The organism is Altererythrobacter sp. Root672 (assembly GCF_001427865.1).
Classification (GTDB): domain Bacteria; phylum Pseudomonadota; class Alphaproteobacteria; order Sphingomonadales; family Sphingomonadaceae; genus Croceibacterium_A.
This window is the reverse complement of record NZ_LMHH01000002.1, coordinates 431,260-487,096: the sequence shown is the minus strand read 5'-3', so window position 1 is coordinate 487,096 and position 55,837 is coordinate 431,260. Positions and strand designations below refer to the sequence as shown.

Genomic DNA, 55,837 nt, shown 5'->3' with positions numbered 1-55,837 from the left:
GGTCTTCTGCTCGATACTCTGCGCGGACAATCAGGCTCCCAGCGGCCGGTTTGGCTCATGCGCCAGGCGGGGCGCTACTTGCCCGAATACCGGGCGCTCAGGGCTGAGAAGGGTGGTTTTCTTGAACTGGTCAACGACAGCGAGGCGGCTGCAGAAGTCACGATCCAGCCGATCCGTCGCTTCGGCTTCGACGGGGCGATCCTGTTTTCCGACATCCTGGTGATTCCGCATGCCCTGGGTCAGAACCTGGCGTTCCTGGCGGGCGAAGGTCCCCATCTCTCGCCGCGCTTGGTCGATGCCACGCTGGCTTCGCTGACGGCGGCGCCGGAGCGGCTCGACCCGATCTATCGCACCGTTCGGCTGGTGCGCGAGCAGCTTGGGCCGGAAACGACCTTGCTGGGCTTCGCTGGAAGCCCGTGGACGGTCGCTACGTACATGATCGCTGGTGAGGGGAGCCGGGACCAGCAGGCCTCGCGGACGCTGGCTTACCGGGATCCTGCGGCGCTCCAGGCGATCCTCGACGCGATCGTGGCGGCGAGCATCGAGTATCTCTCGGGGCAGATCGAAGCGGGTGCCGAGGCCGTGCAACTGTTCGATAGCTGGGCGGGCAGTCTTGCGCCGAGCGAGTTCGAACGCTGGGTCATTGCCCCCAACGCGGCCATCGTCACGGAGATTCATCGCCGCCATCCGGGCGTGCCGGTGATCGGCTTTCCGAAGGGTGCCGGCGAAAAGCTCCCAGCCTATGCCCGCGAGACTGGTGTCGATGCGCTTGGTCTCGATGAGACGATCGATCCGGTGTGGGCGGACAAGACCCTTCCGGCAAATCTGCCGGTGCAGGGTAATCTCGATCCGTTGCAATTGCTTGCCGGCGGTGACGGGCTGGATACTGCGGCAATCCGTGTGCTTGAAGCCTTCTCCGGCCGTCCGCATGTGTTCAACCTCGGCCACGGGATCGACAAGGAAACCCCGATCGCCCACGTCGAACGTCTGCTCTCCACCGTCCGCAACTGGCAGGGGTGACGGGCGGCGTTCCCGACAGTAGACCGAACCCATGCACGACCTGCTCGCAACCCTGTACTACTGGCTCAAGGCCGGCCACATCATCTTCGTGATCTTCTGGATGGCCGGGCTGTTCATGCTGCCCAGGCTGTTCGTCTACCACCAGGAAGCGGCGCCGGATTCGCCTGAGAACGCAGCGTGGATCGATCGCGAGCGCAAGCTGCTCAAGATCATCCTCATGCCCTCGATCGTCGTCGTGTGGGTTCTGGGCCTGCTGCTGGCCTATGCGACCGGGGCCTGGAGCCAGGGATGGTTCCACGCCAAGCTGCTACTGGTGCTCGGCCTGTCGGGCTATCATGGCTACCTGAGCGCTTACGCCGGCAAGCTGGCGCGTGGCGAGCGGACCCTGACCGGCAAACAGCTGCGCCTGCTCAACGAGGTGCCAGGCATCGCCGTGGCGCTGATCGTCGTCCTGGTGATCATCAAACCGTTCTGAGAAAACGACGAGCAGTTCATCTCGCTCGTTTCTATGAATTGACGCCTTCGCGGCGAACCCATATCTGTCTCCTCACCGGCTGAGGCCGCCGTTCCGAGCGGCCGGGTCTTGCTTTCTCCAAGCCCAAAACGACCTGCCGGCTCCCATCTGAATACTGGAATACCATCATGCATCTGAAAGAACTTAAGAAAAGGGCGCCGGCCGAATTGGTCGAAATGGCCGAAGAACTCGGCGTCGAAGGCGCCTCTACCATGCGCCGGCAGGACCTCATGTTCGGCATCCTCAAGGAAGTGGCCGAAGACGGCGAGGAAATCGTCGGTCAGGGCACGATCGAGGTGCTGCAGGACGGCTTCGGCTTCCTCCGCAGCCCCGAAGCGAACTACCTCGCCGGCCCAGACGATATCTACGTTTCGCCGAACCAGGTCCGCAAATGGGGCCTGCGCACTGGTGATACCGTCGAAGGTGAGATCCGCGCCCCCAAGGATGGGGAGCGCTATTTTGCCCTCACGACGCTCAAGAGCGTCAATTACGATGATCCCGATGCCGTGCGTCACCGGACCAACTTCGACAACCTGACGCCGCTCTATCCGGACGAGCGCCTCAACCTCGACACCACCGATCCGACGGTCAAGGACAAGTCGGCCCGAGTGATCGATCTCATCAGTCCGCAGGGCAAGGGCCAGCGCGCCCTGATCGTGGCGCCGCCGCGTACCGGTAAGACGGTGCTGCTCCAGAACATCGCCAAGGCAATCACCGACAACCACCCGGAAGTGTTCCTGATCGTCCTCCTGGTCGACGAACGTCCGGAAGAAGTCACCGACATGCAGCGTTCGGTGAAAGGCGAGGTCATTTCCTCGACTTTCGACGAACCTGCCACGCGCCACGTGCAAGTCGCTGAAATGGTGATCGAAAAGGCCAAGCGCCTGGTCGAACACAAGAAGGACGTGGTGATCCTGCTCGACTCGATCACTCGCCTTGGCCGCGCCTACAACACCGTGGTGCCGAGCTCGGGCAAGGTCCTCACCGGCGGTGTCGACGCCAACGCCCTGCAGCGCCCGAAGCGCTTCTTCGGCGCGGCGCGCAACATCGAAGAGGGCGGCTCGCTCTCGATCATCGCCACCGCGCTGATCGATACCGGGAGCCGCATGGACGAGGTCATCTTCGAAGAGTTCAAGGGCACCGGTAACTCGGAAATCGTCCTCGATCGCAAGGTCTCCGACAAGCGCATCTTCCCCTCGCTCGATGTCGGCAAGTCCGGCACCCGCAAGGAAGAGCTGCTGGTAGGCAAGGACCAGCTCAGCAAGATGTGGGTCCTGCGCCGCATCCTGATGCAGATGGGCACGGTCGACGCGATGGAATTCCTTCTCGACAAGATGAAGGACTCCAAGTCCAACGAGGACTTCTTCGCAACGATGAACCAGTAAGCGGGCGGGGTCTCAGACCCCGCTTAGCTCACTTATCAGTGCTTCCGGATCGGGTGACTGTGCCAGCCACACCGGTCCGGAGCGCTTTTTGCGTTTGGTCTCGATGATCGGATCGTAGGCCGCATCGCCGCCGCCTTTGTTGAGTTGCAGCTTGCGGGTGATGAGGTCGCCGTTGAGCAGGTTCCAGCTCAGCTCAAACCCATCGTGTGCGTAAGTGCGGCTGTAGAGGGTGGCGTCGAGGCCGATCAGGCGCATGCGCAAACTCTTGTCGTCGAAGCGGTAGCGATAGGTCGATCCAACGGCGGTCGTGCCGCCGGTCAGGTCCTCGAACAGCAGTACGCCGCGTTTGATCGAAAGTTCGCCGGAGCCGAGCGGAATGGTGTCGAGTTCGAGGGATTCACTGCCGCCGTTGGTCAGATTGACGATCAGTTCGCGCTTTTCCTCGGTGCGGGCGAGATAGGCGATGTCGGCGTTACCGTCGCCGTCGAGGTCGCCGTCAATCCGTGCTTCGAGTTCCTCGCCCTGGCCAAGTACCGGCTCGAGCGCGAGGCAAGGTTGTGCCGCGATATCGGCCAGGAGCGCGGCCGCTAATCCCCATCGACGCATGTGGCCCCCCATGGCCTCGAGCTAACCTAGATGATCGGCAAAGAACGCCGCGGTTCGGCTGTCCGCCAGTTCGGCGCCCCGGTCGTCGCGCCGCTTGCCCATTTCGGTAGCGAAGCCGTGGTCGAGGCCGGGATAGTCATGCAGCGTGACTTTCGGATGATCGTCGAGCCCCTCGTGCATCGCTTGCTGTACCGGAGGTGGGACGAAGCCATCGTTACCCGCGATGTGCAGCATCAGCGGCCTGGCGATCGCGTGCTTCTCTCGCAGCAGACCATCCACGCCGACCGCGTAGTACCCGACCGTGGCGTCGGCATCGGTGCGGGCCGCGACCATGAAGGCAAGTCGCCCGCCGAGGCAGTAGCCGACGGCGCCGACCTTGGACACGCCGAGAGCCTCGCGCGCATGGCGGATGGTCGCCTCGATATCCGCGACGCCCTGGTCCTGGTCGAACTGTCCCATAAGCTCGATCGCGCGCTTGAATTCTGCCTCAACGTCGGGATCCAGTTCGACCCCCGGCTCGATCCGCCAGAACAAGTCCGGTGCCAGCGCAAGGTAGCCGGCTTCGGCCAGGCGGTCGCATTTGCGGCGGATTCCGGGGTTCACCCCGAATATCTCCTGGATAACCACGATCGCGCCACGCGGCGTGCCTGAGGGCTGGGCGCAATAGGCGGAGAAGCTTCCGTCATGCTGCAGGGTGGAAATGCTGACTGTCTTGCTCATATAAGATACCTCCCCGCGTGCGCCGGCCATTATGCCGACGATACGCCGCTCACCCAAGCGCGTTCCGCCAGACGGCGCGCTGCGACGAAAGGCCATCTCCGGTGAAGGTTCATGTCGAGATCGATTGCACGCCCGAGGAAGCCCGCCGTTTCATGGGTTTGCCCGACGTGGAGAAGGCCAATGCCGTCTACGTCGACGCTTTCGCCAAGGCGATGCAGGGCGCAGCCAACACCGACCAGTTGCGCGATTACGCCAAGCAGCTCGCGCCGATGGGGCAGATGGGATTGAAAATGTTCGAGAACTTCGTCGAAAATGCACGCAAGGCCAGCGAACGGCCGGTGGTCGATCCCGATAAGCCGGACGCCTGATCGGCCGCTCCATGGAAACCATCTTCGCCCTTTCCAGCGGCTCCCCGCCTGCAGGGATCGCGGTCGTCCGCGTAAGTGGGGCGAATGCAGCGCTGGCGCTGGAAAAACTGGCGGGGCGCCTGCCGCCACCGCGGCGAGCAAGCCGCGCGACCTTGCGCGGGGCAGCGGGGGAGTTGCTCGACGACGGACTTGTGCTGTGGTTCCCCGGTCCGAACACCGCGACCGGAGAGGACCTGGGCGAGTTCCACTTGCACGGTGGACGGGCCGTGGTTGCTGCCATCGAGGAAGCTCTCTCGGGCTTGCCGGGGTTGCGCCGGGCCGAACCCGGCGAATTCACGCGCCGGGCCTTTGCCAATGGCCGGATCGACCTCGCGGAAGCGGAAGGGCTCGCCGATTTGCTGTCGGCGGAAACTGAACTGCAACGTCGGGCCGCCATTGGCATGGCCGGTGGCGCGCTATCGCGTCGAGTTGAGGAATGGCGCGTTCTCGTCCTGGGACTGTCGGCGCAGTTAGAGGCGGTTCTGGACTTCGAGGACGAGGGCGATGTCGGCCTGCTTCCCGCGACCTTCGGCAACGCGATCAAGGCATTGGCTGATGAGATCGGAGAGGCCTTGTCCGCTCCTTCTGCCGAGACTTTGCGCGAAGGCTTTCGAGTTGCTCTCGCTGGCCCACCGAACGCAGGAAAATCTACTCTTTTCAATGCATTGAGTGAGAGCGAAGCAGCCATCACCACGCCGATCGCGGGGACCACGCGTGATGTGCTCGTGCGTCCAGTGGCGCTTGGTGGGATTCCTTTCAGCTTCGTCGATATGGCGGGGTTGCGGGACGAGAGTCTTGATCCGGTGGAGGCCATCGGTATCGAGCGCGCTCAACTCGAGATCGAGCGAGCCGATCTGGTCCTCTGGCTTGGTCCCGAGGGTGAGGGGCCTGTGGGTTCCTGGGAAATCGAGGCTCAGTGTGATCGCCACGGGCACGCAGCCAAGGCTAAGCCGCGCCATCGTGTTTCAGCCGTAACGGGTGAGAACATCGGTCCGCTCAAGAAGGGCTTGATCGACCAGGCCTACTTGGCAATGCCGAAGCCCGGTGAAACGGCCCTCAACCGCCGGCAACGCTTGCTTCTTGAGGAGGCGGCTGATTCGCTCGGATTAGCATCGGTCGAGACCGACCCCTTGCTTCGGGCTGAAGCGCTGCGCCAGTGTCGCTTGGCCTTCGACCGGCTGGTCGGCCGAAGTTCGACCGAGGACGTGCTCGATGCGCTGTTCGGGCGGTTTTGCATCGGAAAGTAGTTCAGTGTTTCACGTGAAACACTTTTCCGCTTTTGACCCGAGACCCATCGCGGATTAGGGCCGCAAGCATGAGTGCGTTCGATGTCCTGGTGATTGGCGGCGGCCATGCGGGCTGCGAGGCGGCGGCGGTCGCCGCGCGCATGGGTGCGCGCACGGGTCTCGTCTCGTTCGACCTCGATGCCGTCGGTGCCATGAGTTGCAATCCCGCGATCGGGGGGCTGGGCAAAGGCCATCTCGTGCGCGAGGTCGATGCCTTGGATGGACTGATTGGCCGTGCAGCCGACGCCGCGGCGATCCACTACCGGATGCTCAACCGCTCCAAGGGCAGTGCCGTATGGGGTCCTCGGGTTCAGGCCGACCGGCGGTTGTTCAAGGCAGCGGTCCAACAGATGATCGCTCGACAGCCCAATCTGGAAACGATCTCGGGCGAGGCCGCGGGATTGATCGTCGAGGGTGGTCGCGCGCGTGGCATTGAACTGGCCGACGGTCAGCGGATCGAGGCGGCGGCGGTCGTTCTGTGCACCGGTACTTTTCTTGGCGGTACCTTGTTCCGTGGCGAGGAACGGATGACCGGTGGGCGTATCGGTGAGGCTTCAGCTCAGCGGCTGGCGGCCCAGCTGCGTGATGCCGAACTCCCGATGGCCCGGCTCAAGACCGGTACGCCCCCGCGATTGGATGGCCGCACGATCGATTGGGGCCGGCTTGAAGAGCAGGCCTCAGACGCCGATCCCTGGACCATGTCTCCGCTGACCGTCGCGCGCAGCAATCCTCAAGTGTTCTGCGCGATCACCCGGACCAATGCGCGCAGCCACGAGATCATTCGGGAAAATCTTCACCGCTCTCCGCTGTTTACGGGGGCGATAGAAGCGGCCGGGCCCCGTTATTGTCCGTCGATCGAAGACAAGATCCATCGCTTTGGCGACCGCGACGGGCATCAGGTCTTTCTCGAGCCCGAAGGTCTATGCACGCACCTGGTCTATCCTAACGGTGTCAGCACATCGCTGCCGGCGGATGTGCAATTAGGTATGTTGCGAACGATGGAGGGCCTTGAGTGCGTCGAGGTTGTGGTTCCTGGCTATGCCGTCGAATACGACCATATCGATCCGCGGGCACTTGGACAGGACTTGCAGCTTCATGCCATTCCCGGTCTCTATTGCGCCGGCCAGATCAACGGCACTACCGGTTATGAAGAGGCTGCGGCACAAGGGCTTTTCGCCGGTATGCGGGCTGCTGCGTCAGTACTGGGTCGTGAGCCCGTCGCGCTTGATCGCGGCAACAGTTACATGGCCGTGATGATCGATGACCTTACATTGCATGGCGTGAGCGAACCTTATCGCATGCTCACTGCTCGGGCTGAGTATCGCCTGCGGCTCAGGGCGAACAATGCCACTACGCGCTTAACCCCACTGGCCGTGGCGGCAGGGTGCGTGGGTGAGGAAAGACATGAGTGGTTCGTTGAGCGGGAGGCAATTCGGTCTCGTTGGTCAGGTGCGCTTGAGATCGAGGTGAGTTCTTCGGAACTCGCGACCGCTGGCGTTCCTGTTCGGAGGGACGCGGGCCGCAAGAGCCTGGCCGATTGGCTGCGATTTCCCGACGTCCACCTGTCGGGTCTCCGGCCTTGGATCGATGCTGCTCTTGATGCAGGTTCCGAGATCGCGGGCGAGATCGCGGAGGATGCTGCCTACGCGCCCTACCTGGAGCGGCAGGACAGCGAGCTCCGCGAACTTCGGGCAAGCGAGGCTGTATCGCTAGCACCGGACTTTCCTTTCGCTCTGGTCCCAGGGTTATCCAACGAGATGGTTGAACGACTTACGTCGGCGCGGCCCGCTAACTTGGCAGCGGCCGGGAGAGTTCGCGGGATCACGCCAGCGGCACTTGCTGCAGTGCTGGTCTTCGCTCGGCGACAATCATCGGTGGCTGCATGATCCAGGGGGAGGGGGCCGCCCAAGCGTTTTGCGCAGAGCGCACCGACGCGGCAGGCATGGAGCGCTTGCACGCTTTTGCGCGTCTGTTGGCGGAAGAGAATGCGGTGCAGAATCTCGTCTCGACGGCCAGCCTTGATGCGATTTGGCAGCGGCACTTTGCCGATAGCTTGCAGCTCATCGACTATGTTCCACGTGAAACAGGCGCCTGGTTGGACATGGGTAGTGGGGCTGGGTTCCCGGGTCTCGTCCTGGCCGCCACTCGCCCGGACTTGGAGTTGGTTCTAGTCGAATCGCGAAAGCGTAGGTCCGAGTGGCTTAGTCGTGCCTCGGAGGCGTTGGGTCTCCGAAACTGTCGCGTTCTGGGATCCCGTCTCGAAAATGTGGAAACCTTTGAGGCGGGCGTCATTACGGCTCGGGCGTTCGCTCCGCTCGCAAAACTCCTCCAGTTGTCAGCCCGGTTTTCCACACGCAACACAGTGTGGCTGTTGCCGAAGGGGCGTTCGGCGGCGCAAGAACTGGAGACACAGCCGCTTCCAGTGCGAGACATGTTCCACGTGGAACAATCGCAAACCGATGAGGGAGGGGGCATCCTAGTGGGACAAGGGACACCGAAAGTCCGATGATCCGGATCGCGATAGCTAACCAGAAGGGCGGGGTAGGTAAGACCACCACCGCCATCAACATTGCCACGGCAATGGCGGCGGCGGGATGGAAGACCCTCTTGGTCGACCTCGATCCCCAGGGGAACGCGTCCACGGGGCTCGGAATCGAAGGCGCGCGCCGCGAGCTTTCGACCTACGACCTCCTCGTGGATCAGGCGAACGTCGAGGATTGCACGGTTCCGACCAGTATTCCGGGCCTCGATGTCGTCCCTGCGACGGTTGACCTGAGTGGGGCGGAGATCGAGCTGGTCACTGTTGAGAACCGCACCGGACGTCTCGGTGCCGCACTCGCTGGCCATACGCAGCACGACGTTTGTTTCATCGATTGCCCTCCGTCACTCGGGCTGCTGACCCTGAATGCACTGACCGCTGCAGATACCCTGATGGTCCCGCTGCAGTGCGAGTTCTTCGCGCTCGAGGGCTTGAGTCAGCTTTTGACGACGGTCGAGCAGGTCCAGCAGCGATTCAATCCCAACCTCGGGATCATCGGCATCGTGCTGACTATGTTCGACCGGCGGAATCGCTTGACTGACCAGGTCGCGGACGACGTTCGCGAATGCCTGGGCAAGCTGGTGTTCGAAGCCGTCATTCCGCGCAACGTTCGCTTGTCCGAGGCCCCGAGCCACGGCCTTCCGGCCTTGATCTACGACCAGTCCTGCGCGGGCAGCGTCGCCTACATGGCGCTCGCTCGCGAACTTATCGGACGACTGCCTAAAGAGAGGGTTGCCGCATGAGCGCCGAAGAACGCACCGATTCGCGGGCCGTACCCAAGCGCGGCCTCGGCAAAGGGTTGAGCGCCCTGATGGGCGAGATGCGCCGCGAAGAGCCACTCGTGGCTCCGGGGCGTGGCGTGCCAGAAGGTTCGGAAACCTCCGCACCCCTGGAACTGGGCTCTTCCGGGCTCGCGAGCCTTCCAGTTGCTGCCATTGAACCCCATCCGGAACAGCCGCGGCGCCACTTTGATGAGGCGGCACTCGAAGAACTCTCGATCTCGATAGCCAAGCGCGGCGTGATTCAGCCGGTCATTGTGCGACCGCTCGCTGGCGGGCGTTATCAGCTTGTGGCGGGCGAACGCCGTTGGCGGGCAGCGCAGAAGGCGCAACTCCATGAAATTCCAGCCTTAGTTCGCGATCTCGAAGAGCGCGATGTGATGGCGTTGGCGCTGATTGAGAACATTCAGCGCGAAGACCTCAATCCGGTCGAGGAAGCTCGGGGCTATCAACGTCTCGGGGAACGCGACGATCTGCCGCAGTCCGAAATCGCGCGCCTTGTCGGCAAGTCACGCAGTCACGTGGCCAATCTTCAGCGCCTGCTCTCACTGCCGCAGCCTGTGCTCGAGCACCTAGAGACAGGCCGGCTCGATATGGGCCACGCGCGGGCTCTCGTCGGGCGCGAGGACGCCGAGGCCTTGGCGCAGCGCGCGGTCGACCAGAAGCTCTCCGTCCGCGAAGTCGAGAAACTCGCCCGCCGGGGTGACACGCGCGTAAGGCGCCAGGCCAGGGATTCTCGCGATCCGGCAGGGGATGCCGATATCGTGGCGGTGCAGAACCAACTCGAGGAGTTTCTCGGCCTTCCAGTGAGGATTGCCGCCGACACGGACCCCCGTTCCGGCGCCGTTACAATCCGTTATCGCACGCTCGATCAGCTCGACCTGATCTGCCAGCGCCTCACCGGCGGCGGGATCTAGTGCTGATTCCTTAAGTAAAACCCCGTAGTCATTAACCACCTTTGAAGACCAAGCCTGAATAGCCTGGGCCTTAATGCGCCCGATGACGGGGGGACTTTCCCGTTCGAGTGACCGGCGCGCCTGGGGAATCGTTTCGAGGAAACGCCGTTCACGCTTGGAAGGGGTTAACACACATGAACTCGACTCTGCGTAACGCTGCTGTGGGCATGGCGCTCGCCGCTCTCGGCTTCTCGACTTCCGCTTCGGCCGCCACTGCGACCGCGACTGCTCAGGCGAATATCCTGACTTCGCTCTCGGTGACCGCTACCGACGCCCTGCTCGACTTCGGCACCGTCGCTAACAGCGGCGTGGGTGGCAACGTAACCGTAAACGCGGCCACTGGTGCGCGCACCTGCACTCCGGGCCTGGTCTGCACCGCCGGTTCGCCGGGCGTTGCTACGTTCCACGTCACGGGCGAAAACGGCCTTCCGGTCGGCATCTCGTTCACCAACCAGACGATCCAGCTGCAGAGCGGCGCCAATGTCCTGCCGCTGACGCTTGCCAGCCAGTATGCGACGCTCGCTCTTGGACCGAGCGGTGGCGACTTCAACGTGGGCGGCACTCTGACGCTCGCCACGAACCAGGCCGCCGGCGTCTACAGCGGCCAGTTCGAAGTCGTTGTTCTTTATAACTAATCAAACCTGAGCACACCGGCAGCATTGCCGGTTCGCACACACCTACAGGCCGTTCCGCCCCGCGCGGGACGGCCTTTGTGTTTGCGGATAGGCGTTAGGGTTTACGCCGAATTAACCCTGCCAGACTTAGGAAACGGACGACTACGCAAAACCCCTTAGGGGAAGGGACTTATGCCAATCGTTCGTCTGCCGCGCTTTGGCGCCGTTCTTCTCGCTACCATCGGCCTTGGCCTTGCACTGCCCGCCCCGCTCGCGGCGCAGGGCGACCTGCTAATCGCTCCGACGCGCCTGGTCCTCGACGGTCGACGCGGCGGTGAAGTCATTCTGTCAAACGTCGGCAGCGAGGAGGCGACCTATCGCGTTTCGCTCGAGCTGCGGCGAATGACGCCTGATGGCGGCCTGGAGCCGGTCGACACTACCGAGGCCAATGTAACCGAGACCGCGGCGCTGGAAATGATCCGCTACGCCCCGCGCCGCGTCGTCCTACCACCGGGCGAGCCGCAGGCCATCCGCATCAGCGCCCGGCCCGGCGCCGAACTGCCCGATGGGGAATACCGGGTGCACATGTCGTTCGCGGCTATCCCCAAGGTCCAGCCCATTGCGCCTAGCGACACGACCCCGGCCGATGGCTTCGTCGTCAAGATCACACCGATCTACGGCATCACCATGCCGATCATTATTCGCAAAGGGCAACTCGAAGTCGTCGCGGGCCTGGCAAATCCCAGGATCGAGCAAACCGAGGGACGCTTCGCTTTCGCCGTCGACATCTCCAGGTCCGGGGCGGCTTCGGTCTACGGAGACCTCCTGGTCTACGGCGCGGGAAGCGAACCGGTGTTCGTCGCGCGCGGTCTTGGCGTTTATCCGGAGATCGGCAGCCGCCACACCACGCTTCCGATTTCTCCCGATCAGGCCGCAGCGATGCGAGGCCCCGTACGGGTGGAACTTCGCCAGCCGCTTGCCGACGGTGGCGACCTCATCGCTTCGCTCGACGCCGTTCTGCGCTGAGCCGGTCGCACTCAATCGGCGCCTGATCACTCATGTCTGCGTTCCGTCCTCTGCGGCTCCGGGCCGTCGCGAAGTTCGCGGCGGCCTGTCTGCTGTTTTCGAGCGGCGCTGCGCAGGCGCAGGCGAGCGATTACGCGCCGAACGAGGAAGACGCCGTCCTCTTCCAACTGCAGGTCAAACAATATCGCCTGATGAATGAAGTGCGAGGTTATCAGACGTCAGATGGCGTTTGCGTCGATCTCGCCGATGTAATCCAGTCGCTCAATATTCCAGTGCGCCTCGACAAGAAGTCGCGCCGCGCAACTGGCTGGATCTTTACCGAAGACCAAACCTTCATTCTCGACCGCGATTCAAGCACAGTACAAACCATGAACATCAAGCGCGGCCTGCAGCCGGGCGAGATTCACGACACACCTGAAGGTTGGTGCGTCGACACCCGCTCATTGGGCGGATGGCTCGGAATCACGCTCACGCCCAACCTGCGCAATTCCTCGCTCTCTATCGAGAGCGACAAGCGCCTGCCGTTTGTCGAAGCGATCGAGCGCCAAAGTCGCGCCGCGCGACTCCATCCCGAACGTGAGCGGCCTGACCTCAGCGCCTATCCGCAGGCTCAGCAGCCTTACGCCATGTGGCGCATGCCCTCTGTCGATGTGGTGGCGCAGGCCAACTACAGCAACGGAGGAAGCCGTTCCCAACTCAACACCAGGTACGAGATCTTCGCCAGCGGCGAAGTCGCTCGTGCCAGCTTCGATATGCGGTTGGCCTCGGACTCCGATGGCGTACCCGACAGCCTGCGGTTGCGCGCCTATCGCATGGATCCCGACGGGGGCATGCTCGGCCCGCTCAAGGCAACGCAGGCCGTGGCGGGCGACGTCGACATGATCTCGGGCAACCTTGCCGGAACGAGCGGGGCGGGCCGAGGCGCGTTCATCAGCAACCGGGGGTTGGACCAATCCGATCGGTTCGGCACGACCATCCTGCGCGGCACACTGCCGCTCGGATGGGATGCCGAGCTCTACCGCAACGGCCAGCTGCTGGCTTTCCAGAACAATATGCCCGACGGCCGCTACGAGTTCGAAGTGAACCTGCTGTTCGGCAACAACGATCTCGATGTGGTCCTTTACGGGCCCCAGGGGCAGATCCGGCGCGAAAGCAAGGCCATCCAGGTCGGCTATGACTCGCTGCCAACCGGCACGCTCGAGTACTGGGCGGGGTTCATCCAGCGCAATCATGACCTTATCTCCTTCGGCCGTCCGCCACCGGGCAGTCGGCTCGACGAGGGATGGCAATACGCTGCCGGGGCGCAATTTGGCCTCGATCGCCGCACGGTGGTCGGGGCGAACGCGCATTCGCTCTACTACAGATTGCGGCGGCGCGATTACGTTGAACTCAATCTCCAGCGGGCGCTCGGACCCTTGCTGTTCAATCTGAGCGGCGCCCAGGAACTCGGCCGAGGGCGCGCGTATAAGATTGATATGATTGGCAAAATAGGCGCCATCAACATTCAGGGGCAAAGTCTGCTCGTGGACGGCAGTTTCACGAGCGGCTTAGTCGATCCGAGGGACAAGAGTTCGCACAGCCTGAACTTCGACACGTTCCTCCCTTCAGAGCGAATGCCGATATCCCTCTCGGGCGGCATAAAACGGACCGACAGGCGCGACCGCAGCGAGGTCAACGAGGCCGCGGTCCGCGCTTCGCTGCTGATGCCCCGAGTGTCGCTGACGGGCTACGTTGCCTATCGCGACACCGTCGGCAACTCCGATTGGGATGACGGCACCCGCATCGGTTTGCTTGCCAACACGCGTTTCCTCGGCCTTACCGCGCGCGGTGAGGCCTCATACAAGGTGAGCGGCGAGCAGACTGGCTTCGACAAAGCCACCCTGACGATCGAAAAGAACCTCGGCGGTCTTTCCGAACTGCGCTTCGATATCGAACACACTCGGCGCACCGGCATCACCGAGTTCGATTTCGGCCTCGTTCGTCATTTCCGCAAAGTGGCTGTCATGGCGAGCGGGACTGTCGATACTCGGGGAAGCGTGGGCGCCAATCTCGCGCTCAATTTCAGCCTGGGCCACGATCCCCTCACGGGAAGATGGCGGATGTCGAGCGAGAAGCTGGCGCAGCGGGGCCAGGCCGCGATCTCGGTCTTTCTAGACGAGAACGGAGACGGCCTGCGTTCGGCCGACGAAGAACCGCTTACGGGTGTGGGGGTGAACGCCGGCGCGGTCGGGTCCAGCGATCCGACAGACGAGCTCGGCCACACCATCGTCGAAGGACTGCAGCCCTATCAGAAAGTGCTGATCGGGATCGATGAATCGACCTTGCCGGATCCTTTCCTCCTGCCACAGGGCAAAGGCATCGTGGTGACCCCGCGACCGGGGGTTTCCTCGATGATCGAAATCGCGGTCAGTCCGACCGGCGAAGTTGAGGGGACGCTCAACGGGCCCGAGAATGTCCCGCTCGCTGGCGCCAAACTCGACCTGATCGACCGCAACGGCACTGTCGTGGCGAGCACGGTCAGCGAATACGATGGGTTCTTCCTGTTCGACCGGGTGGTCTACGGCAAATACCGGTTACGGCTGGCCCCGGACAGCCAGGTAGTCCTGGGTGTCGAGGCGAACCTGGCTGATGGGATCGAAGTGAGCCCTCAACAGACGATCGACCGCCTCGGGACCGTTCGACTCCGCTTGGCCTCTCAAATCGCTCAAGGTTCGGCCGGCCGCGCTCTGCCGTGATCCGTTAGATCCGGTCGGCGATCAGCGCTGCAAGCGCCTCGAAAGCGGTTTGGTCCTCCGCATCGAAGCGCGCCGGCAGAGGGCTGTCCAAGTCGATCACCGAAATCACTTCGCCAGCGCGAATGACCGGAACGACGAGTTCGGAACGGCTCGCGGCATCGCAGGCAATGTGGCCTGGGAAGGCGTGGACATCCGGCACGCGCTGAGTTTGCCCAGAGGCCGCCGCCGTTCCACAAACGCCCTGGCCGAGAGGGATGCGGATGCAGGCGGGCTTGCCGCAGAACGGCCCCAAGACCAGTTCTCCTCCGACCATTCGGTAAAATCCGGCCCAATTGAGGTCCGGAACGAGTTGCCAGATGAGCGCTGCGAGATTCGCCATATTGGCCACGCCGTCCGGCTCGCCCGACGTCAGAGCGTCGGCTGCGGAAAGCACGTCACGGTAGAGTTCTGGCTTCGGAAGATCGCGGTCGGGGGCAAAGTCGTACATGGCTCGACATACTTAGGCGCAGATAGCGTTGCCGGAAAGGCGCGCTTGGCTTATTTCGGCCCACCATGAGGATCCTGAAAAAGCTCGCTATCGGCCTTTTGGTCTTGATCGTTCTCCTGGCAATCGCCGGCTGGTGGGTGACGCGCGGCGTCCCGGCCACGCTTACGCTCGACCAGGTCACCGGCACTGATCCCAAGTTGGCCGAGCCCGATCCACAGTTGATCCCGACGGTCGGAGTAGCCACGCCGATCGGCTGGCCGGACGGCGCCGCGCCTGAGGCTGCGGAAGGCCTCAAGGTCAATCGCTTCGCCGAAGGGCTGAACCATCCACGCGTGATCTATACCATGCCCAACGGCGATGTGATCGTCGCCCAATCGAACGCGCCCGAGCGTGTGGTGGCGGGCGGCAACCCGATCACCAATGCGATTGCGGGCTTCCTTTTCCGTAAGGCGGGCGCTGCGGTTCCTTCGCCGAACAACCTGATCCTGCTGCGCGACGCCGACGGCGACGGCGTGGCAGAAGTGAAGCGCGAAATCCGCAGCGGCCTCTCTTCACCCTCGGGCATCGCCTGGCACGACGGCAAGCTCTACGTCGCCAACCACGATGCCCTGCTGCGGTTCGACTATGCCGAAGGCGCCGATGCGGTCACGGGACAGCCGGTCAAGCTGATGGATCTGCCTCCCGCGGGTAACCACTGGATGCGAAACGTCATCATCAACGATGAAGGCACCAAGCTCTACGTCGCGGTCGGGTCGGCCTCCAATATCGGCGAAGGCGGAATGGAGATCGAGGAGGGCCGTGCGGCGATTCACGAACTCGACCTGGTGACCGGGAAGACGCGTATCTTCGCCACCGGGCTGCGCAACCCGAACGGCTTGGCCTGGAACCCATGGAGCGGCGAACTGTGGGTCACGGTCAACGAACGCGACCAGCTGGGATCGGACCTCGTGCCCGATTACCTCACCAACGTGCCGGTCGGTGCCACCTATGGCTGGCCGTGGCTTTACTGGGGCGAGAACGTCGACGACCGAGTTGACGCGCCGATGCCGAATTTTCTCATCGAGTACAGCCGCACGCCCGAGTTTGCCCTCGGACCGCACGTCGCAGCGCTTGGGCTGACCTTCACCCGAGAGGGCGCGAGGATGGGCGATGCTTTCAACCAGGGCGCTTTCATCGCTCGTCACGGCTCATGGAACCGCAAGCCGCCCGCGGGCTACGACGTGGTGTTCGTGCGCTTTGACGAACGCGGCAACCCGGTTGGCAAGCCCGTCACGGTGCTCAAGAGTTTCCTCGCCGGACAAGGCGAGACCCACGGTCGCCCGACCTGGGTGGCGTGGGACAAGACGGGTGGCCTGCTTGTCAGCGACGACACCGGCAACATCATCTGGCGGGTGATTTCACCCGCCGCAGCGCCGGCAGCCGCCCCCAAGCGGCTCGAAGTGCCGCACATGCCGCCACAACGCGAGTTGATCGGCGATCCCTCGCGCGCGTTCCAGCAGCCGCCGCCCGATATCGTTCCGGGCGGTAACTGAGCTCTAGTTTACCGGAAGGGCCCGCCCAGCGCGGCCCGCCAGTTCGGTGATGAAGTGCCAGGCGACACGCCCTGAGCGCGCGCCACGACGCTTGGACCATTCGAGAGCTTCGGCTTCGGTCCAGTCGAGGCCGTATTCCTCGGCATAACCGCGCACGATTGCCAGGTATTCGTCTTGCGAGCAGGCGTGGAAGCCGAGCGAAAGGCCGAACCTGTCGGCCAGCGCGAGTTGATCGTCGACCGCATCGCGCGGGTTGAGCGGATCGTCCTGCTCGACATGATGGCGCGCGACGATGGCCCTGCGGTTCGACGTGACCGCCAGGCGAACATTGCCCGGCCGGGCCTCGACTCCGCCGTCGAGCCAGCTGCGCAAGTGGCGTGGACCAGCTGCGTCGTCGGCCGCGAAGCCGAGGTCGTCGACGAAGACCAAGAACTGGCGGTCGACCGAAGCGAGCCGCGTGAACAGCGCGGTGAGAGACGTCACGGCGTCGGTCGCGATCTGAACCAGGGCGATGCGGCCCGCGACTTCGTCCTGCGCGGCGCGGACCGAAGAACGAACCAGCGCCGACTTGCCCATGCCGCGCGAGCCCCAGAGAAGCATGTCGTGCGCCGCGTGCCCGTGTGCGAGGCGCAGCACGTTTTCGGCCGCGGCGGCCTTCTGCCTGTCGATCCCGCGCAAGAGCTCGAGCCGAGGGGCATCGATACGCACAACGGGGCGAGCTGAGGCGCCCTCCCAGACATAGGCGGGCGCGGCGATCCAATCGGTGGCTTGGTCATTCATCGCGGTGTGGCCTATAGCGCGCGGCGATGGGCGGCAAGCAGGCACCTGAATGGTTGGCGGCGGACGCGGGCGGAATAGCCCGTGCGGCCAGTCTGTTGCGCGCGGGAGAGCTCGTCGCGGTGCCGACCGAGACGGTCTACGGCCTCGCCGCGCGCGCCGATCGCGAAGCCGCGGTGGCAGCGATCTACCGTGCCAAGGGGCGACCCGACTTCAACCCGCTGATAGTGCATGTCGCGTCGCTTGAGATGGCCAGGAGGCTGGCGACCTTCGACGAGCGCGCCGAGGCGTTGGCGGCGCGATTCTGGCCGGGCCCTTTGACCCTGGTGTTGCCTTCGGTCGCGGAAAGCCCGGTAGTGCCGGCGGTTACAGCAGGGCTGGCGACCGTGGCTCTACGCATGCCCGATCATCCGGCCATGCGGCAATTGTTGCAGGAACTAGATGTTCCGCTCGCTGCGCCATCCGCCAATCGCAGTGGCGCGGTCAGCCCAACGACACCGCAACACGTCGCGGATTCCCTGGGATCGGCAGTCTCGGCGATCCTCGATGGCGGGGCCTGCCCGCGCGGGCTTGAATCGACCATCGTGGCGTTGCGTGATGATGGCGCGTGGCAACTCCTGCGGCATGGGCCGGTCACCGCGGCCGAACTTGTCGCATTGCTTGGTCCACCAAAGCCGCTCGCCGATGCTCGGATCGAAGCGCCGGGGCAGCTGGCGCAACATTATTCGCCAGGAAAGCCCGTCAGATTGGGGGCGGAACGCGCCGAGATTGACGAATTTCTAATCGGGTTCGGACCTATCGAGGGCGACTGCACGCTTTCGGAAACCGGCGATCTCGCACTCGCCGCCGCGCGGCTTTACGCGTGCTTGCACCAGGCCGCTGTATCCGAGCGCGCGCGTGTGGCCGTTGCTCCCGTGCCCGATGAGGGCATAGGCGTGGCGATCAACGATCGGTTGCGGAGAGCCGCAGCCTAACCCGCCGGTTCGGCCGGGATGCTCGGCAGGATCAACTGCATTTCCGCATAAGTATCGCGCGCATTGCTGCAGGCGCGGCGGTCACCGTCCTGGCAGCGGGTCATCTGCTTTTCGTAGTCGCGCCTCAGCTTGCCGAGGCGTTCCTCGCGCTGGCGAATCTCGCGGCCGCGCTTCTGGTCGGCTTCGGATTGGCTGGTGGTGGCCGCGTCGACGCCGGCGCTGGCGACCTTGACCGGCAAAGTCACGAGATCGACGGCAGTTTTCGCCAGGCAGCCGCTAAGCATCAGGGCGGCGGCGGGGATGAGCAGGAGGGTCGGACGCGGGAGGGCAGGAAGGGGCATCGGCGATCCTTTCGCCGGCTTCCTGCCCTATGCCAAGTGAGCAGGCAATGAACTACTCCCCGGGCTGCAGTCAGGCGCCTCCTAGCCCCGCTGACACGCGACTTTGCCGGACCCCATGCGCGAGACGGTGCAGGTGGCGTTGCCCGCGATGTCGACGTCGCCACTGCCGACGATCGAGACTTGTGCGCTGTTATCGACCGTCAGGTCCGCGTCGCCGGATCCGACGATGGAAACCGCTGCGGTCGTGCTGCGCATCTCCCGGGCGCGAACGGCGCCCGAGCCTGCGACAGATACCCGCGACCGACCCGCGCTGCCGCGAGCTGTCAGGTCGCCCGAGCCGGCCACCGAGAAATTCGCCTCGCCGACTTGCATCGAAGCGATGTCGATCTCGCCCGATCCTGCCACCGAACCGGCGAATCTGTCGCCCTGGACGCGATCGAGATACATGTTGCCTGAGCCTGCCAACGAGGCGGCCTCTATGCGGGGTAGGGTGACGTAGAACGTTGCCGGGGCCATCCAGGTCCAGTCATGTTCCCGCCGGTATTCTTCTTTCGGCTGGATCTTGAGCTTGTCGCCCTCGACCACGACCTCGAACCGATCGAGCGTTTCTCCCGGGCCATCGGCGTAAACCGCATGAGCGCCCCCGACAGTGACAATGACGCGATGGGGCCCCACGGTCGTCACTTCGTCGAATGCGCCGACGCTGTAGCTGCGGCTGCCGGACGGTGCTGCAACGGCTGGTCCGCTATCCTGCGCCACCCCAATCGTCGCCCCAAAGGCCACTGCTGCGCCAAGCGAAACCGCTGCTACCAATTTCCGCATCGCTATCTCTCCCTCAACCGACGCCGGAGATATGATCGATTACAGCTGTAGTCAATGCCTGCCGTTACTCGGCGGGCTGGGCCACTCCCTGGCACTTGACCGAGCCGGAGCCCATCTTGTTGGCCTTGCAGCGGGCGGAACCGGTGACGGTAACGTCTCCCGAGCCCATGATATTGGCTTCGACCTCTCCATCGGAGGCGAAGGCGACATCGCCCGAGCCCATGATGTTGACCTCAGCCTTGCCGGCCTTGAGCTTCTCCATCCGGGCGTCGCCGCTTCCGGCAATCGACACGGTCAGAGATTCGGCCTGGCCGCCGCCCACGAAATCGCCGCTTCCAGTAATCGATACTTCAAGCCGCGAGGCGGCTATCTGGGGGGCTTCCAGCGTGCCAGAGCCGGTAACCGACACCTCGGCCTCGCTGGCGAGCGCTGACGTGGTCATGTGACCCGAGCCGACGAGGGTCAGGTTGCGAGGCGCGGGCATCGTGACTCGCACCGTGGCGGGCTTTCCGCCCCATTCGTTCCACGTCGAAGTCTCGCGGGATATGCCAAGCGTACCGTGATCGAGGGAAAACCGCAGCTTGTCCGCTCCTTCGCCTTCGGCCGTGACGCGGAACGGTGCTCCTTCCGTGATGATGATCTTGTCGGGCCCAAGCAACGCCACCCCGGTGGGCGCTTCGCCAGTGAGGTCGAGTTCCTCGAGCGGGACCCCCTCGCCATCGAAACCCATCGAGCATCCAGCAAGGGTGCCGGCTGCGGCGAACAGTGCGATCGAAGCAAAAGACCTCAAGAACCGCCCAGTGTGCATAGATGGCCTCCATTCAATTCTGTGTTACTGGTATAATACAGCAATGGCCCCACGACAATCGCGGTTCGTCGAGGCTGGATGGAGGTTCGCCGAACGGAGCGCCTACGAAAAAGGCCGCCGAGGTTTCCCCCGGCGGCCCTTCAAACCCCAAAGTGCCTGGCTCAGGCGTCTTCGGTGGTGCTCTCGTAGTACTGCGGCGCGTGCGTCTTCAGTACTTCGAGGATCTTGGTGAGCGCAGCCGGCTCATCGGTCTTTTCCATCGCTGCCAGTTCACGCGCGAGACGGCTGGAAGCCGCTTCGAAGATCTGGCGTTCGGAATAGCTCTGCTCCGGCTGGTCTTCCGGACGGAACAAGTCGCGAGTCACTTCGGCGATTGAAACGAGGTCGCCGGAGTTGATCTTGGCTTCGTATTCCTGGGCGCGGCGCGACCACATGGTGCGCTTGACCTTGGGCTTGCCCTTGAGGGTTTCCATGGCTTCCTTCAGCGTCTTGTCGCTGGAAAGCTTACGCATGCCGATCGATTCAACTTTGTTGACCGGAACGCGAAGAGTCATGCGCTCTTTTTCAAAACGAAGGACATAAAGTTCGAGCTTCATACCGGCGATTTCCTCGCTCTGTAGCTCGATCACACGGCCAACGCCGTGCTTTGGGTATACCACGTAATCGCCGACGTCGAAGGCGGGTGCATTCGCAGCCATTTATTATCCTTTCACACCGGCAAGCCTGGGGCAGTGAGCGTCAACAGCAAAACCGGCCGCAAAGGTCTGGGAACGCGGCCTGGCTGGTCAAACTTCTCGACGCTGCTGGAGGGGCCTGCCTTCCTTTATAGCCTGCCGCCCGACCCGAATTGGGGGCAGTTCGCCTATTATATAGCAGATTCGCACGAAAATTGCCACCCCACCCACAGGCGTGGGTGAAGAGGCGAATAATCTGGCGCGATTAGCTCGATGGCGACCCCGCCGGGGCTATTAGTCGCCCTCGCCAGGTTCGGGGGTGAAGAACTTCTCGAACTTCCCCTCTTCGCCCTTGTGCTCGTCGGCGTCGGCCGGCGGATCCTTGCGCTCGGTGATGTTGGGCCACTCGGCGGAGAACTTCGAATTCAGCTCGAGCCACTGTTCAAGGCCGCCCTCGGTATCGGGCAAAATGGCTTCTGCGGGGCATTCGGGCTCGCAAACGCCGCAGTCGATGCATTCCGAAGGATTGATGACCAGCATGGTCTCGCCTTCGTAGAAGCAGTCGACTGGGCAGACCTCGACGCAGTCCGTGTACTTGCACTTGATGCATGCATCGGTGACGACATAGGTCATTGCTTATCGTTCCCTTCTTCTTGCCGCGCACCGTAGTCGTTCCGCGCGTCGCCGCCGCCTAGGTCCATTGGCCGCCCACCGTCAAGCGGGCGATAGCATTCGCGGGCTTCCTCCGCCGGTCCGCGGCGAGTGGGGAGGTGCAGCATTTCGATGACGAGCACCGCTTTCGCAAGCGGCAGAGTGAGCACGTCGCCGGGCTGAACCGCCAGGTCCTGCCGCACCACGCGCTGGCCATTGTGGCGGATGTGGCCTTCGGCGATCCAACGTTGGGCAACCGCACGGCTGCGGGCGAAACGCAGGAAGAACAGGAGGCGGTCGATCCGCATCCGGAGCTAGCGGACGAGGTCTGCCAACGCGGCAAAGGCACTGCTCTGGGCCACTGGCCGGGGGGCAGACTGCGGGGTCGGTCGATCCTTGCGCGGCGGGCGCCAGCTCCAGCGCACCGGCGCCGGCGGTCCGAAAGTGCCTTCGGCGAGAGTGCGGGAATCGCCAGGACGGAACCCGGCGTCGCGCATCAGCAGGCGGAAGTTGTCCGGGGAGAGGCCCATCGAAGTTGCCAGCGCAACGTCGACCAAAAACCCACGCCCGGATGACTTCGCGCGTTGGTCGTGCGCGGCGCGAAACAGCTTTTCCGCCATATCGACGCGGATCGCCTGGTTCCCTGCCCGACGGTAACCTGCCGGAAGAGGCCCCTTGTGCGCGATGACTGGCTCCATCCGCTCACGAAGGGGGCGCCGGTCCACACCGATCGCGTTGAGTAAATGCCTGGGGGCCGGTTTGAGCAACGCGGGAACGAACACATCGAGCGAACCGATGGTGACGCCAAGCCTTCGCAGGAGGGGGCGTTTGTCCTTCGGCACTTGCGCCAACCCGGCCGTCTCGCGACCGATCGAGCCGCCACCGCTGGCCAAAGTCAGGAGCAAGGCCCGCACCTCGCTGCCCGCCTCCGGGGAGAGTGCGCCCTCTTCGATCGCTCGCAATGGTGCGAGCGGAGCCAGAGAACTTTCCAGCCAAAGCTCAAGCGCTTCGGCCAGCCGCGCTTTCTGCGCGTGGTCGAGCACGGCCAGTTCGCGCACCAGAACCAGTCGCGGACGGCTGGCGGATTTGCCGCGTTCAAGCTGCGCCACCGCGCGGCCTTCGCGCAGGACCTGGCCTTGTTCGATGGTCAGCTCGCCGAGTTCGTCGTGCACCAGGGCCTGCGCCTTCAAGGCCAGCAGCTGCGGCAAATGCCGCTCGGCCGCTGCGAGCATGAGCTTGCGGTCCTCGTGGCTTGCGCCAGCGTCGACCACGAAGCGGAACCCTTCGAGGTGACCGATGGGCTGGTCCTCGACCATGACGCGTCCGGCCTCATCAAGCGTCACTCGCAGCATTCCAGCATCCTTCCCCACGGTCTTCATCAATATGGCTGTGCGGCGATTGACGAACCGCTCGGTCAGCCGTTGGTGCAACGCGTCGGACAGACGCGCTTCGGCTGCCCGGGCGCGAGCAGCCATCTCATCGCGCGCTAGAACCCAGTCGGGCCGCTGGCAAATGTAAGCCCAGCTTCGAATGGCGGCGATGCGTCCCTGCAGCGTGTCGATGTCGCCTTCAGGTCGGTCAAGCTCGGCGATGCGCGCGGCCACGAAATCCGCTCCGATTTGCCCGCCACGCAAGTCTTCCCACAGGCGGGCTACGAAGCGGGCGTGGAGATCCGGACCTTGCTGTCGGAAGTCGGGCAGCTGGCAGGTCTCCCAGAAGCGGCGCACCAGGCCCGGCGTCTTGACGCCGTCGGCGATGGCCAGGTCGTCGACCAGGCGGCGGAGCACGGCGAGGTCGATCGCCTCCGGCGCAGCGGCGAGCTCGGGAACATCCGGCTTGGATTCGAGATCGGCGATCAGTGTAGCGAGGGAATCGAAGCGCGGTTCTGCCTCGCGCCAGAACAAGTGCGTCAGCGGGGCAAAGCGATGCTGCTCGATGGCGTAGATCTCGTCATCGGTGAACTCCAGCGTGCCGCCGTTGCGGCTGCCGCTGAGCGTGCCGAAAGTACCGTCCTGTTGGTGACGCCCGGCGCGCCCGGCGATTTGCGCCATTTCCGCTGGAGTGAGACGCCGTTGGCGCACTCCGTCGAACTTGCTGAGCGAAGCGAAAGCGACATGACTGACGTCAAGGTTCAGGCCCATGCCGATCGCGTCGGTGGCGACGATGTAGTCGACCTCGCCCGACTGGAACAATTCGACCTGGCGATTGCGCGTCTCCGGACTCAGTGCGCCCATGACGACGGCGGACCCGCCGCGGAAGCGGCGCAGCATTTCGGCGACGGCGTAGACTTGCTCGACCGAGAAGGCGACGACGGCCGAACGGGGCGGCAGGCGCGAAAGCTTGCACGATCCCGCATGTTTGAGAGTGGAAAACCGCGGGCGAGTTTCGACTTCGATCTCGGGAAGAAGCGCGCGCACCATCGGCTCGACGGTGGAAGAGCCGAGCAACATGGTCTCCTCTCGCCCGCGGGCGTGGAGCAGGCGGTCGGTGAAGATATGTCCGCGCTCGCGATCCGCGGCGAGTTGCACTTCGTCCACCGCGACGAAGGCAAGCTCTCCGGCGGTGCGGGGCATCGCTTCGGCGGTGCAGAGGAAATAGCGCGCCCCGGGCGGTTCGATCCGCTCTTCGCCGGTGATCAAGGCGACCTGACGATCGCCCTTGATCGCGCGAACCTTGTCATAGACCTCGCGCGCCAGCAGCCGCAGCGGGAAGCCGATAGCACCGCTCGAGTGGCCGCAAAGCCGTTCGATGGCGAGGTGGGTCTTGCCGGTATTGGTCGGGCCCAGGACGGCGCGCAACCGGCTGTCGGAACGGGTCTTACTCACAATGTAGCCAGTGTGGGGCCGGTATGCGTCATGCGCAAGGCAGCGCTTGTCGCTGTGCCCCGGGATTCGCCCCGCCGCAAAGCGGACTCGGCTGGTCGGGGTTTAGAGCAAATTAACTTTATCCCGGCACAGGCTTTTGACAGAGATACCGCCGGGTCGGGTCGCACTTTCCCCACGGGATTATCGGGAAACGCGACCACACAAGGAGGGGCGTTTGTTCAAGGACCGTGGGACCGAGGCTGTCGAAGCCGGAGGCGTGGAGGATTCCCCGTCTACCGAGTTCGCACCTGCTCTGACCCTTGCTCAGAATCCCCCTGCCGTGGCCAAACTCCGCCGCAACCGACTGCGTGGATTGGGCGAGCGTTACACCGCGTGGCGCGCGCAGGCCTCGACGCAGTTCGCTTCGCTCGACCTCGTACCCGACCTGGCGCAGGACATTGGCTCGCGCCGCTGGTTCCGCGGTGCCGGGACTTTGCTGGGCCTCTCGGTCCTCGCGCTCGCCGGATGGCCTGGGTTCGCACCGGTTGAGGCCGCGCCGGTCATGCGGATCGACAACACGGTGCGCGACGAATTCCGCAGCCAGATGATCATGCCGCTGGCGCTTGGCGCCGACAGCGGTCGGCATATGGCGGCGACCAATATCGTGGTTCCGCTGAGAAACGCTCCCGAGCGTCCGCGTCTCGACCTCGAAGCAACGCTCGCGAGCGGCGACAGCTTCGGCCGCATGCTCGAACGCTCCGGCGTTGGCGGTGCCGAGGCGAGCCAGATCGCGGCCATGGTCGCCGGGGCCATTCCGCTGGCGGACATCAAGCCCGGCACCAAGCTCGACATCACGCTCGGCCGCCGTCCGGCTCCCGGGGCGGCTCGTCCTCTGGAAACGCTGACCTTCCGTGCACGGTTCGACCTGCAGCTCGCGGTCGAGCGCGTTGGCGGGCGGCTGGCTCTCGATCCCCGGCCGATCAAGGTCGATGCCACGCCGCTGCGCATTCGCGGCGTTGTTGGTCCGAGCCTCTACCGCTCAGCTCGCGCCGCCGGGGCGCCGGCCAATGCCGTGCAGCAATACCTCCGCACCCTGGGCGCCGAAGTCGACTTCGACAGCGCCATTTCCGCCGGCGACGAGTTTGACCTGGTCGTCGACTACAAGCGCGCGGCGACGGGCGAAGTCGAGGCCGGGCAGCTGCTTTACGCTGGCCTGTGGCGCAACGGAAAGCCGCGCAAGCAGCTGCTCCGCTGGGGCAACGACGGACGCTTTTACGAAGCCTCGGGCGTGGGCGAGTCCAAGCAGGGGCTGGTCGCACCGGTACCTGGCGGCATGACGTCGGGCTACGGCATGCGCCGCCATCCGATCCTCGGATATCGCCGGATGCACGCCGGGATCGACTTCCGGGCGAGCTACGGCACGCCGATCTACGCGGTGACCGACGGCACCGTGCAATTCGCCGGCCGGCATGGCGGGCATGGCAACTATGTGAAGATCTCGCACGGCGGTGGCCTGGCTACGGGATACGCCCACATGAGCCGCATTGCGGTTTCGAGCGGCACGCGCGTTCGCCGTGGCCAGGTGATCGGCTATGTCGGCTCCACTGGCCTCTCGACCGGGCCGCACCTGCATTACGAAATGTACCGCAACGGGCAGACGGTGAACCCATCGAGCGTCAGCTTCGTCACGCGCGCCCAACTTTCAGGCAAGGAACTGGCGAGCTTCCGCGCCCGTCTGGCCGAGCTGCAGAAAGTCACGCCGGGGGCGGCTCTCACAACCCTGACGCCCGACGTCTCGGCAGAAGAAGAGCCGGTGCGGGAAATCGACCGGCTCGACAGCAAGAAAGTCGCCTGATTGCTCCGCAGCCGGTTTTCCGGCAGTGACGCCTGCGATGACCGGATCCTATCCCGCCACGCGCCTCCGCCGCCTCCGCTCTGCCGCCTGGAGCCGCGCGCTCCATCGCGAAACGGTGCTCACCCCGTCAGACCTCATCTGGCCGCTGTTCGTGACCGAAGGTCAGGGCGTGGAAGAGCCGATCGCCACGCTGCCGGGTGTGTCGCGCTGGTCGCTCGACGGGATCGCGGCGCGGGCCAAGGAAGCCGTCTCCCTCGGCATTCCCTGCATCGCGCTGTTCCCGAACACACCGGCGAACCTGCGCAGCGACGACGGGGCCGAGGCGTTCAACCCCGACAATCTGATGTGCCGCGCCATTAAGGCTATCCGCGATGCCTGCGGTTCGGACATCGGCGTGCTGACCGACGTCGCGCTCGATCCTTATACCAGTCACGGGCAGGACGGTTTGATTGACGGGGCCGGCTACGTGCTCAACGACGATACGGTCGCGGTGCTGGTCGACCAAGCGGTCAACCAGGCCGAAGCTGGCGCCGATATCATAGCCCCGTCGGACATGATGGACGGTCGCATCCGGGCGATCCGCATGGCGCTCGAACTCGGCGGGCATCACAACGTCCAGATCATGAGCTACGCCGCCAAGTATGCCAGCGCGTTCTACGGTCCGTTCCGCGACGCGGTCGGCTCGCGCGGGCTGCTCAAGGGCGACAAGAAGACTTACCAGATGGATCCGGCCAATGGCGACGAGGCGCTGCGCGAAGTCGCGCTCGACTTGGCCGAGGGCGCTGACAGCGTGATGGTCAAGCCCGGCTTGCCTTATCTCGACATCGTCCGCCGAGTGCGCGAGCGGTTCGAAGTGCCGGTGTTCGCCTATCAGGTGAGCGGCGAATACGCGATGATCGAGGCCGCCGTTGCGGCGGGCGCGGGCGAACGGGATGCGCTGGTGCTGGAGACCTTGATGGCCTTCAAGCGCGCCGGGTGCGCCGGGGTGCTGACTTATCACGCGCCGCTTGCTGCCAGGTTGCTCAATGGCTGAAGTCTTGGCCGGGCGGCGCTGGCTTTTCGTCGTAACGATCCTGACGGGCAGCTTTCTGCTGTTCCTGGTCCAACCAATGGTTGCGCGCATGGCGCTGCCACGGCTCGGCGGCGCTCCCAACGTCTGGAACAGCGCCATGCTGGTCTATCAGGCCTTGTTGCTCGGCGGTTATGCTTACGCTCACGCCTTGTCCCGACTTCCGATAGGTCGCCAGGCAACCATCCACATCGCGCTGCTGCTGCTCGCCGCGATCACGCTTCCGATCACTTTGCCCAATATCGCTGCTCCTGCGCCAGGACGCGAGGCGCTGTGGGTGCCGTGGCTGTTCCTGCTGACGATCGGGCCGTTGTTCTTCGTCGTCTCGGCCCAGGCCCCGCTGATGCAGCGATGGTTCGTCGCGAGCCCGGCGGCAGGCGATCCCTATCCGCTCTACGCCGCTTCGAACCTAGGCAGTTTCGCCGGGCTCCTTGCTTATCCGCTTCTTGCCGAGCCTTTGTTGAGCCTCGGTGTACAAAGCCGTGTCTGGTCCATCGGCTATGCCCTGCTCATCCTTCTGGTTGCCGCTGCGGCGCTTTCGCGGCGTGGAGCAAAGGCGACTGCCACCGACGCAGCCAATCAGGCGAACGATGTCGAGACCGGTCCCGACCGTCCGTTCCTCTGGATAGCGCTGTCCGCGGTTCCTTCAGGGCTGATGCTCTCGACCACCACCTATCTGACGACGGATATCTTCGCGATGCCGCTGCTGTGGGTGATTCCGCTCGGGCTTTACCTCCTGTCGTTCTCCGTTGCCTTTGCCGCCTGGCGCCGCCCCGCGAACATGATCGTGGCTGTCGCGCCGTTTGTGTTGGTGACGGCCGGCGGGTTCGCGTTGTTCATGTCGAGCCTCGCAAATCTCTGGGCTGCGGCGGCGAGCATCCTGCTGCTGTTCGTCGTATCGGTCGCCTTGCATACGCGGCTCTACGAGACGCGGCCGGCGCCGGCTCGCTTGACCCGGTTCTATCTCTTCATGTCCGCTGGCGGCGCGCTGGGTGGCTTGTTCACGGCCTTGATTGCGCCGCTGGTGTTCGACTGGACGTGGGAGCATCCGCTGCTGATCATTGCCGCAGCCATGCTGGTGCCGCTCGGCGGCTGGTCGCGGTTGCTTCAGCGCTCGTTCCAGTCCTCCGACGCGTTTCGCCTCGCGATCCTTGCCCTGCTGGCCGTCGTGCTTGTCGCAGCCTTCCGTTTTCGCGGTGAGGTGATCTCCGACCCCTGGACGCTGGCGACCTTGTTCTTCGCAGTGCTGACGGTCGCGGGCGGTACGCTCCTGGCCGCTCGTCGATGGTCATATGTCTTGGCCTGTGTTGCGGTTCTCGCGCTTCTGGGCGGGATCTCGCAGCTATCTGCGTCGCTTAGCGGGAACCGAAGCCGCAGCTATTTCGGCATCTATACCGTCAAGGACACGGGCGGAGGATTTCGCCTACTTGTTCATGGGACGACCAACCATGGCGCCCAACGGCAAGATCCCAAGCGCGCGTTCGAGCCCACGACCTACTACGGCCAGACTTCGGGTGCCGGGCTCGCCATGCTCTCGGCGGAGAGGCTGTTCGGAACGGACGCCAGGATCGGCGTCGTCGGCCTCGGGGTCGGAACGCTCGCCTGCTATCGCCGTCCTGGACAGACCTGGACTTATTTCGAGATCGATCCCGAAGTCCTCGCCTTTTCGAAGAACGGCTCGTTCACTTACCTGCAGCACTGCACCCCTGATGCCGAAGTCGTCTTGGGGGACGCGCGCCTGAAACTGCAAGAAGTGCCGAAAAACAGCTTCGACATCCTGGTCGTCGATGCCTTTTCCTCCGACGCGATTCCGCTGCACCTCATGACCAACGAGGCGCAGAAGATCTATCTCGACGCGCTTGCTCCAAATGGCCTTCTGCTGATGCACATCACCAACAGGTTCGTGAAGCTCGAGCCGGTCCTGGCGGCCTTGGCTCGCGAGAACAACCTGACGGCGATGAAGCGGATCGACAACCACAAGGCGGGCAGCTGGCCCGTGGCGAGTTCGTGGTGGGTGGCTCTGTCTCGCGACCCGGCGACAATCGCCGGGCTGGAGGGAATGCCGAACAAATGGCGGCCGCTTGGCGCTCCAGCGCCTGCACCGTGGACCGATGACTATGCCTCGATCCTGCCCTATCTCGATTGGAAGAGGGCCTTCTAAGGAGCTTGTAGTTCGCGATGACTGAGTTTCGGCTCGAGACCGATCGGCTGGTCCTCAGGGACTGGCGCGATGAAGACTGGCCCGAGTTCTTCCGGTTGACCAATACGCCGGCGGTCATGCGCTGGCTCGGCTCGATGGACGAGGAAAAGCAGTTGGAGCAGCGCGCGCGTGTCGAGAGTTGCGCCGCGCAACATGGGCACAGCTTCTGGGTCGTCGAACGCAAGGCCGACGGCGGTCATCTGTCGGGCGAGATGCTTGGCTTTTGTGGGCTCAAGCGGGCCAACGCTCCGGGTTGTCCGGTCCCAGGCAGTTTCGAAATCGGCTGGCGCATGCGCGAGGATGCGTGGGGGCAGGGCTATGCCAAGGAGGCGGCCACCGCCTCGCTCGACGTCGGCTTCGATCGCTTTGGGGCGGAGGAGATCGTCGCGCTTACGGTGATCCAGAACGACGCGAGTTGGGGCCTGATGACCAGGCTCGGCATGCGCCGCCGCGAGGATCTCGACTTTCCCGACGATCGCTACGAGCCCGAGCTACGCGACACGATCGTCTATTCGATCACCCGCGACGAATGGCGCGGCGCATGACGCCGGCGGAACGCTTCCCCTGGGCGACGATCCTCTCGTTCGAGGGCATGGAACCGAAGATCCACGAGACCGCCTTCATCGCGCCCGGTGCGCGGATCATCGGCGACGTGACGATCGGGCCAGAGGCGAGCGTCTGGTACAACTGCGTGCTGCGCGGCGACATCCACCGGATCGAAGTCGGCGCTCGCTCCAACGTGCAGGACGGCAGCGTCTTCCATGTCGAGGGTCCGCGGCCCGATACCGACGGCTGCCCGACGATCATCGGCGAGGACTGCGTGATCGGTCACATGGCGGTGGTCCACGGTGCGACTTTGGAAGACCGGGCTTTCGTCGGCATGGGCGCGGTGGCGATGGACGATTGCCGGATCGGGGAGGGCGCAATGCTCGCCGCCGGTGCGCTGCTGAGCCCCGGCAAGGCGATCCCTCCCCGCGAGATCTGGGTCGGCCGCCCGGCCAAGTTCCTGCGCACTCAGGACGAAGCTCAGGTCGAGAAGATCCGTTTCCAGACCGAGCGCTATTGCCGGCTGGCGCAGCGGCACCTGGCGGAGCTGCGTGGCGAAACCCAAGCCTGATTTCCCGCCTGCCGAGGCCATTCGCGCGCTGGCCGATGCCGAAGGGCGGCTGGCCTTGCGCGTCACGCCCGGCGCCCGCATCGAGGGCATCGAGCTCGGGGATGGCGTCCTTCAGGTGAAGGTTCGGGCCAAGCCGCAGGACGGTGCGGCCAACGAGGCGGTGCTGGAAATGCTCGCCGATGCCCTCGGGGTGGCGACGTCACGACTGCGCATGTTGCGCGGCGCAACTACGCGCAACAAGCTGGTGCAGATTTCCTAGACTGGTCGAAGTTCAAGCCGAAGCGCCGCGCCCAGCAGCGCCAGCGAGGCGAGTACCGGGATCCATGGCGCCCATACCGGGATCGTCTCGGTAGCCAAGGCGCCTCCAATCGCGCCGACGGCCAGGCTGCCCCACAGGGCGAAGCTTGCGGCCGCTCCATCGAACGGCCGGCGCTGCAGGCGGGCTGCCAGTCCTTGACCGAGGCGGACCAGCGCGCCGGTCATGTAGGTCACGCCGACGGCGACCTCGCCATCCTTGCGGAACATATTGTTGATCGCGCCCATCGCCGTCACCGATCCGCCGAGGAACAGCAGCTTGCTGCCCAACGCGTGTCCGATCGCGGCGGTGACGATCAAGGCGCTTGAAACCGCCAGGACCGCCGACTTGCGTGCCCGGCTGGCGTTCTCCGACACAAGCGCCCCCAGGGTCACGCCGCAGATGAAGCCGACGATCAGCAGGGCCGGGACAACGGCCGAGCCGACTCTGGTGCCGATATCGACACCGAGCCGCGTGGTGTTGCCCGACATGAAGGAAACGAAATAGCCATCGGCCGCGAGGAACCCCGTCGCGTCGACGAAGCCGGCGAGCCCGGCGATGCCATAGGCGAGCAATCGGCGCGAGCTGTCGTAGCGGTGCATCGGCGCATGATTGCGCGGCAGCGACGGCGATTCAATCCCGTACCAATGCCCTGAGCGCTTCGATCCGATCCGCCTCGTGCGCTGGCTTGTCCCAGCGGATGCGGCTGATGCGGGGGAAACGCATCGCGAGGCCCGATTTGTGGCGCTTGCTTTCGTGGACGCTGTCGAAGGCGACTTCGAACACCAGGCTCTTGTCGGTCTCCCGCACCGGGCCGAAGCGATTGACCGTGTGGTTGCGGACGTAGCGATCGAGCTCCCGCAGTTCTTCGTCGGTGAACCCGAAGTAGGCTTTCCCGACCGGCAGCAGTTCCGCGCCTTGATCCGGGTCACCGTCCCAACAGCCAAAGGTGTAGTCGGAGTAGAAGCTCGATCGCTTGCCGCTGCCGCGCTGGGCGTACATCAGCACGCAGTCGACCAGCAGCGGGTCGCGCTTCCACTTGTACCACAGGCCTGTCTTGCGGCCCGCGACATAAGGCGAATCGCGGCGCTTGAGCATGAGTCCCTCGATCGCCTCGTCGCGAGCGCCGGAGCGGATCTCGGCGAGGTGTTCGAAGTGATCGGCAACGACGACGGGAGAAAGGTCGAAGTGGCCTGCGGGGAGGCGCGGCATGAGCGCTTCGAGTTGTCGGCGGCGCTCGTGCCAAGGGAAGTCGCGCAAGTCCTCGCCTTCGAGCAGCAGGACGTCGTAGAGCCTCACGAAGGCCGGAAACTCCGCCAGCATGGTCTTCGATACGATCTTGCGCCCCAGCCGCTGCTGCAGCGCGTTGAAGCTCGCAGCGCCGCCGGCTTCGCCACCCTGATGCGCGCCACGCACGAGGAGTTCGCCGTCGAGCACCGCGGGAATGGCGAGGGCATCGGCCATTTCGGGAAAGCTGCCGGTCACATCGTCGCCGGTGCGTGAGTAGAGCCGCGTCTCACCGCCCGCGTGGACCACTTGCACCCGGATGCCGTCCCATTTCCACTCGGCGACGTAGTCCTCAAGGTCGAGCGTCGCGTCTTCGAGCGGGTGGGCCAGCATGAACGGGCGGAACAGCGGCCGGTCCGACGTGTCCGGCGGATCTGCGCCTTCGGCGGCCCAGGCGAACAGCTCGGCGTAGGGCGGTGTGAGGGCGTGCCAGTATTCCTCGACGTCCTCGACCGCCACCTCGAAGGCCTGAGCGAAGGCGGTCTTGGCCAGGCGCGCCGAAATGCCGACGCGCATCGCGCCAGTGGCTAGCTTGAGCAAGGCGTAGCGGCCTTCGGGTTCGAGGCGGTCGAGCAAGTGCGGAAGCTCGCTCATCACAGATGATCTGGTCATTTTCGTCAATAAATCAACGGCTTCACTCACAGTCGGTGGCGTCTTGCCGTCAGGATCGGTCGCCGGCCAGAGCAGGCTTACGGTCTCGGCCGTATCGCCGACGAAATCGCGGCTGAGCGCGAACAGCACCGGATCGACCCGTTCCATCATCAGGTTGCGGATCGTGCCGGCTTTCACGGCCGGAAAGCTCAGGCCTTCGGTCAGCGCTGCCAGGGCCCAGCCGCGATCGGGGTCAGGAGTGGTGCGGAGGTATTCGGCGATGAGCTGCAATTTGCCGTTGCGGCTGCGGGTGTAGACGAGCGCATCAACGAGGGCGGCGAACTTTTCCATCAATCCTCCCCGGCACGGGGACCATCCGCAGGATGGTGGAGGGGCACCCGAGAGCAATCCCGACGGCGAGAGGAAGAGACAGCCGAGAGTGCCCCTCCACCCCCGCCTTCGGCGGCGGTCCCCTTCCCCGTGCTGGGGAGGATTTGAGGCGGCTCAATCATCCTCGTCCTCATACCCCACCAGAGCGAGAGCCCGGGCCCGGCGTTGGTGAAGCTGGCACCAGCGCAGCAACGCCTCTTCGCGGCCATGAGTGATCCAGCTCTCGTGCGGGTTCACGTCCTCGATCGTGCGCGTAAGTTCGCCCCAGTCGGCGTGGTCGGAAATGACCAGTGGAAGTTCGACATTCCGCTGCCGGGCGCGCTGGCGGATGCGCATCCAGCCGCTCGCCATGGCAGTGATCGGATCGGGCAACCGGCGGCTCCAGCGATCGTTGAGCGCCGAGGGCGGGCAGATCACGATGGCGCCGCGCAACTCGTCCTTCCCCGCGTCGGTCACCAGCCGCAGGGCGCCCAGATCGATGCCCCACTCCTCGTAGAGCCGGCACATCCGCTCCATCGCGCCGTGCAGCCAGATGACGTCATGATGCCCGGCCCGCCGGAGTTCGGCGATCACGCGCTGCGCTTTGCCAAGGGCGTAGGCGCCGACGAGCACGCAGCGGTCGGGATGATCGGCGCGAGCCTTGAGCAGCTTGGCGATCTCGGTCTCTATCGGAGGATGACTGAACACCGGGAGGCCGAACGTGGCCTCGGTGACGAACACATCGCACGGCACGACTTCGAAGGGAGGACAGGTCGGGTCGGAACTCCGCTTGTAGTCGCCGGTCACGACCACGCGTTCTCCGGCGTGTTCGAGGACGATCTGGGCCGAGCCGAGCACGTGTCCTGCGGGGACGTATGTCACGTCGACTTCGCCCGGCAGGCGGATCGTTTCGCCGTAGTTGACCGGCAGAGCGCCTTCACGCGTCTGGTAGCGCAGCTCCATGATCGCCAGCGTCTCTGGCGTCGCGACCGTCCGCCCATGCCCGCCGCGCGCGTGGTCGGCGTGGCCGTGCGTCACCAGGGCGTTGGCGACCGCCTGCGAAGGATCGATCCAGCAATCGGCGGGGACGACTTGGATGCCGTGTGGCTCAGGCCGGATCCATGCGAAGTCGGCGATCATGTCTTAGGAAATAGGCGGACCGCTCAATGGGTTCCAGCCTGGAACTGGCCCACTCCCAACCCCCGCAAGCGGGAAGGGTTGGGAGTGGGGATCAGTCGAACGCTTATTCTTCCGGCTGCGGCTTCCTGGCCTTGGTCGCCTTCGGACGCGGCTTGCTGTCCTTGGGCGCCGCCGGGGTCACTTCAAAGGCCGGTGCGTCATCCTTGATGCTGACGTGGACTTCGCCGCCGTGGGCCAGCTTGCCGAACAGCAGTTCCTCGGCCAGCGGCTGCTTGATCTTGTCCTGGATCAGGCGAGCCATCGGCCGGGCGCCGTAAAGCTTGTCGTAGCCCCGCTTGGCGAGCCAGTTACGGGCGTCAGAGTCGAACTGGATGTGCACGTTCTGCTCCGCCAGCTGCAGTTCCAGCTGGAGGATGAACTTGTCGACCACGCGGCTGACGGTCTCGGTGCCGAGGTAATCGAACGGCACGATCGCATCGAGGCGGTTGCGGAACTCGGGGGTGAACATACGCTTCACCGCCTCTTCGCTCGCATCCGTCTTGGTGCCGGCGCCGAAGCCGATCCCCTGCTTTGCCGCGTCCGACGCACCGGCGTTGGTCGTCATGATCAGCACGACGTTGCGGAAGTCGACCGTCTTGCCGTGGTGATCGGTCAGGCGTCCGTGATCCATGACCTGCAACAGGATGTTGAACAGGTCGGGGTGGGCCTTCTCGATCTCGTCGAGCAGCAGCACGCAGTGCGGATGCTGATCGATCGCATCGGTCAGCAGGCCACCCTGGTCATAGCCGACATAGCCCGGAGGCGCGCCGATCAGGCGGCTGACCGAGTGCCGTTCCATGTACTCCGACATGTCGAAGCGCTTGAGCTCGATACCCATGATCGAGGCGAGCTGGCGCGCGACCTCGGTCTTGCCGACGCCGGTCGGGCCCGAGAACAAGAAGCTGCCGATCGGCTTGTCTGGATCGCGCAGGCCCGCACGGCTCAGCTTCATGGCGGTCGAGAGCACCTCGATCGCCTTGTCCTGGCCGAACACGACGCGCTTCAAGTCCTTCTCGAGGCTGGCGAGCGCGGCCTTGTCGTCCGAACTCACCGACTTGGGAGGGATGCGCGCCATGGTCGCGATGACCGCTTCGATTTCCTTCGAAGTGATCTTCTTCTTCCGCTTGCTCGGCGGCACCAGCATCTGCATCGCGCCGACTTCGTCGATCACGTCGATCGCCTTGTCGGGCAGCTTACGGTCGTTGATGTAGCGCGCGCTGAGCTCGACCGCGGTCTTGATCGCGTCAGGCGTGTACTTGACCTTGTGGTGCTCCTCGAACGCGGTGCGCAGGCCGCGGAGGATCTTGATGGTATCCTCCACAGTCGGTTCGTTCACGTCGATCTTCTGGAAGCGCCGCAGCAGCGCGCGGTCCTTCTCGAAGTGGTTGCGGAACTCCTTGTAGGTGGTCGAGCCGATGCAACGGATCGTCCCGCCCGAGAGGGCCGGCTTGAGCAGGTTGGAGGCATCCATCGCGCCGCCGCTGGTTGCGCCAGCGCCGATCACGGTGTGGATCTCGTCGATGAACAGCACCGCTTCGGGAAGCTTTTCCAGCTCCGAGACGACCTGCTTCAACCGCTCTTCGAAGTCGCCGCGATAGCGGGTGCCGGCCAGCAGCGCGCCCATGTCGAGCGAGTAGATCACTGCGCCCAGCAGGACTTCGGGCACGTCGCCTTCGACGATCTTGCGCGCCAGGCCTTCCGCGATCGCGGTCTTGCCCACGCCCGGATCACCCACATAGAGCGGGTTGTTCTTCGACCGGCGGCAGAGGATCTGGATCGTGCGGTCCACTTCGGGTCCGCGGCCGATCAGCGGATCGACCTTTCCGTCCAGCGCCTTCTGGTTGAGGTTGATGCAGAACTGGTCGAGCGCGGAATCCTTCTTGTTCTTGTCCGGCTTCTCTTCGCTCTTCGCCTCGGGCTCGTCCGAACCCTGCGGATTCCGGCTTTCGACCTGGCGGCCGCCTTTGCCGATGCCGTGGCTGATGAAGCTGACCGCGTCGAGGCGGCTCATGTCCTGCTGCTGCAGGAAGTAGACCGCGTAGCTGTCGCGTTCGGAGAACAGGGCGACCAGCACGTTGGCGCCGGTCACGGTGTCCTTGCCGCTCGATTGGACGTGCAGGATGGCGCGCTGGATCACGCGCTGGAACCCGGCGGTCGGCTGGGGGTCGCCCTCCTCGTCGGTCTTGAGCGACTGGTATTCCTGGTCGAGGTACTGGCGGACCACGGTCGAAAGCTCGGCCAGGTCGACACCGCAGGCGTTCATCACCTCGGCGGCGTCGGGGTCATCCACGAGAGCGAGCAACAAGTGCTCTAGCGTCGCATACTCGTGCGACCGGTCGGTCGCGTGCTGCAACGCGGTATGCAGGGTCTTTTCGAGAGTCTGGGCGAAACTGGGCATAGTTAGTCAATCCACACTGGTTGGATACGATCCGAGAGTTGAGATTTTGCAAATCGCCGGCTGAACGCGCACGAAACGGCTCTGCTGGTCTTCTGTTAAGAACGATATGGTGCGCCAAAAGCGCAATTGCGAGTGGGTGCGGGCCACAAGGGGGCCCATCAGCTTGGCTCTCGCGGTTTGAACAAGGCATCGGCCAACTTCTTGTGGCTTGCGGCCTTGGCATGCTGGGATTTGACCCGTTCGATCTCGGCCTCGAGCAAGGCGATGCGCTCCATCAGCTCGTCCTGGGAATAGGTATCGAGCAGTTCGCCGGCCAGCCGGCTCGCGAAGTCACCGCGGACCCGGGGGAGATCGTCCTCCATGAGCACAAAATCGAGTGCGCCCCGCTTGCTGTCAATGGGGGGTACCATTACGGCTGTGGAGCGTGGCAACAAGGCTACAGGGGGCATAGCGAATGGCCGCGGTGCAGACTGATACGATGACCGCGGTAACGATCGCCGCTCCGGGCGGTCCCGAAGTGCTTGTGCCTGAACGGCGCGGTGTGCCGGAGCCCGGGCCTGGGCAGGTCCTGATCGAGGTCGCCTATGCCGGGGTCAACCGACCCGACGTGCTCCAACGCATGGGCCGCTATCCGCCACCTCCGGGTGCATCGGACATACCGGGGCTCGAGATTTCCGGCACAGTGATCGCAGCCGGGCACGGGGCGGAAGACCTGCTGCGGACGAAAGTCTGCGCGCTCGTAACTGGCGGAGGTTATTCGGAATTCTGCCTCGCCAGGGCGGAGCACTGTTTGCCGGTGCCGGAGGGCCTGACCCTGGCCGAGGCGGCGGCCTTGCCGGAGACGCTGTTCACCGTTTGGCACAACGTGTTCGAGCGTGGCTGGGCCACTCCCGGGGAGACCTTGCTGGTCCACGGCGGAACCAGCGGCATCGGCTCGATGGCGATCAAGCTTGCCAAGCTGTTCGATCTCACGGTGATCGTGACTTGCGGCACTGAAGCTAAATGCGAGGCCGCTCGCGCCCTCGGCGCCGACCACGCGATTGACTATCGGACCCAGGATTTCGTGAGCGAGGTCAAGGCGCTTACCGACGGGCGGGGCGTCGACCTCGTGCTCGATATGGTCGCGGGAAGCTACACCCAGCGCAACCTCGACTGCCTCGCCGATGCCGGGCGGCTGGTGACGATCGCGGTTCTTGGCGGGGCCGAGGCGACCATCAACATGGCCAAGCTGATGGTCCGCCGGCACACCGTGACCGGCTCGACCCTGCGCGGCCGCTCGGATGCGTTCAAGGGCCTGCTCGCGGACGAGATCGCGCGCGAAGTCTGGCCGCTGGTTGAGGAAGGCCGGCTCCGCCCGGCGATGGACACGGTGTTTCCGCTTATCGAAGCCGCGGCCGCTCATGCCCGGATGGAAGCGGGCGAGCATGTCGGCAAGATCGTGCTCGAGGTAGCAGGAGACGAAGACGCGTGATGAATTCGAGGCCGCCCGAACCGACGACGCGTGAGGCGCTCTACGCTCACGCCGAAGCCTATCTCGACGCGTTGGAGGCGCAGGACCCCGCGCGGCTGGCTTGGGCCGAGCAGGTCGTGTTTACCGAGAACAACGTCCAGCTCGAGATCGGTGACGGGCTGTGGAACACCATCAGCGCGCGCCGTCGAACTTACGATCTCAAGGCCGCCGATCCGCAGACCGGCCAGGTCAGCTGGTTCGGCCTGGTCGAGGAGCATGGGCATCCGGCGATCATGGGCTTGCGGCTCGGCATCGTCGACGGTCGCATCGCCGAGGTGGAGACGATTGTCTGCCGCTCGATGGAGTTCGGACCCTTCCCCAGTATCGAGACTTATGTCTCGCCGCGGCCCTTGATGCTGGCGGACGTACCCGAGGACCAGCGGCGCGAACGGGTACGGATGATCTCGATCGCCGACGGCTATTTCGACACGCTGCAGCTCAATGACGGTACGCTGTTCACCGAATTCACCGACGATTGCGACCGGGTCGAGAATGGTCTCCAGACCACCAACAACCCGAACATCGAAGACTACCCGATCGCCGCGATGGGTTGTGCCGAGCAGTTCCGCCTGGGCCAGTACATCTACGACGACCGCCTGCGCGGCCGCCGCTTCCCGCTGGTCGACGAGGAGAAGGGCATCGTCGTTGCCGCCGGGTTCATCGACCACTGCGGCAAAGTGGTCGACGTGACCTGGACCGACGGGGTCACCAAGACGAAGTCGGTGTTCCACTTCCCCCACAGCTTCGCGTTGCTGGAGATGTTCAAGATCGTCGACGGCAAGATCGCGGGGGTCGAGGCTGCGTTCGTGACCGTGCCTTACAACATGCCCTCGCCCTGGGGGGGGTAGCTTTGGAACCGCTGGTCCTGCACGAGTACGCCCGGTCGGGTAACTGCTACAAGATCCGCCTGACCGCCGCCCATGCCGGCGTTTCGCTCGATCGACGCGAGTACGACATCATGCAGGGCGAAACGCGCACGCCCGAGTTCCTCGCTCAGGTCAACGCCAACGGCCGGATCCCGGTGTTGCAGGTCGGGGAGCGCTTCCTTCCCGAGAGCAATGCCGCCTGCTGGTACCTCGCCACCGGCACCTCGCTGATCCCCGAGGACCCGTTCGAGCAGGCCGACGCGCTGCGCTGGCTGTTCTGGGAGCAGTACAACCACGAACCCAACGTCGCGACCTTGCGTTTCTGGTTCGGTTGGATCGGCGAGGCCAACTTCTCCGAATTCCAGCGCATTGCCCTTCCGCTCAAACGCGCCGCAGGGCTCGATGCGCTCAGGCTGATGGATAACCACCTGGCGCAGCACGACTTTCTCGTCGGTGGGCGGTTCTCCGTCGCCGACATCTGTCTCTACGCTTACACTCACACCTGCGAAGAGGGCGGCTACCGGTTGGCCGACTACCCTGCCGTCGAGGACTGGCTGAAGCGCGTCGAGGCCCAGCCCGGGCACGTGACGCTCGACTGACTCAGGACCGTCACAAAGTCGCGGAACAGACCCGGAACTGCGATTCCCGCGTAACATTCCTCGTCCATAGGCCCTTAGCCATTGGAGGCTATCAAGGGTCTGTGGCCGATGTTGGAAAGCTACTTCCAAGGGTCTGTCGGGAATAACGGAGTCCTCACGGCCTTCCCGAATTTCGACAACCACGAGCCGATCGTGCCCGAGCGTTCGTCCGAGGGGCGGCAGCGCTTCCGGACGATCTGGATCAGCGATGTCCACCTCGGGACCAAGGGCTGCAATTCCGAGCTGCTGATCGACTTCCTCGATTCAACCGACAGCGAGACGATGTACCTCGTCGGCGACATCGTCGACGGTTGGCGCCTGAAGAAGAAGTTCTACTGGCCCGCCGCGCATAACGACATCGTCTGGCGGATCCTCAAGCGCGCCCGCCGCGGCACGCGGATCGTATACATCCCGGGCAATCACGACGAGATGTTCCGGCAGTTTGCCGGCCTCGATTTTGGCGGGGTCGAGATCCGGCGCGCTGCTGTTCACGAGACCGCCGATGGGCGGCGCCTGCTGGTGCTGCACGGCGATGAATTCGATGGGGTGATGCTGGCGCACCGCTGGCTCGCCGTAGTGGGTGATGCGCTCTACGAATTGCTGATGGGCCTCAGCCACTGGGTCAACCTGATCCGGAGGAAGCTTGGAATGCCGTACTGGTCGCTCAGCAAGATGGCCAAGCACAAGGTCAAGAACGCGGTCGAATTCATCTATCGCTACGAGGAAGTGGTCGCTCGGGCCGCCGCGGCGCGCAAGGTCGACGGCGTGGTCTGCGGCCACATCCACACCGCCGAGATGCGCGATTTCGACGGCATCGAATACTACAATGACGGCGATTGGGTCGAAGGCTGCACCGCGCTGGTCGAGCACTTCGACGGCCGGATGGAAATCCTCCACTGGCCCGAGGAAATCGCCCGGCGCGACGCGCTGGCCGCGCTGGCGGTATCGGGCGAGGCCATGGCGCGAGCGGCTTGATGCGGATCGCCATCGTCACCGACGCCTGGGACCCGCAGGTCAACGGGGTCGTGCGGACCTTGCATGCCCTTACCGCAGAGTTGACCAAGCGCGGGCACGAAGTGGAAGTGATCTCCCCGTGCCAGTTTCGCTCCTTGCCATGCCCGAGCTATCCTGAAATCCGCCTCGCCCTCGCCGGTCCGCAGGCGGTGGGGGAGCGGCTTGCCGCCTTCGGCCCGGAGGCGATTCACATCTCCACCGAAGGTCCGCTCGGATGGGCGGCACGGCGTTGGTGCCTGGCGCATGGGCGGCATTTCACCACCGCCTATCACACCCAGTTTCCCGAATACCTGGCACGCCGCTCGCATCTGCCCGCGGGGGTGTTCTGGCCCTACATCCGGCACTTTCACGCCCCGTCGAGCGGCATTATGGCCGCCACTCCGACTCTGCGCGAACAGCTCGAGGCGCACGGGCTGACTCGGTTGCGCCCGTGGGGCCGTGGGGTCGATCTCGAGCAATTCGGGCAAGACATCCCTCCGCCCGACCTGTTCCTGCAACTCCCGCGGCCAATCCAGCTCTATGTCGGCCGGGTCGCGGTGGAGAAGAACGTCGAGGCGTTCCTGTCCGCTCGCCATGCCGGGTCGAAGGTGGTGGTTGGCGATGGACCGGCGCTCGCGCGGCTGCAGGCGCAATTCCCCGAGGTGATGTTCCTCGGGCGCCAGAGCGGCCGTGCACTGGCGGCGTGTTATGCCGGAGCCGACGTGTTCGTCTTCCCGAGCCGCACCGATACTTTCGGCTTGGTGATGATCGAGGCCTTGGCATCGGGAACGCCAGTTGCGGCTTATCCAGTCCCCGGCCCAATCGACGTGCTCACCGCCGAGAGCGGATGCCTGGCCGAATCGCTTGGAGAGGCGATTTCAGGCGCCTTGCAGCTTGATCGCGCACGATGCCGGGCCCACGGTCGCAGCTTCACCTGGGAGGCGAGTACGGACCAATTCCTTGCCGCGCTGACCCCCGAATGCCCGCCACAAGTCCAACGCGAGCTGCGCGCCGCCTGACCTCCGGCGAGTTTGCTTGCCGTTTGTGGGTAAATTCCCTACACGATCCCGGTGTCGGCCGCTCCGTGAGGGGCGGCCCTTCTTTTTCTACCGGAGAGAAACTCGTGGCCCAGCCCACTCCCCTGATGCCGCACGCGACCGCCTCCTGGCTGGTCGACAACACTGCGCTGAGCTTCGAACAGATCGCAGAATTCTGCGGCCTGCATATCCTCGAAGTCCAGGCGATGGCGGACGATCTTGCCAGCTCGAAGTATACTGGCCGCGATCCGGTCCATTCGGGTGAGCTCAATCACCAAGAGATCGAAAAGGGCCAGGCGGACCCGAACTACAAGCTCAAGATGCAGCGCGCCCCGGTCGACGTCAGCCGCACCAAGGGCCCGCGCTATACGCCGGTGTCGAAGCGCCAGGACAAGCCGGATGGCATTGCCTGGATCATCCGCAACCACCCGGAGATCTCGGACGCCCAGATCGGTAAGCTGATCGGCACGACGCGCAACACCATCAACGCCATCCGCGAGCGGAGCCACTGGAACATCGCCAACATCCAGGCGAAGGACCCGGTGACCCTCGGCCTGTGTTCGCAGCGTGAACTCGATGCGGCGGTGGCCAAGGCCGCCAAGCGTGGGGTTGTGCACGGCGACGAGGCGGAGACCGCGGTCGTTGAAAGCCGTGACGAACGCGCCGAACTGATCTCGGAACTGCGGGCCGAGCGCGATGCTTCGGCTAAGGCCGCTGTCGAGGCCGCGCAGGAAGCCGAAGCAGAAGCCTGGCTGCTGGCCAAGCGCGCAGCGGAAGCCAATCCCGCGGATTGATTTCTCACCGCTGTGTCCAAAGAAAAAGGCCGGCCCCGCGAGGGACCGGCCTTTTCCTTGTGGGATCCTGATCGGGCTCAGCCCGCGAGCGTCAGGCGCTGTTCGTTCTCTTCCCCAAGCTCCAATGCCGGAGCCGCGGATGCCTTGGCGGCCTTGAGTGCGTCCGGCGCGAAGCGGCCGTTGACGTTGGCGCCCTGTTCGATCGTCAAAGTCTCGTAATGCACGTCGCCATCGATCCGCGCGCTGCGCAGGATCACGAGGTCGCGGACAGTGATGGTGCCCTTCACGGTTCCAGAGAGGCGCGCGGCATCGGCCTGGATCGCGCCTTCGATGCGGCTCGATTCACCCTGGACCAGCGAGGTGCAGCCAAGGTCACCCTCGATCGTTCCGTCGACATGCAGGTCGGCCGAGGCTTCGATATCACCCCGGATGATCACGTCGGCGCCGATCACTGAGAAAGTCGAACCGCCGTTAGCCACGGGCCGCACCGCTTTTCGTGGTGCCGCGCTCGGGAGTGTCGGTTCGGGCTTCTTCGAGAACATGTGGGGCAGTCTCCAGGAAAGGACGCGGATTGACCGCGCGGCCATTGATGCGGACCTCGAAATGCAGGTGAGGCCCAGTCGAACGACCCGTACTACCGATAGCGCCGATCACATCGCCGGCTTCAACTTCCTGGCCGACGCGGGCGCGCCAGGCCGACATGTGGGCGTAACGGGTCATCAGACCGTTGCCGTGGCTGACTTCGATTACTTTTCCGTAACCGGACTTGATGCCCACGAACGAAACCCGGCCCTTGGCCGCGGCATGGATCGGCGCGCCGATATGGCCGCGGAAATCGAGCCCGGCGTGCAGGGCCGCGCCACCGGTGAAGGGGTCGCTGCGATAGCCGAAGCCCGAGGAAATCATGTTCATGTCGGCAGGCATGACCTGCGGGATACCGGTGAGGCCCTGCTCAAGCGCGTCCATCCGCGCGAGGCTGAGGCCGAGGCGCTGGAAGCGCGGATCGAGCGAGCCATCGCTTTCGGTCGAAAGCTTCTGCAGCGGACCGCCCTGCGCGGTGCGCGAGGCGGTAAGCATGGTGCGGGGATCGAGGCCGAGTTCGCGGATGGCAGCTTCGGCGCGCGCGGCGCGGCGGTCGGCAAAGCGGGTCAGGCGTTCGACCAGGGCCAGCTGGCGCGCCTCGATGCGGGCGATCGACGCCGCTTCGGGCATCAGTGCGCTGACTTTCTCGACGGTCTTGGCGGCTTCGTCGGTGCTGTCGCTGACGGTATCCTCGGCGACAACATCGTCGGGGAGCATCGGCAGGACCTTCTCGATGAAGTCCATGCGCCGGCCGACGTCGGAAGCCACTTCGTTCACGTCGTCCTGATAAGCCTTCACCCGGCTCTCGGACGTGGCAACACGGGCTTCGCGCTCGAGCAGCGAGAGCCGTTCGGATACCGCCTGGTACTGGCTGATCGCCATCACGCCTACTGACAGGCCCCAGCCGCCGACAACGGCGACCGCAAGGCCTGCAGCAATCATCTGCATGCGCGAAGTAATCGTGATGAAACGGACTTGGCCCTGCGAGCGCATGAAGAACTCACGCTCCGGAAACCAACCCCGCACGCGGTCGAGAAGACCGCTCACGGTTGCGTTTGTCAAAATTCGGACCCCGACTTTCCCGTACAAGTCTTGGCGCGCTGGCTAGCCCCTTGGCGTTAATAGAGTCGAATCAGAATCTTGGCCTTTGGGCCGAGTCGATCTCGAATCGCGACGAGTTGTGCCTAATTGCAGAAAGCTTCCACAGGCCCTCAGATGTGTAACCGATTGACTTGAATCGAATCGGCATTTCCCTGGACTGACAGCAGTGCGTAACGGTGCTACAGGCCGCGCCATGTCGACCCAGCTTCAAACCGCCGCAAACCACGATGAAACAATCGCAACTCTGGCGAAGGCCGGGCGTGCGGCGCAGCGCCGGCTGGCGCGGCTTGACGGTCCGGCGAAGGAAGCGGCCTTGCGCTCTGCCGCGGCGGCGCTGCGGGCGCACCAGCCGCAGATCCTCGAAGCCAATGCGCGCGACATTGCCGCGGGGGAGGCCAACGGCCTTTCGTCAGCGATGCTCGACCGCTTGCGGCTCGATGAAAAGCGCCTTGAATCAATTGCTTCTGCGGTAGAGGCGGTCGCCTCGCTGCCCGATCCGGTCGGCCAGGTCATCGACCGCAGCGTCGCCCCCGCCGGGATGGAGCTGAGCCGTATCCGCATCCCCATCGGGCTGATCGGGATCATCTACGAAAGCCGTCCCAACGTCACCGCAGACGCGGCCGCGCTGTGTTTGCGCAGCGGCAATGCCGTATTGCTGCGTGGCGGGAGCGAGGCGGTCAATTCGAACCGCGCGATCCATGCGGCGCTGGCAGAGGGATTGGCCGCGGCAGGGGTTCCTGCAGAGGCCGTCCAGCTCATGCCTACGCAGGATCGCGAGGCGGTTGGTGCCATGCTGCGCGCGGCGGGCCTGATCGACATGATCATTCCCCGCGGCGGCAAGGGCCTGGTCGAGCGCGTGCAGAACGATGCCCGCGTGCCCGTGCTCGCGCACCTCGATGGCATCTGCCACACTTACGTTCATTCCTCGGCCGACCCCGCGATGGCGACCACGCTGGCGCTTAACGCCAAGATGCGCCGCACCGGCATTTGCGGGGCGATGGAGACCCTGCTGCTCGACGCGAGCTTCCCCGCAAGCGGCCAGGTGGTTGGCGCCCTGCTGGACGCTGGCTGCGAGTTGCGCGGCGATGCGCGGGCCCAGGCGATCGATCCCCGCATCGGCCGGGCCAGCGCCAATGACTGGGACACCGAGTACCTCGACGCCGTACTGTCGGTGGCCGTGGTCGACGGGCTCGACGCCGCGCTTGACCATATCGAGCACCATTCCTCAGGACATACCGATGCCATCCTGACCTCGGACGCCGATGTCGCCGAACGCTTCCTGGCCGAAGTCGACAGCGCGATCGTGATGGTCAACGCCTCGACCCAGTTCGCCGACGGCGGCGAGTTCGGGCTCGGCGCGGAGATCGGCATTGCCACGGGGCGGCTCCACGCGCGCGGCCCGGTCGCGCTCGAGGGTTTGACGACCTACAAGTGGCAAGTCCGCGGCCACGGCGAAGCGCGCGCTTGAAGCCCCCGGCCCTGTCCGCCTAGACCAACGGCGAACAGGAGAGAGATCATGCGTTACAACCGCCTCGGCCAGTCCGGCCTCGTCGTGTCCGAACTGTGCCTCGGCGCGATGACTTTCGGCAACAAGCCGAGCGGGTTCTTCACGCACGATCTCGACCAGGAAGGCTCGACCGCGCTGGTCAAGCAGGCGCTCGAGGCCGGGGTCAACTTCATCGACACCGCCAATCTCTACACCGCCGGGCAGAGCGAGGAGTTCGTCGGCGGCGCCCTGAGGGCGCTCGGCATTGCGCGGGACCAGATCGTCGTCGCGACTAAGGGCATGGGCCCGATGGGCGAAGGGCCCAATGATTCCGGTTCGAGCCGCTATCACTTGCTGCACCAGATCGACGCCAGCCTGTCGCGGCTCGGGCTCGATCACGTCGATCTCTACCAGATCCATGGCTGGGACCCGAATTGCGGGATGGAAGAGACTTTGCGCGCGCTTGAGGACATCGTCCGTTCGGGCCGGGCGCGTTACGTGGGGGTGTCGAACTGGGCCGCTTGGCAGATCGCCAAGGCGCTTGGCATTTGCGAGCGGCGCGGGTGGGACAAGTTCGTCTCGCTCCAGGCGCTCTACACCGCGGCAAACCGCGAACTCGAGCGGGAAATCGTGCCGATGCTGCGTAGCGAGGGCCTCGGCCTGATGGTCTGGAGCCCGCTCGCCGGCGGCTTGCTCTCGGGCAAATATGCGCGGGGCGAAAACGACGCAGCCGAGGGTGAGGGGAGGCGGGCCCAGCTCGACTTCCCGCGTACCGACAAGGCGCTGGCGTTCGACTTGGTCGAGGCGATGCGGCCGATGGCCGAAAGTCGCGGCGTCTCTATCGCCGCGATCGCGCTCGCCTGGTTGCTGCACAAGGACGTGGTCACCAGCGTGATCGTCGGTGCCCGCCGGCCCGATCAGCTGGCCGAGAACCTGGCGGCGAGCGGTGTCGAGCTGACGGCAGATGAACTCGCCAGCCTGGATGCTCTCGGGGAGCCCGAGTTGGAGTACCCGGCCTGGGCGATAAGGTCGCAGGAGACTCGCCACGGCTTCCGCGTTTCGCCGCGCCGCCAGCCGAAGTGAAGCTGACCGGGCTCCTCGGCGGCAGCTTCAATCCCGCGCACGGCGGGCATCGGGCGATCAGCCTGTTCGCGCTCGAGGCGCTTGGTCTCGACGAGGTCTGGTGGCTCGTTTCGCCCGGCAATCCGCTCAAGCCGGTGGCGGGCATGGCACCTCTGGCGGTGCGGGTGCAGTCGGCCAAGGCGGTCGCTCGCCGCGCGCCGATCCGGGTCACGGCGGTCGAGCGCGAGCTTGGCACTCGCTTCACCGTCGACACCCTTCGCGCCCTCAAGCGGCGCTTCCCCCGCCGGCGGTTCGTGTGGCTGATGGGGGCCGACAATCTCGCGCAGTTTCACTTGTGGAAGGACTGGCGCCGGATCGCCCGCGAGATGCCGATTGCGGTAATAGCCCGCCCCGGCTATGATGCAGCTGCCCTCGCGAGCCCCGCGATGGCCTGGCTGCGGCGCTACCGGTTGTCTGCAGTTGGATTTCGAAACCGGGGTGGATGGAGCGCACCCGCGCTGATTGAATTGCGTTTCGACCCTGATCCACGGTCCGCCACAGCGGTGCGCCGATCGGATCCTGACTGGGCCAGCCGTTATATCGGACTATCGGCCAGGGACGGGGTGACGCATTCCCCAATTCACGATGTCGCAAGGGCAGGTGGCGCATGACGCGCTGCGCGCTCATGCCTTGTCGTCCAATCCCTGAACCAGGAGCATGATCTGCTGCGATGACCCTCGAAGGCACAGGGGCGCAAGCCCGGCCGGAACCAACCGGCTTTTCGACCATCGTTCACCTGACTGATATGCCCAGCACCAACACACCCACCGACGGAGCCGTTCACGCGCTGGTTCTTCACCAGCTCGATGAAGATCAGGCGCAAGACGTCGTTTCGATCCCTCTCGAGGGCAAATCGAGCATCGCCGACTACATGGTGATCGCTTCCGGCCGCTCGACGCGGCAGGTCGCGGCGATGGCCATGAAGCTTGCCGAGCGGCTCAAGAAGGAAGGCCACGGCACGGCCCGCATCGAAGGCCTGCCCGCGGCGGACTGGGTGCTGATCGATGCCGGTGACGTTGTAGTCCACTTGTTCCGGCCCGAAGTGCGCAGCTTCTACAGCCTCGAACGGATGTGGGGCTTCGGCGACGACGGCGCCACGGCCACTGGCCGAGCCTAGGCCGTAACCGGCCTAAGGATTTCATTGGTGCGCATGGGTCGCTAAGACCGGCTCATGCAGCTCCACGTCATTGCCCGCGGCAAGATCGCCCGCACGCCCGAGGCGGAGCTGGTCGATCGCTATGTGAAGCGGATCGCCTGGCCGCTCAAGATCACCGAACTGCCCGAAAACGGCGGCCGCGTGCCCGATCCGGTTACGCCTTATCGCACGATCCTGCTCGACGAACGCGGCTCGCAGGTTTCGTCGGAAGAACTGGCCGAACTCCTGAGTGACTGGCGCGACAACGGCATCCGCGAGACTCGCTTCATCATCGGCCCCGCCGACGGGCACAGCCGCGCCGAGCGCGATGCGGCCGATCGCCTGGTAGCCTTCGGGCGGGCAACCTGGCCGCACCTGCTGGTCCGCGCGATGGTCATGGAGCAGCTGTTCCGGGCGACGAGCATCCTCGCCGGCCATCCCTATCATCGGGCAGGGTGAGTCCGGCCGCGTGAACAAACCCCTGGCCCTGGTCCTGACCCTGCTGCTGGTGTCGAGCGCCGCCGCGCTGCATGGGCAAGCCGGCGATCAGGACAGCGAACAGTCCAGCGCCAGCATCGGCGAGACGCGCAGTGCTCTGCGCCAGGCTCTGGCCGAGAGGCGCAACGCGCAAGCGCGCAGCGAGCGTCTGGAGCGCGAGGCGGCAACGATGCGCGATGCGGCTGACAAGACCGCGCGGCAGGGCGCCGCTCTCGCTGCCCGTGTTCAGGAGGCGGAGGCGGGCATTTCGGCCGCCGAGGCCCGTCTCGCGCTGGCAAACAGCGAGCGGGCCCGATTGCGCGAGGAACTCGGGCGCGAGCAGCAGCCGGTGGTTCACCTGACCGCGGCACTTCAGCAATTCGCCCGCCGTCCGTTGGCGCTGTCGATCCTGCGGCCCGGATCGGTCAGGGAGACGGTCTACCTGCGCGCCATGCTCGATAGTGCCACTCCTGAGATACAGACGCGCACTGCCGGCCTGCGCGGCCGGCTCGCGCGGATGTCGCAGTTGCGCGAGGAATCGGAACAAGCGCTGGTTGCCTTGCGGGCGGAAGAAGCCCGCCTCTCGGCTCGACAGCGAGAACTGGCCGAGCTCGAGACCACCCAGCGTCTCGCTCTCCGGACGGCCAGCAGCAACGCCGATCGCGAGGTGGAACGTGCACTCGCGCTGGCAGAAGAAGCGCGAGATCTCGATGCGTTGATCGGCGAGCTCGACCGCGCCGGCAGCCTGCGGGCGCGCTTGGCGGCGCTCCCCGGTCCGCTGATGCGTCCGGCCCGTCCGGGGGAGCCCGGTCTGACCGAACTGCCTGGCGAAGCTCTGCCCGATGCCTCGGCTACGGCCCCTCCGGCGCCCTACCTGCTGCCGGTGACCGGGCGAACGATCATCGGCTTTGGAGCGACGCAGGGCGGCAGTGTCAGCCGCGGGGTGACCTTCGCGCCGCGTGCCGGCGCGCAAGTTGTGGCACCCGCGGCGGGGCGGGTGGTCTTCGCGGGGCCCTATCGCGGGTATGGCCGCATCGTGATTATCCAGCACCCCGGCGGCTGGACGAGCCTCATCACCGGTCTCGCCCGGACCGATGCTGTGGTGGGAGAATCGGTCGTGTCCGGCGCGCCGCTCGGAGTGGCCGATCAGGGCAATCCGAGAGTGACGCTAGAGCTCCGGCGCGATGGCGAACCGGTCAATCCACTGCCCTTTGTCGGCTGAAATCCGCCGTTTGCCTGCCTCATCTGGCGTTAAGGGGCCCGGCGCGATAAAATGAGGCTGCCATTCAAGGAATTCGATTCATGAAGCTTGCCCCGAAGTTCGCTGGCTCCGTGCGCGCTGCTGCGCTGGTGACGGCCGTTGCGCTGCTTCCCACAACGACCGCCGTGTTCGCCCAGGTCGAAAGCCGCTCGTCGCCCGAATTCGCCAAGCTCTTCGCCACCTACCAGCGCATCAAGTCGAGCTATGTCGAGCCGGTGGATGACGAAGTCCTCATCCGCGGCGCGATCGACGGCATGCTCGCCGCGCTCGATCCGCATTCCGCCTACCTCGACGGGGCTGCGCTCGAGCGGCTCGAGACCATGATCGACGGCAACTACGAAGGCCTCGGCATCTCGGTGCAGATGGATGACGGCGCCGTTAAGGTCGTGTCCCCGTTCAAGGGCAGCCCGGCGGACAAGGCCGGGCTCAAGGCCGGCGATTACATCACGCACATCGAAGGCAAGCTGATCTACGGGCTCGAGCTCGACGAAGCGGTCAAGCAGATGCGCGGCCCGGCGGGCAGCGCGGTACGCCTGTCGATCTTCCGCCCCGGTCGGGAAGAACCGTTCGAAGTCAGCGTTACGCGCGGTGTGGTCGAGCTGGAGCCCGTTACGTTCGAGCTCAAGCCGGGCGGTATCGGCGTGATCAGCGTCAATGAATTCAGCCGCGATGTCGGTGTCGACGTGAACAGTGCGATTGCCTCGCTGCGTCGCGACTCCGGTGGCAAGCTGAGCGGGTTGGTGCTCGATCTGCGCAAGAACCCGGGCGGCTCGCTCGACGAGGCCGTGGCGCTCAGCGACTTGTTCCTGACCGAAGGCCAGATCGTCTCCCAACGTGGCCGTAATCGTCGCGATTCGGTCTACTACGAGGCGGAGAGCGTCTATCGCGGCGATGCCGCTGCAGGCCTGCCGATCATCGTGCTGATCGATGCCGGATCGGCCTCGGCCAGCGAAATCGTCGCCGGCGCGCTGCAAGATCAGCATCGCGCCCTCGTCATGGGCGAGCGCAGCTTCGGCAAGGGTAGCGTGCAGACGCTGCTGCCGCTGACGCGCGATTCGGCGCTCAAGCTGACCACGGCGCGTTACTACACGCCGTCGGGGCGCTCGGTGCAGGAGGGCGGGATCGAGCCCGACATCCGCGTGCCGCAGCTCAGCGATCCCGATGCGGCCAAGCGCTCGCAGTACCTGATGCGCGAGAGCGACTTGCGCGGCCACCTGGTCAACGAAGTGGCGCTCGAAGACGATCAGCTCGAAGCTGACCGGCTCGACGATCCGCGCTTCAAGCTGACGGCGGAGCAGCTCGAAAAGCAGGGTATCGACGACTTCCAGCTCGACTATGCGCTGAGGACCCTGCGCCGTACCGGCGGTTCGGTGATTGCGCGGAGCAAGTGAGTTCAGCTACGCCGCGCTGATGAACCCTTCGCAAAAGCTCGCCCAGCGCCTGGCGCTCGGAGTGCCCGCGCTGCTGCTCGCGGGCGCCTATCTCTCGCAATACGGTTTCGGCCTCTATCCGTGCGAGATGTGCTGGTGGCAGCGCTATCCGCACTTCGCGGCGGTGGGGCTGGCGTTCCTTTCCACCCTCGTCCCTCCGCGCACGCTGTGGATCGGGCTGGCGGGCCTGGCAGTGCTCATCTCCGGCCTGATCGGCGCGTTCCATGCGGGCGTGGAATACGGCTGGTGGCAGGGGCTGACGACATGTTCCGGGCCCTTGGGGGCTAACGGGGGCGATCCGCTCGATGCGCTCCTGAACGCGCCGCTGGTCCGTTGCGACGTGGCGGCGTGGACTCTGGGCGGCATCTCCCTCGCGGGTTTCAACGCGCTGATTTCAGTAGTTTCCGCGATGGCGATCTTCGTGCTTCTGGGTAAAGGTCGCCGGGCATGAGCGATCGCGCACAAATGATCCGGGTGGACCAGGCCGGCGAGTACGGCGCCACGCGCATTTATGCCGGTCAGCTCGCGGTAATGGGCGATCGCGCCGCGCATTCGGGTGAAATCCGCGCGATGGCGGAACAGGAAGCGGGCCATAAGGCAGAATTTGACGCGCTGATGGCCAAGCGCGGCGTGCGCCCCACGGCGCTACAGCCGATCTGGTCGGTCGCAGGCTATGCCCTGGGCGCCGCGACCGCGTTGATCGGGCCGGAAGCGGCCATGGCCTGCACCGCCGCCGTCGAAACAGAGATCGATCGCCACTATTCTCGCCAGCTGGAAGAACTTGCGAAAGATCAGGGAACGGCTGAGGATGATCCCGAGCTCGCCGACATGATCGAGCGGTTCCGGGAAGACGAGCGGGCCCACCATGACGCCGCGATCGCAGCAGGTGCGGAACGGGCGCCAGCCTATCCCTTGCTTTCCGCTGCGATCAGGCTCGGATGCAGGGCGGCGATCCGTCTGTCTGAGAAGATTTAAAGGGAACCGGAGGCGCGGCTGGGGCGCTTCACAAACGGTTCACGGGCCAGAGCGCCTAATTGGATTTGCGGGGGCCGTCCCCGTCGGAAGGAACGGACAATGAATCGCCTGCTTCCCTTGGCTGCCTCCTCCTTCGTTGCGCTGGCCGCTTCGATCGCCGTGCTACCTGTGCCCGCCGCGGCCCAGGACGAAGCCGGAGACAAGGTCAACACCGTCATCATTTACGGCGACGATGAGTGCCCGCCTTCGGTCGATGGCGAGATCGTGGTCTGCGCCCGCCTGGATGAAAGCGAGCGCTTCCGCATTCCCAGGCCGCTGCGCGAGAGCAACAGCCCGGCGAACCAGGCCTGGTCCCAGCGCGTTCGGTCGTATGAGACCGTGGGCTCATTCGGGCCGATGTCCTGTTCACCCGTGGGCGGCGGGGGCCAGACGGGTTGCACGGCTCAATTCATCGAAGCGGCCTATGCGGCGAAGCGCGAAGGTACCGATGTCCGCTTCAGCCAGTTGATCGCCGAACAGCGTGATGAGCGGCTTGCCACAATCGATGCCGAAGCAGCCGATACGCAGGCTCGCGTCGAACAGGCCGAACAGGAATACATGGAACGCCAGCGTCAACAGCAGGATGCTGAAGGCACGCCGGTTCCACAAGCCGCGCCAACGTCCGCTCCGCGCACGGTCGATCCGCTGGCCATTCCTCCCTCTCCGTAAGCGGTTTTGACGCGGTCTTAACGCGTATCGGTTAGTCGCGGGGGCGATGAATGCTTCCGCAACCTTCCCCTCGCGAATCCTTACCGTCTTCGGCACCAGGCCGGAGGCGATCAAGCTGTTCCCGCTCATTCACGCGCTAGAGGCCGATCGGCGGTTCGAAAGCCGCGTCTGTGTCAGCGCCCAGCACCGCGGCATGCTTGACCAGGTACTGGCGATCTCGGGCCTGGTTCCGGACCACGACCTCGACCTCATGCGGCCGGACCAGTCGCTCGATTCGCTGACGGCCGCACTGCTCACCGGGCTGGGCCAGGTGATGGACGCTGAACGACCGGAATGGGTCGTGGTTCAGGGCGATACCGCCACGGCCATGGCCGGAGCGCTGGCTGCCTATTATCGCAAGATTCCGGTGTGCCACGTCGAGGCTGGGCTGCGTAGCGGCAACATCCACCACCCCTGGCCCGAAGAAATCAATCGCCGGATCATCGGCACGATCGCCGCGCTTCACTGCGCCCCGACCGAGACCGCGGCCGAAGCGCTGCGGCGAGAGACCGTTGACCCGGCGACGGTACACGTCACCGGCAACACCGTGATCGACGCGCTCCACTGGATCACAGCGCGGATCGCCCAGCAGCCGGAGCTGGCCTCGGGGCTTACCGAACTCGAGCAGAGGTTCGGCGGCAAACGGGTGATCGGCGTCACCAGTCATCGCCGGGAGAACTTCGGCGGAGGCATGGAGGCGATCGCGGGGGCCATTCGCCGTCTCGCTGCGCGGGAGGACGTGGCGGTGATCTTCCCGGTCCACCTCAATCCCAACGTGCGCCAGGTGATGAATGCCGAGCTTGCGGGTCTCGACAATGTCGCGCTCATCGAACCGCTCGACTACCCGCATTTCGCCCACCTTCTCGGCCTCGCTACACTGATGCTGAGCGATAGCGGCGGGGTGCAGGAAGAGGCGCCGGCGCTGGGCAAGCCGGTACTGGTCATGCGCGAGACGACCGAACGGCCGGAAGGGATCGAGGCGGGCACGGCCAAGCTTGTCGGCACCGATGAAGACCGCATCGTCGCCGAAGCGGAACGGCTGCTCGATGATCCCGCCGCCTATGCCGCGATGGCTCGGGCACACAATCCCTTCGGCGATGGGAAGAGTGCGGGGCGGATACTTGAACTGCTCGCTCGAGCTTAGTTCCTGGTTACCGACGTCGCGTGGGCCGTTTTGGTTGGCATCACGCAAAGGCGCGAAGGCGCTAAGTGATGGCGCCTGCCCCCTTTTTCGTCATTCCCGCGAACGCGGGAACCTAGGGCGGAGCAGCACGAAGAGCCGACTTGGTCCCCGCGTTCGCGGGGATGACGAAGGGTGGGTTTCGGTTCTCCGCACCTTTGCGTGACCCAACCTGAGGCCTCTCCACCGAGATCATCGTTACCGCTTCTTTCACCCTTTTGCGCGATGGCCAGACCTGGTTCTTGCGAGGGGTTTTTCAGTGCGGGGTGAAACTCAACCCACGGTCAGTGTCATCGGGCTTGGCTACATCGGCCTCCCTACTGCCGCAATCGTCGCGCGTGCCGGGATGCGCGTGCACGGCGTCGACGTTTCGCAGGAGGTGGTCGACACGATCAACCGGGGCGCGATCCATATCGAGGAAGTTGATCTTGACGGTCTGGTGCAGGGCGTCGTCCAGCGCGGTTTGCTGTCTGCAGCGACAGCGGTCGAGCCGGCAGACGTTTTCGTCATCGCCGTGCCGACGCCTTTCGCCAAAGACGGCAAGCATACGCCCGACATTTCCTATGTCCTCTCCGCGGCTCGCAGCGTGGCGCAGGTGCTCAAACCCGGCGACACCGTGATCCTCGAATCGACCTCGCCTGTTGGCACCACCGAGGCGATGCGCGACCTGATCGCCACCGAGCGCCCGGACCTGCGCATGCCCGGCTTGTGCGATGGCATCCCCGACGTGTCGCTGGCCTACTGCCCCGAACGCGTGCTGCCAGGTCGCATCCTGCAGGAGCTGACCGATAACGACCGCTCGATTGGGGGCGTGACGCCACGTTGCGCACGCAAGGCGCTGTCGTTCTACAAGCGTTTCGTGCGCGGCACTTGCGTCACCACTGACGCGCGCAGCGCCGAAATGACCAAGCTGGTCGAAAACGCCTATCGCGACGTCAACATCGCCTTTGCCAACGAGCTGTCGATGGTGGCCGACGCTATGGACCTCGACGTGTGGGAGGTGATCCGCCTCGCCAACCGGCATCCGCGCGTGAATATCCTTTCGCCCGGACCCGGCGTTGGTGGTCACTGCATCGCGGTCGACCCGTGGTTCATCGTCCACGGCGCGCCGGAACAGACACCGCTGATCCGCACGGCTCGCGGAGTTAACGACGCCAAGATCCACCATGCCATCGCCCGTGCGGCGGCGTTGGTAGAAGCCCATCCGGCGGCGCGCGTCGCCTGTCTCGGCCTGGCGTTCAAGGCGAATATCGACGATTTCCGCGAGAGCCCGGCACGGCTGGTAGCGGCTACCCTCGCGCGGCGTTTCGGCAGTCGCATCGCGGTGGTCGAACCTTACGCCGCCGAACTGCCGCGTGAGTTCGCGGGGACCGGGGCCCAGTTGGTCGATGTCGATACCGCGCTGGAAGACTGTGACGTCCTGATCGTCCTGGTCGACCATGACGTGTTCCGCTCGGTGCCGTTGGCGGAGCGGGCGAACAAGGCGGTCTACGACACGCGCGGTATCTGGCCGGACCAACCTGAGGCGGCCGAACCGGAAGCCCTCAGAAAAGCAGGCTGAAGCCCTCTCCCCTTGGGAGAGGGCTGGGTGAGGATGACAAACGAAACGTAGCGGACCCTCACCCTCCGCGCCTTATGGCGCTCCTCCCTCTCCCGAGGGGAGAGGGGAGTCAGGCCCCCGGATAC

At 64.8% G+C, this 55,837-nt stretch carries 57 protein-coding genes (2 of these 57 running past the window's edge); 38 read left to right on the top strand and 19 right to left on the bottom strand.

Annotated elements, in window-relative coordinates:
* From hemE to rho, 3 genes are all read left to right on the top strand, one after another.
* Positions 1-1,020: the 3' portion of a uroporphyrinogen decarboxylase gene (hemE, locus tag ASD76_RS13580; protein WP_055923927.1), read on the top strand. The gene continues 6 nt to the left of window position 1, outside the view; the window shows 1,020 of its 1,026 coding nt (coding positions 7-1,026); its start codon lies beyond the left edge, outside the window; it ends in the stop codon at positions 1,018-1,020.
* A gap of 31 nt (positions 1,021-1,051) precedes the next feature.
* Positions 1,052-1,495 carry a CopD family protein gene (locus ASD76_RS13575; protein WP_055923924.1) on the top strand — a complete coding sequence of 148 codons (444 nt, stop codon included), beginning with the start codon at positions 1,052-1,054 and terminating at the stop codon, positions 1,493-1,495.
* A gap of 167 nt (positions 1,496-1,662) precedes the next feature.
* Positions 1,663-2,919, top strand: a complete 1,257-nt coding sequence (gene rho / locus ASD76_RS13570; RefSeq protein ID WP_055923922.1) for a transcription termination factor Rho — start codon at positions 1,663-1,665, stop codon at positions 2,917-2,919.
* Positions 2,920-2,931: 12 nt separating this feature from the next.
* Here rho and ASD76_RS13565 read toward each other — a convergent pair whose 3' ends face one another.
* Together ASD76_RS13565 and ASD76_RS13560 are read right to left on the bottom strand one after the other, a co-directional pair.
* Positions 2,932-3,525, bottom strand: coding sequence for a hypothetical protein (locus ASD76_RS13565; RefSeq protein ID WP_156457723.1), 594 nt, complete (start codon positions 3,523-3,525; stop codon positions 2,932-2,934).
* A gap of 21 nt (positions 3,526-3,546) precedes the next feature.
* Positions 3,547-4,245 carry a dienelactone hydrolase family protein gene (locus ASD76_RS13560; protein ID WP_055923916.1) on the bottom strand — a complete coding sequence of 233 codons (699 nt, stop codon included), beginning with the start codon at positions 4,243-4,245 and terminating at the stop codon, positions 3,547-3,549.
* 101 nt (positions 4,246-4,346) lie between these two features.
* Between ASD76_RS13560 and ASD76_RS13555 the strand changes: the two genes are divergently transcribed.
* The 9 genes from ASD76_RS13555 (at position 4,347) to ASD76_RS13515 (ending at position 14,587) form a co-directional block, all read left to right on the top strand.
* Entirely contained in the window at positions 4,347-4,613 is a 267-nt protein-coding gene (locus tag ASD76_RS13555) for a DUF6489 family protein (protein WP_055923913.1), read from the top strand.
* Between the two features lie 11 nt (positions 4,614-4,624).
* The gene (mnmE, locus tag ASD76_RS13550) at positions 4,625-5,899 is read left to right on the top strand and encodes a tRNA uridine-5-carboxymethylaminomethyl(34) synthesis GTPase MnmE (protein ID WP_055923910.1); all 1,275 of its coding nucleotides are present in this window, start codon (positions 4,625-4,627) and stop codon (positions 5,897-5,899) included.
* A 68-nt stretch (positions 5,900-5,967) separates the two neighbouring features.
* Positions 5,968-7,824, top strand: coding sequence for a tRNA uridine-5-carboxymethylaminomethyl(34) synthesis enzyme MnmG (mnmG, locus tag ASD76_RS13545; RefSeq protein ID WP_055923907.1), 1,857 nt, complete (start codon positions 5,968-5,970; stop codon positions 7,822-7,824).
* Positions 7,821-8,447: a 16S rRNA (guanine(527)-N(7))-methyltransferase RsmG gene (gene rsmG, locus ASD76_RS13540; RefSeq protein ID WP_055923904.1), complete on the top strand. Its 627-nt coding sequence runs from the start codon at positions 7,821-7,823 to the stop codon at positions 8,445-8,447. The genes mnmG and rsmG overlap by 4 nt, the downstream gene beginning before the upstream one ends.
* Positions 8,444-9,220: a ParA family protein gene (locus tag ASD76_RS13535; protein WP_055923901.1), complete on the top strand. Its 777-nt coding sequence runs from the start codon at positions 8,444-8,446 to the stop codon at positions 9,218-9,220. Before rsmG ends, ASD76_RS13535 begins: the two co-directional genes overlap by 4 nt.
* On the top strand, positions 9,217-10,173 hold the full coding sequence (locus ASD76_RS13530; RefSeq protein ID WP_055923898.1) for a ParB/RepB/Spo0J family partition protein: 957 nt from the start codon (positions 9,217-9,219) through the stop codon (positions 10,171-10,173). The genes ASD76_RS13535 and ASD76_RS13530 overlap by 4 nt, the downstream gene beginning before the upstream one ends.
* 173 nt (positions 10,174-10,346) lie before the next feature.
* Positions 10,347-10,847, top strand: a complete 501-nt coding sequence (locus ASD76_RS13525) for a DUF4402 domain-containing protein (RefSeq protein ID WP_055923895.1) — start codon at positions 10,347-10,349, stop codon at positions 10,845-10,847.
* 171 nt (positions 10,848-11,018) lie between these two features.
* Positions 11,019-11,852 carry a hypothetical protein gene (locus ASD76_RS13520; RefSeq protein WP_055923891.1) on the top strand — a complete coding sequence of 278 codons (834 nt, stop codon included), beginning with the start codon at positions 11,019-11,021 and terminating at the stop codon, positions 11,850-11,852.
* A 32-nt stretch (positions 11,853-11,884) separates the two neighbouring features.
* A complete protein-coding gene (locus ASD76_RS13515; protein WP_055923888.1) occupies positions 11,885-14,587 on the top strand; it encodes a collagen binding domain-containing protein in 2,703 nt (900 codons plus the stop codon).
* 4 nt (positions 14,588-14,591) lie between these two features.
* Here the strand turns inward: ASD76_RS13515 and ASD76_RS13510 are convergent, their stop codons facing one another.
* Positions 14,592-15,074 (bottom strand): GAF domain-containing protein, encoded by a 483-nt coding sequence (locus ASD76_RS13510; protein WP_055923885.1) that lies wholly within the window; start codon positions 15,072-15,074, stop codon positions 14,592-14,594.
* 65 nt (positions 15,075-15,139) lie between these two features.
* Here ASD76_RS13510 and ASD76_RS13505 point away from each other — a divergent pair, with 65 nt between their 5' ends.
* Positions 15,140-16,606: a PQQ-dependent sugar dehydrogenase gene (locus tag ASD76_RS13505; protein WP_055923883.1), complete on the top strand. Its 1,467-nt coding sequence runs from the start codon at positions 15,140-15,142 to the stop codon at positions 16,604-16,606.
* Positions 16,607-16,609: 3 nt separating this feature from the next.
* On the opposite strand, the gene ASD76_RS13500 is transcribed toward ASD76_RS13505, so the two are convergent.
* Positions 16,610-17,386 (bottom strand): ATP-binding protein, encoded by a 777-nt coding sequence (locus ASD76_RS13500; RefSeq protein ID WP_055923880.1) that lies wholly within the window; start codon positions 17,384-17,386, stop codon positions 16,610-16,612.
* Between the two features lie 26 nt (positions 17,387-17,412).
* Between ASD76_RS13500 and ASD76_RS13495 the strand changes: the two genes are divergently transcribed.
* Positions 17,413-18,357 (top strand): L-threonylcarbamoyladenylate synthase, encoded by a 945-nt coding sequence (locus ASD76_RS13495; protein WP_055923878.1) that lies wholly within the window; start codon positions 17,413-17,415, stop codon positions 18,355-18,357.
* On the opposite strand, the gene ASD76_RS13490 is transcribed toward ASD76_RS13495, so the two are convergent.
* The 7 genes from ASD76_RS13490 to ASD76_RS13460 all read right to left on the bottom strand — a co-directional run bounded on the left by ASD76_RS13490 (position 18,354) and on the right by ASD76_RS13460 (position 24,478).
* Entirely contained in the window at positions 18,354-18,698 is a 345-nt protein-coding gene (locus tag ASD76_RS13490) for a hypothetical protein (protein WP_235506736.1), read from the bottom strand. The two genes, ASD76_RS13495 and ASD76_RS13490, sit on opposite strands and share 4 nt — an antisense overlap.
* An 81-nt stretch (positions 18,699-18,779) precedes the next feature.
* On the bottom strand, positions 18,780-19,520 hold the full coding sequence (locus ASD76_RS13485; protein ID WP_082553839.1) for a head GIN domain-containing protein: 741 nt from the start codon (positions 19,518-19,520) through the stop codon (positions 18,780-18,782).
* A gap of 64 nt (positions 19,521-19,584) precedes the next feature.
* Positions 19,585-20,310 carry a head GIN domain-containing protein gene (locus ASD76_RS13480; protein WP_235506734.1) on the bottom strand — a complete coding sequence of 242 codons (726 nt, stop codon included), beginning with the start codon at positions 20,308-20,310 and terminating at the stop codon, positions 19,585-19,587.
* Positions 20,311-20,489: 179 nt separating this feature from the next.
* Positions 20,490-21,026, bottom strand: coding sequence for a CarD family transcriptional regulator (locus ASD76_RS13475; protein WP_055923870.1), 537 nt, complete (start codon positions 21,024-21,026; stop codon positions 20,490-20,492).
* Positions 21,027-21,296: 270 nt separating this feature from the next.
* A complete protein-coding gene (gene fdxA / locus ASD76_RS13470) occupies positions 21,297-21,635 on the bottom strand; it encodes a ferredoxin FdxA (RefSeq protein WP_055923867.1) in 339 nt (112 codons plus the stop codon).
* Positions 21,632-21,961 (bottom strand): S4 domain-containing protein, encoded by a 330-nt coding sequence (locus ASD76_RS13465; protein ID WP_082553838.1) that lies wholly within the window; start codon positions 21,959-21,961, stop codon positions 21,632-21,634. Before ASD76_RS13465 ends, fdxA begins: the two co-directional genes overlap by 4 nt.
* A gap of 6 nt (positions 21,962-21,967) precedes the next feature.
* Positions 21,968-24,478 carry a helicase-related protein gene (locus ASD76_RS13460; protein ID WP_235506732.1) on the bottom strand — a complete coding sequence of 837 codons (2,511 nt, stop codon included), beginning with the start codon at positions 24,476-24,478 and terminating at the stop codon, positions 21,968-21,970.
* A gap of 319 nt (positions 24,479-24,797) precedes the next feature.
* Between ASD76_RS13460 and ASD76_RS13455 the strand changes: the two genes are divergently transcribed.
* The 6 genes from ASD76_RS13455 to ASD76_RS13430 are packed head-to-tail and all read left to right on the top strand — an operon-like array spanning position 24,798 to position 30,957.
* Entirely contained in the window at positions 24,798-26,312 is a 1,515-nt protein-coding gene (locus ASD76_RS13455; protein ID WP_055923860.1) for a M23 family metallopeptidase, read from the top strand.
* A 37-nt stretch (positions 26,313-26,349) separates the two neighbouring features.
* Positions 26,350-27,345 (top strand): porphobilinogen synthase, encoded by a 996-nt coding sequence (gene hemB, locus ASD76_RS13450; protein ID WP_055923857.1) that lies wholly within the window; start codon positions 26,350-26,352, stop codon positions 27,343-27,345.
* A complete protein-coding gene (locus tag ASD76_RS18480; protein ID WP_055923854.1) occupies positions 27,338-29,542 on the top strand; it encodes a fused MFS/spermidine synthase in 2,205 nt (734 codons plus the stop codon). Before hemB ends, ASD76_RS18480 begins: the two co-directional genes overlap by 8 nt.
* A gap of 17 nt (positions 29,543-29,559) precedes the next feature.
* Positions 29,560-30,126 carry a GNAT family N-acetyltransferase gene (locus ASD76_RS13440; RefSeq protein WP_055923851.1) on the top strand — a complete coding sequence of 189 codons (567 nt, stop codon included), beginning with the start codon at positions 29,560-29,562 and terminating at the stop codon, positions 30,124-30,126.
* Positions 30,123-30,698 carry a gamma carbonic anhydrase family protein gene (locus ASD76_RS13435; RefSeq protein WP_055924311.1) on the top strand — a complete coding sequence of 192 codons (576 nt, stop codon included), beginning with the start codon at positions 30,123-30,125 and terminating at the stop codon, positions 30,696-30,698. The genes ASD76_RS13440 and ASD76_RS13435 overlap by 4 nt, the downstream gene beginning before the upstream one ends.
* Positions 30,679-30,957: a DUF167 domain-containing protein gene (locus ASD76_RS13430; RefSeq protein ID WP_055923848.1), complete on the top strand. Its 279-nt coding sequence runs from the start codon at positions 30,679-30,681 to the stop codon at positions 30,955-30,957. Before ASD76_RS13435 ends, ASD76_RS13430 begins: the two co-directional genes overlap by 20 nt.
* Here the strand turns inward: ASD76_RS13430 and ASD76_RS13425 are convergent.
* The 5 genes from ASD76_RS13425 to ASD76_RS13405 form a co-directional block, all read right to left on the bottom strand.
* On the bottom strand, positions 30,954-31,595 hold the full coding sequence (locus ASD76_RS13425; protein WP_055923845.1) for a YoaK family protein: 642 nt from the start codon (positions 31,593-31,595) through the stop codon (positions 30,954-30,956). The genes ASD76_RS13430 and ASD76_RS13425 overlap by 4 nt on opposite strands.
* Before the next feature lie 31 nt (positions 31,596-31,626).
* Entirely contained in the window at positions 31,627-33,222 is a 1,596-nt protein-coding gene (locus ASD76_RS13420) for a cisplatin damage response ATP-dependent DNA ligase (protein ID WP_055923842.1), read from the bottom strand.
* A 153-nt stretch (positions 33,223-33,375) separates the two neighbouring features.
* Complete coding sequence (locus ASD76_RS13415) at positions 33,376-34,380, bottom strand: ligase-associated DNA damage response exonuclease (RefSeq protein ID WP_055923839.1); 1,005 nt, start codon at positions 34,378-34,380, stop codon at positions 33,376-33,378.
* Between the two features lie 103 nt (positions 34,381-34,483).
* Complete coding sequence (gene clpA / locus ASD76_RS13410) at positions 34,484-36,817, bottom strand: ATP-dependent Clp protease ATP-binding subunit ClpA (protein ID WP_055923837.1); 2,334 nt, start codon at positions 36,815-36,817, stop codon at positions 34,484-34,486.
* A 158-nt stretch (positions 36,818-36,975) separates the two neighbouring features.
* The gene (locus ASD76_RS13405; RefSeq protein ID WP_055923834.1) at positions 36,976-37,179 is read right to left on the bottom strand and encodes a DUF1192 domain-containing protein; all 204 of its coding nucleotides are present in this window, start codon (positions 37,177-37,179) and stop codon (positions 36,976-36,978) included.
* 92 nt (positions 37,180-37,271) lie between these two features.
* Between ASD76_RS13405 and ASD76_RS13400 the strand changes: the two genes are divergently transcribed.
* The 6 genes from ASD76_RS13400 (at position 37,272) to ASD76_RS13375 (ending at position 42,655) form a co-directional block, all read left to right on the top strand.
* On the top strand, positions 37,272-38,288 hold the full coding sequence (locus ASD76_RS13400) for an NAD(P)H-quinone oxidoreductase (RefSeq protein ID WP_055923831.1): 1,017 nt from the start codon (positions 37,272-37,274) through the stop codon (positions 38,286-38,288).
* Positions 38,288-39,175 carry a hypothetical protein gene (locus ASD76_RS13395; protein ID WP_055923828.1) on the top strand — a complete coding sequence of 296 codons (888 nt, stop codon included), beginning with the start codon at positions 38,288-38,290 and terminating at the stop codon, positions 39,173-39,175. The genes ASD76_RS13400 and ASD76_RS13395 overlap by 1 nt, the downstream gene beginning before the upstream one ends.
* A gap of 2 nt (positions 39,176-39,177) precedes the next feature.
* The gene (locus ASD76_RS13390; RefSeq protein WP_055923825.1) at positions 39,178-39,792 is read left to right on the top strand and encodes a glutathione S-transferase family protein; all 615 of its coding nucleotides are present in this window, start codon (positions 39,178-39,180) and stop codon (positions 39,790-39,792) included.
* A gap of 108 nt (positions 39,793-39,900) precedes the next feature.
* On the top strand, positions 39,901-40,806 hold the full coding sequence (locus ASD76_RS13385; RefSeq protein ID WP_055924308.1) for a UDP-2,3-diacylglucosamine diphosphatase: 906 nt from the start codon (positions 39,901-39,903) through the stop codon (positions 40,804-40,806).
* Complete coding sequence (locus ASD76_RS13380; protein WP_055923822.1) at positions 40,806-41,843, top strand: glycosyltransferase family 4 protein; 1,038 nt, start codon at positions 40,806-40,808, stop codon at positions 41,841-41,843. Before ASD76_RS13385 ends, ASD76_RS13380 begins: the two co-directional genes overlap by 1 nt.
* A 104-nt stretch (positions 41,844-41,947) precedes the next feature.
* Positions 41,948-42,655, top strand: a complete 708-nt coding sequence (locus tag ASD76_RS13375) for a DUF1013 domain-containing protein (protein WP_055923818.1) — start codon at positions 41,948-41,950, stop codon at positions 42,653-42,655.
* A gap of 77 nt (positions 42,656-42,732) precedes the next feature.
* Here the strand turns inward: ASD76_RS13375 and ASD76_RS13370 are convergent, their stop codons facing one another.
* Positions 42,733-43,134 (bottom strand): bactofilin family protein, encoded by a 402-nt coding sequence (locus ASD76_RS13370; RefSeq protein ID WP_055923815.1) that lies wholly within the window; start codon positions 43,132-43,134, stop codon positions 42,733-42,735.
* Positions 43,127-44,263, bottom strand: coding sequence for a peptidoglycan DD-metalloendopeptidase family protein (locus ASD76_RS13365; RefSeq protein WP_235506730.1), 1,137 nt, complete (start codon positions 44,261-44,263; stop codon positions 43,127-43,129). Before ASD76_RS13365 ends, ASD76_RS13370 begins: the two co-directional genes overlap by 8 nt.
* A gap of 268 nt (positions 44,264-44,531) precedes the next feature.
* Here ASD76_RS13365 and ASD76_RS13360 point away from each other — a divergent pair, with 268 nt between their 5' ends.
* The 12 genes from ASD76_RS13360 (at position 44,532) to wecC (ending at position 55,712) form a co-directional block, all read left to right on the top strand.
* Complete coding sequence (locus ASD76_RS13360) at positions 44,532-45,806, top strand: glutamate-5-semialdehyde dehydrogenase (RefSeq protein WP_055924306.1); 1,275 nt, start codon at positions 44,532-44,534, stop codon at positions 45,804-45,806.
* A gap of 48 nt (positions 45,807-45,854) precedes the next feature.
* Positions 45,855-46,907, top strand: coding sequence for an aldo/keto reductase (locus ASD76_RS13355; protein ID WP_055923809.1), 1,053 nt, complete (start codon positions 45,855-45,857; stop codon positions 46,905-46,907).
* Positions 46,904-47,557: a nicotinate-nucleotide adenylyltransferase gene (locus ASD76_RS13350; protein WP_055923806.1), complete on the top strand. Its 654-nt coding sequence runs from the start codon at positions 46,904-46,906 to the stop codon at positions 47,555-47,557. The genes ASD76_RS13355 and ASD76_RS13350 overlap by 4 nt, the downstream gene beginning before the upstream one ends.
* 134 nt (positions 47,558-47,691) lie before the next feature.
* A complete protein-coding gene (gene rsfS, locus ASD76_RS13345) occupies positions 47,692-48,063 on the top strand; it encodes a ribosome silencing factor (protein WP_055924303.1) in 372 nt (123 codons plus the stop codon).
* Positions 48,064-48,117: 54 nt separating this feature from the next.
* Positions 48,118-48,540, top strand: coding sequence for a 23S rRNA (pseudouridine(1915)-N(3))-methyltransferase RlmH (locus ASD76_RS13340; protein WP_055923803.1), 423 nt, complete (start codon positions 48,118-48,120; stop codon positions 48,538-48,540).
* 10 nt (positions 48,541-48,550) lie between these two features.
* On the top strand, positions 48,551-49,780 hold the full coding sequence (locus ASD76_RS13335; protein WP_235506727.1) for a murein hydrolase activator EnvC family protein: 1,230 nt from the start codon (positions 48,551-48,553) through the stop codon (positions 49,778-49,780).
* Positions 49,781-49,860: 80 nt separating this feature from the next.
* Positions 49,861-51,210, top strand: coding sequence for a S41 family peptidase (locus ASD76_RS13330; RefSeq protein WP_055923800.1), 1,350 nt, complete (start codon positions 49,861-49,863; stop codon positions 51,208-51,210).
* 19 nt (positions 51,211-51,229) lie between these two features.
* Positions 51,230-51,700, top strand: a complete 471-nt coding sequence (locus ASD76_RS13325; RefSeq protein WP_055923797.1) for a disulfide bond formation protein B — start codon at positions 51,230-51,232, stop codon at positions 51,698-51,700.
* Entirely contained in the window at positions 51,697-52,224 is a 528-nt protein-coding gene (locus ASD76_RS13320) for a demethoxyubiquinone hydroxylase family protein (RefSeq protein WP_055923794.1), read from the top strand. The genes ASD76_RS13325 and ASD76_RS13320 overlap by 4 nt, the downstream gene beginning before the upstream one ends.
* 99 nt (positions 52,225-52,323) lie before the next feature.
* On the top strand, positions 52,324-52,932 hold the full coding sequence (locus ASD76_RS13315; RefSeq protein ID WP_055923790.1) for a TrbC/VirB2 family protein: 609 nt from the start codon (positions 52,324-52,326) through the stop codon (positions 52,930-52,932).
* A 46-nt stretch (positions 52,933-52,978) separates the two neighbouring features.
* Positions 52,979-54,115: a non-hydrolyzing UDP-N-acetylglucosamine 2-epimerase gene (gene wecB, locus ASD76_RS13310; RefSeq protein WP_055923787.1), complete on the top strand. Its 1,137-nt coding sequence runs from the start codon at positions 52,979-52,981 to the stop codon at positions 54,113-54,115.
* A 295-nt stretch (positions 54,116-54,410) separates the two neighbouring features.
* Positions 54,411-55,712 (top strand): UDP-N-acetyl-D-mannosamine dehydrogenase, encoded by a 1,302-nt coding sequence (wecC, locus tag ASD76_RS13305; protein WP_055923784.1) that lies wholly within the window; start codon positions 54,411-54,413, stop codon positions 55,710-55,712.
* Between the two features lie 109 nt (positions 55,713-55,821).
* Here the strand turns inward: wecC and ASD76_RS13300 are convergent, their stop codons facing one another.
* Positions 55,822-55,837, bottom strand: the 3' portion of a protein-coding gene (locus tag ASD76_RS13300; RefSeq protein ID WP_055923781.1) for a GFA family protein. Its footprint extends 386 nt past the window's final position; the window shows 16 of its 402 coding nt (coding positions 387-402); its start codon lies off the right edge, out of view; its stop codon occupies positions 55,822-55,824.

Bases quoted from the DNA above. Each gene is read 5' to 3' on its own strand.
- ASD76_RS13330 (WP_055923800.1), top strand. From the start codon at position 49,861: ATGAAGCTTGCCCCGAAGTTCGCTGGCTCCGTGCGCGCTGCTGCGCTG.
- ASD76_RS13340 (WP_055923803.1), top strand. From the start codon at position 48,118: ATGCAGCTCCACGTCATTGCCCGCGGCAAGATCGCCCGCACGCCCGAG.
- ASD76_RS13465 (WP_082553838.1), bottom strand. From the start codon at position 21,961: ATGCGGATCGACCGCCTCCTGTTCTTCCTGCGTTTCGCCCGCAGCCGT.
- ASD76_RS13405 (WP_055923834.1), bottom strand. From the start codon at position 37,179: ATGGAGGACGATCTCCCCCGGGTCCGCGGTGACTTCGCGAGCCGGCTG.
- rsfS (WP_055924303.1), top strand. From the start codon at position 47,692: ATGCCCAGCACCAACACACCCACCGACGGAGCCGTTCACGCGCTGGTT.
- ASD76_RS13420 (WP_055923842.1), bottom strand. From the start codon at position 33,222: ATGGAAAAGTTCGCCGCCCTCGTTGATGCGCTCGTCTACACCCGCAGC.
- ASD76_RS13425 (WP_055923845.1), bottom strand. From the start codon at position 31,595: ATGCACCGCTACGACAGCTCGCGCCGATTGCTCGCCTATGGCATCGCC.
- ASD76_RS13315 (WP_055923790.1), top strand. From the start codon at position 52,324: ATGAATCGCCTGCTTCCCTTGGCTGCCTCCTCCTTCGTTGCGCTGGCC.
- clpA (WP_055923837.1), bottom strand. From the start codon at position 36,817: ATGCCCAGTTTCGCCCAGACTCTCGAAAAGACCCTGCATACCGCGTTG.
- ASD76_RS13325 (WP_055923797.1), top strand. From the start codon at position 51,230: ATGAACCCTTCGCAAAAGCTCGCCCAGCGCCTGGCGCTCGGAGTGCCC.
- ASD76_RS13560 (WP_055923916.1), bottom strand. From the start codon at position 4,245: ATGAGCAAGACAGTCAGCATTTCCACCCTGCAGCATGACGGAAGCTTC.
- ASD76_RS13565 (WP_156457723.1), bottom strand. From the start codon at position 3,525: ATGCGTCGATGGGGATTAGCGGCCGCGCTCCTGGCCGATATCGCGGCA.
- wecB (WP_055923787.1), top strand. From the start codon at position 52,979: ATGAATGCTTCCGCAACCTTCCCCTCGCGAATCCTTACCGTCTTCGGC.
- ASD76_RS13575 (WP_055923924.1), top strand. From the start codon at position 1,052: ATGCACGACCTGCTCGCAACCCTGTACTACTGGCTCAAGGCCGGCCAC.
- ASD76_RS13520 (WP_055923891.1), top strand. From the start codon at position 11,019: ATGCCAATCGTTCGTCTGCCGCGCTTTGGCGCCGTTCTTCTCGCTACC.
- ASD76_RS13440 (WP_055923851.1), top strand. From the start codon at position 29,560: ATGACTGAGTTTCGGCTCGAGACCGATCGGCTGGTCCTCAGGGACTGG.
- ASD76_RS13535 (WP_055923901.1), top strand. From the start codon at position 8,444: ATGATCCGGATCGCGATAGCTAACCAGAAGGGCGGGGTAGGTAAGACC.
- hemB (WP_055923857.1), top strand. From the start codon at position 26,350: ATGACCGGATCCTATCCCGCCACGCGCCTCCGCCGCCTCCGCTCTGCC.
- ASD76_RS13495 (WP_055923878.1), top strand. From the start codon at position 17,413: ATGGGCGGCAAGCAGGCACCTGAATGGTTGGCGGCGGACGCGGGCGGA.
- ASD76_RS13525 (WP_055923895.1), top strand. From the start codon at position 10,347: ATGAACTCGACTCTGCGTAACGCTGCTGTGGGCATGGCGCTCGCCGCT.
- rsmG (WP_055923904.1), top strand. From the start codon at position 7,821: ATGATCCAGGGGGAGGGGGCCGCCCAAGCGTTTTGCGCAGAGCGCACC.
- mnmE (WP_055923910.1), top strand. From the start codon at position 4,625: ATGGAAACCATCTTCGCCCTTTCCAGCGGCTCCCCGCCTGCAGGGATC.
- ASD76_RS13355 (WP_055923809.1), top strand. From the start codon at position 45,855: ATGCGTTACAACCGCCTCGGCCAGTCCGGCCTCGTCGTGTCCGAACTG.
- mnmG (WP_055923907.1), top strand. From the start codon at position 5,968: ATGAGTGCGTTCGATGTCCTGGTGATTGGCGGCGGCCATGCGGGCTGC.
- ASD76_RS13400 (WP_055923831.1), top strand. From the start codon at position 37,272: ATGGCCGCGGTGCAGACTGATACGATGACCGCGGTAACGATCGCCGCT.
- ASD76_RS13380 (WP_055923822.1), top strand. From the start codon at position 40,806: ATGCGGATCGCCATCGTCACCGACGCCTGGGACCCGCAGGTCAACGGG.
- fdxA (WP_055923867.1), bottom strand. From the start codon at position 21,635: ATGACCTATGTCGTCACCGATGCATGCATCAAGTGCAAGTACACGGAC.
- ASD76_RS13435 (WP_055924311.1), top strand. From the start codon at position 30,123: ATGACGCCGGCGGAACGCTTCCCCTGGGCGACGATCCTCTCGTTCGAG.
- ASD76_RS13385 (WP_055924308.1), top strand. From the start codon at position 39,901: ATGTTGGAAAGCTACTTCCAAGGGTCTGTCGGGAATAACGGAGTCCTC.
- ASD76_RS18480 (WP_055923854.1), top strand. From the start codon at position 27,338: ATGGCTGAAGTCTTGGCCGGGCGGCGCTGGCTTTTCGTCGTAACGATC.
- rho (WP_055923922.1), top strand. From the start codon at position 1,663: ATGCATCTGAAAGAACTTAAGAAAAGGGCGCCGGCCGAATTGGTCGAA.
- ASD76_RS13485 (WP_082553839.1), bottom strand. From the start codon at position 19,520: ATGCGGAAATTGGTAGCAGCGGTTTCGCTTGGCGCAGCAGTGGCCTTT.
- ASD76_RS13510 (WP_055923885.1), bottom strand. From the start codon at position 15,074: ATGTACGACTTTGCCCCCGACCGCGATCTTCCGAAGCCAGAACTCTAC.
- ASD76_RS13515 (WP_055923888.1), top strand. From the start codon at position 11,885: ATGTCTGCGTTCCGTCCTCTGCGGCTCCGGGCCGTCGCGAAGTTCGCG.
- ASD76_RS13360 (WP_055924306.1), top strand. From the start codon at position 44,532: ATGTCGACCCAGCTTCAAACCGCCGCAAACCACGATGAAACAATCGCA.
- ASD76_RS13475 (WP_055923870.1), bottom strand. From the start codon at position 21,026: ATGGCTGCGAATGCACCCGCCTTCGACGTCGGCGATTACGTGGTATAC.
- ASD76_RS13500 (WP_055923880.1), bottom strand. From the start codon at position 17,386: ATGAATGACCAAGCCACCGATTGGATCGCCGCGCCCGCCTATGTCTGG.
- ASD76_RS13395 (WP_055923828.1), top strand. From the start codon at position 38,288: ATGAATTCGAGGCCGCCCGAACCGACGACGCGTGAGGCGCTCTACGCT.
- ASD76_RS13490 (WP_235506736.1), bottom strand. From the start codon at position 18,698: ATGCCCCTTCCTGCCCTCCCGCGTCCGACCCTCCTGCTCATCCCCGCC.
- ASD76_RS13530 (WP_055923898.1), top strand. From the start codon at position 9,217: ATGAGCGCCGAAGAACGCACCGATTCGCGGGCCGTACCCAAGCGCGGC.
- ASD76_RS13505 (WP_055923883.1), top strand. From the start codon at position 15,140: ATGAGGATCCTGAAAAAGCTCGCTATCGGCCTTTTGGTCTTGATCGTT.
- ASD76_RS13415 (WP_055923839.1), bottom strand. From the start codon at position 34,380: ATGATCGCCGACTTCGCATGGATCCGGCCTGAGCCACACGGCATCCAA.
- ASD76_RS13320 (WP_055923794.1), top strand. From the start codon at position 51,697: ATGAGCGATCGCGCACAAATGATCCGGGTGGACCAGGCCGGCGAGTAC.